The organism is Corynebacterium sp. HMSC073D01 (genome assembly GCF_001815555.1).
In the GTDB taxonomy this organism is placed as follows: Bacteria; Actinomycetota; Actinomycetes; order Mycobacteriales; family Mycobacteriaceae; genus Corynebacterium; species Corynebacterium glucuronolyticum.
This window is the reverse complement of record NZ_KV821025.1, coordinates 58,568-116,238: the sequence shown is the minus strand read 5'-3', so window position 1 is coordinate 116,238 and position 57,671 is coordinate 58,568. Positions and strand designations below refer to the sequence as shown.

The following is a 57,671-nucleotide window of genomic DNA, read 5'->3' as shown; positions in this document are numbered from 1 at the left end:
GGGTTGCGCACGGCAGGGCGATGTCGGCGGGCAGGGACCAGATCGTGCCGTCGGTGTGGAGGGTGGCACCGTCTGCTTCCTCGACATAATCGGCGACGCGGCCACGACGGACTTCCTTGACATCTTTGAGGAGTTCGAGGTCGACACCGTTCGGGCACTCGACCCAGCCGGAAGAGTCAGAGAAGCCGATGACGGTGGCACCGAGTTCCTGGGCCTTTTCGATGGCGTAGATGGCGACGTTGCCGGAGCCGGAGACGATGACCTTTGCGCCGTCGAAGGAAGCATTGTGGGCTCCCAACATCTCCTCGGTGAAGTAGACGAGACCGTAGCCGGTGGCCTCGGTGCGGACGAGGGAGCCACCCCAGGTCAGCCCCTTGCCGGTGAGCACGCCGGCCTCGTTGCGACGGGTCAGTCGCTTGTACTGGCCAAAGAGGTAGCCGATTTCACGGCCACCGACACCGATGTCACCGGCGGGCACGTCGGTGTACTCACCGATGTGGCGGAAGAGCTCCGTCATAAAGGACTGACAGAAGCGCATGACCTCGCCATCGGACTTGCCCTTGGGGTCGAAGTCGGAGCCACCCTTGCCGCCACCGATAGGCAGGCCGGTCAGCGAGTTTTTAAAGATCTGCTCGAACCCCAGGAATTTGATGATGCCGAGGTTGACAGACGGGTGAAAACGCAAACCGCCCTTGTACGGGCCAAGGGCGGAGTTGAACTGGACGCGGAAGCCACGGTTGACTTGCACCTGGCTGCGGTCATCGATCCACGGGACGCGGAACATGATCTGGCGTTCTGGCTCGACAAGCCGCTCGATGAGGGCGTTGTCGGCGTAGCTGGGGTCCTTTTCCAGCACAAACTTAAGCGACCCCAAGACTTCCTCGACTGCCTGGTGGAATTCGGTCTCACCAGGGTTGCGCTTCTTAATCTGGTCGTAGTAGTTGGCGATTTTCTCGTCGACATTACTCATGTGGGAGGCCCTTCTAGGTCGCGTGTTTTCTAAAAACGTTACAATTTTCCAACTTTTGAGTGCATATATGCAAGCTACTTTAATGTTGCATTTATCACACCTTTCGTTAGTGCAGGCGATGCACCGTATCGCCCGTTCGTAACGTTGTGCATATATTAACACCAAAAAGTACGCGCGTACTGTATTTTCGCGTCGGCTACGCTTATTTTTATGATCATCGTTTCCCCTGACCGTTTTCCCCCGTTGAGCCCCGCAGAGGCCGCCGCTGCCATCGCCCCCGTAGTCGGTGGTACAGCTTTCCCGCTTATCGACGCCTACCTGGGCACATCCTCCCACTTCGCAGGCGAACGCATCACCCTACCAACGACGACGGTAACTGGTCGACTCACCGAGGCAACATATACGTTCAACCAGGAGATCACGACCGCCTTCATCGATATGGCCGCCGCCTCCGGGAAGGTCCCCGGGTACGATCCAGCCGACGGCGACTCGTACGGCACCGGTGTTCTCATTGCCGATGCCGTCGCTCGCAGGGCGACCACCATCGTCTTATCCACGGGAGGATCGGGTGCCCACGATCTTGGCGCGGGAATCCTCACCGCGCTCGGAGCGCAGCTGCAAACTGCCACCGGCCGGCGACTGAGCCCCGGGGCTCATGCCCTCGCCGAGCTGGGAAGTATCGACCTAAACAGCCTGAATACCGGGGTACTCGGCGTGACGTGGATTGTGTATGCGCCGGAGGTATGCGGGGTGGACGAGCTGCACCAACCGAGCGTCGAGAAGCTTACTGAGCTGACAGGTGTGGAGCCCACCGCAACAAGCGGCAGCGGCGGTGGGGTTCCCCTCGCATTGCAGTACCTGGTGAGCCTCGCGGGCACAGGAAAGGTGCTCGTTTTTAATCCCCTGACGATGTCCGAGCCGTATCAGCAGCTGCGTAGCTCAGCTGCGGATGCGGAGCTGATCATCACAGCTACACCGGCTGACAAGCCGACCGCCCTCACCCGCGCTGTACGTGTGGCCAGCGGAGACACCGACGTTATCGAGCTGACGGGGGCCGGTGAACGGGAGTGGACGGCACCAGCCCTGGCAGAGTGGGTGTCTAACGCTCTGCCTGAACGATCCACGGGTAAATAGCGGGAACCTCGAAATCGAGCTCGTTTTCCAAGAGCACCCGATCCGGCGGCAGATTCACCGCCGGTGTAAGTATCCGAGACAGGCGCATCGCCAGCTGGTTGACCGAGCCCGTGAAATCCGGCGCGGAGATGACAAACCGCGTCACTCCGGGTTGGTCCTCGACCTTTTCGTCGGCCGTCTCCGACGGCCGATACGTGGCTACCAACTGGTCAACAACCTCTGCGGGAAGTTCAGGATCGGGAAGGATATTGACACTCACCCGCGTATCCGCCACGCCAGGCAGATCGCGCGCTGTGCGCAGAAACGCCGAGCGGAGTTCGCGGGTTTTCTCCGCGGGCATGTACACGTCGAAGGTGATGGTCGCCATGAACCTAACTGTAGCCAATTAGTATGGGGAGCATGTCTCCTATTCATTCGCGTCCCCATCCGATCCAAACCATGGCCGATGGCACGATAAAACAGGTCAATCCGTTCTCCGGCACCGAGGTCTGGACGGTTCCCGGCCGCGGCAACCGCCCCCTTACTACCCCCGCCACTAACCCGCTCCCGCTCGGAGCAGATGCGCACACGAACAGTTGCGCTTTCTGTTCTGGGAACCTCGATGCCACCCCACCGGAAAAATCCCGCATGGTGCGCACCGACAACGGCTGGGAGATCCTCCGCGGTCTCCAGCACAGCCAGCTGCACGATACGACCCCCGAGTTCCGCCGCGTACCCAACCTGTTCGAGATCGTCACCTATGACTACTGGGAAAAGAACTACGGGTTCACCATGGATCCCGATCTCCACGAGCGAATGGAACGCTACATGTCCGAGCCGGCCGGCAAGGAGCATGTTCTGAACATCGTCCGTACCCGCCTGAAGGCTGCGGGCCAAGATCCGAACCAGCCGGAAGAAGAGCTCGTGCGTCGCGCGCAGGGCTACTTCGGTGGTGGTCACGATGTCATCATCGCTAGGCGCCACTTCACCGACGATGCCACCCACGACAACCAGCTCGCCTCCTCTGGCACCCTGACGGAAGACGAGCACCGTGCTTTTACGCAGTTCACCATCGACGGCATCCACGACCTCTACCAGCGCAACCGCTACGCGCACTACGTGGTCGCCTTCCAGAACTGGTTGAAGCCCGCCGGCGCGTCCTTCGATCACCTCCACAAGCAACTCGTCGCCGTCGATGATCGCGGTGTGCAGGCCGACCAGGAGATCGCCACCCTGCGTTCCAATCCGAACATGTACAACGAGTGGGCAGTGGACTACGCGGGATACCGCAACCTCATCATCGCCGAAAACGATCACGCTGTATGCTTCGCTGGTTTCGGCCACCGCTACCCCACCCTCGAGATCTACTCCAAGTCTGCTTCGTGCTTTCCGTGGGAGCACACCGCCGAGGAAGTCAACGACATGAGCGACCTCATCCATGCCTGCCACGCGGCAACCGGGCCCGACGTTCCGTGCAACGAGGAGTGGTACCACCAGCCGATCGACCTCGACGTTGCCATGCCGTGGCGCGTCATGATCAAGTGGCGCGTATCCACCCTCGCCGGATTCGAGGGTGGCACGAAGATCTACATCAACACCCGCTCTCCCTGGGACGTGCGTGACCGGATGGTACCGGAGTTTTACCGCCTGCGCGACGAAGGCATCATCAACAAGAACATCCGCATCGCGATGGAGTGCGGCCTGGAACGCAACAGCCTTAAGTACAACCCCACCCTGAAATAGGAATTCATGTCACCTGCATCTATTGCTGAACTTCTCACTTCTCCCGCTGCACCCGCCTACGAGTGGTTGTGGCAGCACTACGAGTGGCTCCACCGCCACCCCGAGCTGTCGCTCGAAGAGGAGCACACAGCCGCCTACATCGCGGATGTCCTCTCGAAGTTCGACTGCGAGGTCTCCACGGGTATAGGTGGGCACGGACTCGTCGCCGTGTTCCGTAACGGAGACGGTCCGACAGCGCTCATGCGAGCCGACTTCGACGGCCTCCCCGTTCCGGAAGAGACGGGCGCACCATATGCGTCGGAGAACGAAGGGGTCATGCACGCCTGTGGGCACGATGTCCACGTCACCGCCCTCCTCGGGGCATGCAAGCTTATCGACGCTTCTCGCGAGCGCTGGTCTGGCACGTTCATCGCCCTGTTCCAGCCGGCGGAGGAAATCACCCGTGGCGCATCGATGATGATCGAGGACGGCCTGTCCTCCCACGTCCCCCGCCCGGATGTGTGCTTCGGCCAGCACATTCTTCCCGGTCCGGCGGGCACTGTGTACACAATGCCGGGGCCCGCCGCAGCCGCCTGCGACACGCTGACCATCACCATCCACGGTCGCAGCTCGCACGGCTCCATGCCTCACCTGGGTGTGGATCCGACGATCATCGCCGCGCACATCATTCTGCGACTGCAATCGATCGTCGGCCGCGAGGTGTACCCAGGAGATTTTGCGGTGATCACCGTGGGCAAGCTCCGTGCCGGCACGCGGAACAATATCGTGCCGGAGAAAGCCGAGCTTGTCCTCAACACCCGTTTCTACGACGAGGTTGTCCGCGACCGCTGCTACCGTTCCATTGAGCGCGTGGTAAAGGCCGAATGCGAAGCCTCCGCCTGCCCTGCAGAGCCGGAGATCGTATACTCCGCCCACGGCGAGCTCACCGACAACTCCCCCGAGGTGTTTAACACCATCCGCCCCGTCTTTGACGAGGCCTTCGGGGAGGATTCCGTCGATGCCACCCCATGGACCGCCTCCGACGATTTCAGCGAAATCCCCCGCCACTTCGATGCTCCGTACGTCTACTGGACGCTCGGCATGACCCCGCGGGCAGTGTGGGACGCGGACCCGGCTGCGGCTCCGAGTAACCACCAGTCCACGTTTCTGCCGGATCCAGAGCCAACGCTCACCGCTGCGTGGAAAGCTGCGGCTCTCGCACCGCTAGCGTATCTAGCGAGATAAAATATTCCCCCGCAGCGTCCGCTGTGGGGGAATTTTTCTACTTGGTGCTCGGAGTCTCGCCAAGCAGGTGAACGTGAATCATGTTCGTGTTACCGGACACTCCGGGCGGGGTACCAGCGACGACAACCATCATGTCGTCGCGCTTGTACTCTTCCATAGCCAGGAGGGCCTTGTTCACCTCACCCAGCATCTCGTCGGTGGTTTCGACCTCCGGGCAGAGGAATGTCTCGCAGCCCCAGGTGAGAGCCAGCTGGCTGCGCACCTCCGGGTGCGGGGTGAAGACCAAAAGCGGCAGGTGCGAGTGCAGGCGAGCAACGCGCTTGGCCGTATCACCAGAGGTGGTGAAGGCAACGAGGGCCTTGGCGTTGAGGCGCTCAGCGATATCGCGAGCGGAGTAGCTGATAACGCCACGCTTCGTGCGCGGGATGTGGCTGAGCGGCGGAACAACGCCGTCGAGCTCCGCGGAGCGCACGATACGCGCCATGGTCTGAACGGTCAGCTGCGGGTGAGCACCGACGGAAGTCTCGCCGGAAAGCATGACTGCATCCGCGCCGTCGAGAACGGCGTTGGCCACGTCAGAGGCCTCGGCGCGAGTCGGACGGGAGTTTTCAATCATGGAGTCGAGCATCTGCGTAGCCACGATGACGGGCTTAGCGTTCTCGCGGGCGATCTGGATGGCGCGCTTCTGGACGAGCGGCACCTCCTCCAGAGGCACCTCCACGCCGAGGTCGCCACGGGCGATCATAACGGCATCAAACGCCAGAATAATGGACTCGAGCGCATCAATGGCCTCGGGCTTTTCCAGTTTTGCGATAACCGGAACGCGGCGGCCTTCCTCATCCATGACCTTGTGGACGAGATCCACATCGGCGGGGGAACGCACGAACGACAGAGCAATGAAGTCAACACCGAGTTTCAGGGCGAAACGCAGGTCGCGAATGTCCTTCTCGCTCAGGGCAGGAACAGAAATGTTCATGCCAGGAAGGGACACACCCTTGTTGTTGGAGACGGGGCCACCTTCGACGACCTCGCACACGACATCGTTGCCCTTGACCTCCTTGCAGACGAGGGCGACTTTGCCGTCGTCGACAAGCAGACGGTCGCCGGGCTTCGCGTCCTTGGCCAGGCCCTTGTACGTGGTGGACACGCGGTCGTGCGTGCCTTGCACGTCATCGACAGTGATGGTGACGATCTCGCCATCATTCCACACCGTTGCACCGTCAATAAAGCGACCGAGACGAATCTTCGGGCCTTGGAGGTCGGCGAGGACGCCAACAGCCTTGCCCGTCTCGTCACCGGCCTCACGGGTCCAGTTGTAGTTCTTTACATGATCTTCGTAATCGCCATGGGAGAAGTTCAGCCTGGCGACGTTCATACCAGCTTCAACAAGTCCCTTGATGCCTTCCTTGGAAGCAACAGCGGGACCGAGCGTACACACGATCTTAGTTCTTCTTTGCACGCCTAAAGGGTAGGTCAAAAATGACAAAATGGCCACATGAAACCGGTCACTTTTCCACCTCTCCCACTATTCGTGCAGGTCAGACCGTAGGAAAAAAATCCACATAAACAAACATAAACGGACAAAACGACGTATTAGTTTGCTTTTAAGGGTCGCGGATCAACCTCTGCAGGTGTTTCTCTTCGCCCCTTCTTCACCACCAGGAACAACACGGCAAGCAGGAAAAATACGGTCGAAGTAATGGTGTTGATCCGCAGACCCCAGACCATCGTCGCCGCGTCATCACGCATGAGTTCCATCATGAAGCGACCCAGCATATACGACGCGACGTACAAACCAAACACACGACCACGCCCCATCTGGAACTTCTTGTCCGCCCAAATGAGAAAGACACAAACCGCCACATTCCACAGCGCCTCATACAAAAACGTCGGATGCACGACACTCATGATTTCTCCGGTCGAATGGCCGGTCACGGGGGCAAACTCCCCGGCCTCGTTAACGCGATAGTAAATCTCCAAACCCCACGGAACATCCGTCGGGCGACCATACAACTCCTGGTTGAAATAATTCCCGAAGCGACCAATCGCCTGCGCCAAGACGAGTCCCGGCGCGACAGCATCAGCCAGTGGCGCAATTGGCAGTCCTTTGCTGCGCATCATCACCCACACGGCCAGAACACCAAGGATCACGGCACCCATGATGCCCAATCCCCCCTGCCACACGTATAGGGCCTCCACCGGGTTACAGGTGGAACAGAAGTAAGAATCGTAGTCGGTGGCAACGTGGTACAAGCGCCCCCCAATAAGACCTGCCGGCACAGCGACTACGGCTGCGTCCATCACCACATCAGCATCACCACCCCGGGCAACGTAGCGCTTCGTTGACAACCACAGCGCAACAACGACACCCGTGATGATGCACAGCGCGTACGCCCTAATCGGAAGCGGGCCGATAAACCACACCCCTTGGGGTGGAGAGGGAATGGTGGCAAGGATAGTTTCGGACACGCAGGCACCTTTCACTTGTGAGATTACTACCCACAACAATGTACCCTAACGGGCCGAGGGGCACGCCGGGTGCATACCGGCTGCCACAAGCGACCGGCACAGTCTATCCGGTGTAGTCGAACGCGACAGTGCCTCACCCACAACAACGGCGTCGGCACCCGCACCCGCGTAGCGCATCAGATCCACAGGCGTGGACACCCCTGATAACGCCACTTTCACCACCGAACTGGGCAACCCGGGTGCAATAAGCGGGAAACGCCCCCGATCGATTGTCCGCGTACGCATGTCACGAGCGTCCACGCCGATGATGCGGGCGCCGGCGGTAACACCGCGGTCGGCTTCTTCCTCCGAAGCCACCTCGACGATTGCTTCCATGCCCAATGAGTGAACCCGGTCGAGCAAAGCCACGAGGCGATCCTGTTCGAGGGCAGCAACTTGGAGAGCAACGAGATCTGCACCGTAGTATCTCGCCTCGTGCACCTGGTACGGGTCGACGATGAAAGATTTACACCACACCGGTGCGGAGACGTTCTCTTTTACCGTGCGCACATCCTCGAGGCTGCCGTTAAAACGCCTTCCCTCCGTTTGGCACCCAATGATGCATGCTCCCGACTCCTCACACAAGCGAGCAAGAGCTGCAGGATCCGCTACGGGCATAACATGGTTGGTCACCGGATCCGCGCGTTTGATCTCCGCGATCACGCAACAGCCTGGTTTTTGTAGTACGGAAAGGACATCGCGGGCAGGAGGAACATTGCGCGAAAGACGCTTGATCTCTTTGAAGGGCACAACCTCTTCGCGGGCAGCCACATCAGCAATAACGCCCTCAAGGATATTGTCGAATAACGTGGCCATCATGCATCACTCCGCCCGCACGCGTAACCGCGTGTAGTGCTGCTCCTCAAAAACTGTGGCCATGCCGAGAATATTAGCCCGCTGAGGTGGTCGGCACGAAATCCACCGATATCTGTTGACTACCCCCGGTCTTCGTCTCTACCTGTTAAATCAATTCCTTCGTCCAGAGCATCCCACATGACGCGCTCCGAATCAGGCGCCGCCTCAATGTCGCTTTCCAGCTGCTGCCTCCGTGTACCCGTCGCTTCCAGCATGTCCGCTTTTTTCGTGTCCTTACCGGGACGCATCGCCAGGATGACACCCGCTGCAATCGCAGCTGCTGCTGCAACAACCGTGCATCCAGGCCCAATTGCTGATACATCGACACCTGTGATCTCCGCCCATTGGCTGATTCGCACAGGGTCCGTGGCTTTAGCAGACACGGCACCTGTGGCGAGGATATTCCACACCCGGTCGCTGTCTGCACCAGCAGTGAGAAGCATGATCGGAGAATACGCCAGCACGGCACCAGCCAGCGCCGCCAGTACCCCCGTCACGCGGCGACCAGCGGACTTGGTAACTAAGGCGACGAGGAGAAACGCGATCAGCGCAAACGAGGCGATCTGCAGCTCCGTCGCCCATGCGGCTCCGCTCAACACCTCAACGGAATCTCCGGCCTTATCGTCATTCACTGTCGCGTGCATCCACGGCAGTCGCGCAAGTAGCCAAGAGGCAAGACCGGAAAGTCCGAAGACAGCGGGGCAGACGTAACGGGTATTCATGGTCTTTTACTGTAGCGCGACAGGAAAATCGTCAAAGCACGTCCTCATACCTGTGTGACACGCGGCCCCTGTCTGCTTCACACGGAGAAGGACGGTGTCTCCGTCGCAGTCCAGCCACACACCCTCCACTTCCTGAATGTGGCCGCTGGTTTCGCCCTTCACCCAGTATTCACTCCGCGAACGCGACCAGTACGTCGCCCGGCGGGTCTCAATCGTCGCAGCAAGCGCCACATCATCCATCCACGCGAGCATGAGCACCTCACCGCTATCAGCCTGGACAACCGCAGGCACGAGACCATCCGCGTTGAACTGCACCTTCGCAGCGACCGCTTCCGGCAGAGTTCTTATTGGACGAGTGGCATAGCCTGCTCGGGTCAGCGCCCTCTTCACCGCCCCAATGGATACATCCCCGTAATGGAAAATGCTGGCAGCAAGCACCGCATCCGCACCAGTTTCCACCGCAGGCGGGAAGTGATCGGCCTTTCCCGCACCGCCGGAGGCGATAATAGGGACAGACACAGCTTCTCTGATGAGACGCAACAATTCCAGGTCAAAACCTTCTTTCGTGCCATCAGCATCCATCGAGTTGACGAGGATTTCACCTGCGCCACGTCGCTCCGCATCCCGGGCCCAGCCAATTGCATCGATTCCGGTCCCGCGGGTGCCTCCGTGGGTGGTGATCTCGAAGTTTCCTTCTCCCGTCCGACGCGCATCGAGGCTCAACACAACGCACTGCCGACCGAACCGCTCAGCCAGTTGATTGATTAACCCCGGATCAGCAACGGCAGCCGAATTGATGCTCACCTTGTCCGCCCCACATCGAAGCAATTCCGCGCAATCGTCCACGCTGCGCACACCCCCACCGACGGTGAGCGGGATGAAGACGGAGCCCGCAACTTTCCGGACAACATCGCGCATCGTCTCCCGGCCCTGCACCGTCGCAGACACGTCCAGAAAAGTCAGCTCATCCGCCCCCTCTTGGAAGTACCTGGCGGCGAGTTCAACCGGGTCGCCAGCATCACGCAGGCCCGCAAAATTAACCCCCTTCACCACACGGCCGTCTTTTACATCGAGACACGGAATAACTCTCACACCGACACTCATTGCTACCTTCCAATCCTTCGCAAAGACGCACTCAGCTGCTTCACTGTTTCTTCCACTCCCCCAATAACCCCATCCGATCCGATCGACCACGGGTTTCCTCGCAAGTCTGTCACGTACGCACCACGCGCGAGGAGGTGGCACACCCCGGCCCCGTTGTCCCACACATGCGGGCTCATGGATACCGTCGTACCCACACCCGCCGCTGCGACAAGCCCCAGATTGGCACCGACGCATCCAGAAATACGCAACCGCGGCTGCGGACGCTCAATAAGACCCGAAACGATGCGGCGCGTGTCGGCCAAAAAATCTGGCACCAAGGTCTCAACTAATTCCTCACCACCGTCGTCTGCACCCCATTTTCTCATCGGAAAGCAGCGACGTTCGCCTCGCACAGTGACTGTGAGACCCTCGCCGACAATACTGGTGATCGTCGTCTCAAACGCGGGTAAGCTGGTCACCCCAATAAGAGGCCTCTCATTGGAGATCAAAACTCCGAGTATCGCACACGAGGGATTACCACGCAGATAGTTCGACGTGCCGTCAATGGGATCCACCACCCAATAGCAAAGCCCCTCCACAGCATCGTGCAAGCGGGCAACCTCTTCCCCCCTGCTGCTCACACAACCGATGGTCTCTTCCCCCACCGCAGCGATTCCCGTCTCTTTTTCCAAGAGCGTATGCAGCCGAGATTCAATGTTCTCGTCTGTGTCCGTTACCGGCGAACCATCGCGTTTTCTGCGTGCCGTCGCCCTGCCGTAACCGTCCATAAAGTCATCCCACTGGCTGACGATGAGCTGCTCAGCCGTATCAGCAAGTCGCTGCACCTCCATAGCGGTACTTATTTCTCGAGCGCTCGCAGTGCGTCTTCAACAGTGAAGGCTCCCTCTACCAGAGCCTTTCCTACAATCACGCCATCGATCCCCTCGTCCTCATAGCGGGCAAGGCTCTCCAAATCAGCAAGCGTGGATACACCGCCGGAGGCTGTCACTGTCGCATCCGTGGCGGCAACCACCTCCCGCAGCAGTTCCACATTGGGGCCTGTCATTGCGCCATCTTTAGACACATCGGTAACCACGAAGCGCCGGCACCCCTGAGAGTCGAGCGCCTCCAGGACTTCCCACAGGTCTCCACCATCCGACACCCACCCATGAGTGGACACCCGCCACTGATCGTCGACAAGCTGGCAGGCCAAATCAACCGCAACCTGGTCACCAAACCGACGAACGAGCTCCCCCACCCACGCAGGATCAGACACCGCAGCTGTGCCGACACTCACACGCGACGCACCAGCAGCAAACGCAGCCTCAACAGCAGCGGTATCCCGCAGCCCACCGGAAAGATCCACCTTCACACCCAGACGATCGACGATATCCCGCACGGCTGCGCGATTATCCCCCTCCCCAAAAGCCGCATCCAGATCGACAACGTGGAGCCACCCCGCCCCGCTAAGAGCCTCCGCCACCTCCAGTGGCGAACCATACACCGTCTCGCTCCCGGCATTGCCCTGAAACAGACGAACAGCCTTACCACCACGAATATCAACAGCAGGAAAAAGCGTCAGCATACCAACCGATCCTACTACAGCGAATCGACCCAATTAGACAACAAACGCAACCCCGCACGACCGGACTTCTCCGGGTGAAACTGCGTCGCCCACAGGGGGCCATCCTCCACTGCGGAGATGAACCGACGGCCCGCGTGCTCCGTCCACCCAATAAGAGGTGCAGAAAACGGCGGGGTCCGATCGAAGTTGTCCTCCAACACGCCGTAGGAGTGCACAAAGTAAAACCTCTCATTGGGGGAGATACCCGCGAACATCCGCGACGACGCATCACGTTCCACCGTGTTCCACCCCATATGTGGCAGTGGCGTCACCCCCAACGACTCCACCGTGCCCGGCCACTGGACCAGACCACGCGTCGTCACGTCATTTTCCACGCCACTATCAAACATCACCTGCAACCCCAAGCAGATCCCCAACACCGAACGCCCACCGGCCAGACGCTCCTCCACCATCCGCGCCGCAGACACAGACCGCAGTCCCTCCATCGCGGACGCGAAGGCACCAACGCCGGGAATGAGCACGCCATCCGTCGACAAGCTGGGACGATCCGTCACCGAAACAGACGCACCCACCTCCTCCAAAGCGCGCGCGGCCGAAAACAAATTGCCCGCACCGTAATCAACAATCGCAACCGATGGCCGCACCATCACACACCTACTTCTTCCGACGACGAGAAAACACCGGAGCACGACCAGCCACACGCTTACCCAAACGCGCCAACTGACGCATCCGCACAGCCGTATTGTCATACTCCACAATCCGATGATTACCCATAATCGTATCCCCAATCTTCAACGAAAGTGCCACAGCGACAATCACCGCCGCCGTCGAAAATGCACCCACGTACCCAGAGGACGCGACAACAAACCCCAATAAGAGGCTCCCCAGCCCCGTGCCAGAATCAAACGACATATTCCACAACGCACTCGCCTCCGACAACTTCGAACGCGGCAACCGCGTAAACATGTCCAACATCGACTCATTCTGGATCGCGCCGTACCCCAGGCCATACACCAGCACGCAGACGAAAAGCCACGGCCAGGGCAGGGCGCCGGTGAGGGTGACGGCAAGCAAAACCACCCCAATAAGAACCAGGATCTGAGCCGGAATCATCGTCGCACCGGGGACTCCCCTCTTATCGGCGACGACGCCTGCGAAGTAGCGGGATATCATTTGGGCGAAGCCGACGGCGGCGAGAAGCGCACCCCCAATAAGAGCTCCATGGGCCGGCATCGATTCTTTCACGGCGTTGGGAAGGAAAGACGAGATTGCGCCGTAAGCAATTGCCGCAGTGCAGATGCACAGAGCTGGAACTAGCACGAGTTTCCACGTCGGTGCCAAGTATCGGCCGTCTTCAGTGAAACGGGACTTATTGCGTGGAGCAGCTTGTGGCCTCAACCGCGGAATGCGCAGGCACATGAGCGCCGACATCAAGGAAACGACTGCGGTGAAAATGTACACCGGCGTGGTTCCCACAGCCTCGGAAACGGTGAGACCTGCGGGAAGGAGGATGCACTGGGACAGTCCCACCGAGACGCCCAGAAGCGCGGTAGCCTTCCCCAAAAAGCGAACGGGAACGAGCTCGGCAATGAGAGCCGACTCCGCTACGCACAGAGCACCGAATCCGATGCCGCGGATGGCGCTGACTGTGAGCACGGGGATCGCTTTCACGCTGGCAATATGGCCAAGGGCGGGGATGCCGAGCAAAAAGGCGGCGCATACGAGGACGGGGGAATAACCGAATCGCCTTGTGAATTTTGGCGTGATCATCTGGGTACAGACGGTGAACCCCATGAATACGCCGGTTGTTGCGCCGGCGAGGGAGGCAGATCCGCCGTCGCGAAGTACGGCATAGGGCACCACGGGCAAGAGCATGGCCCACCCGCCGAAGGCGCTGGCGATGGCGATGAGGGCTGCTATGAATCCAGGCGCTTCCCAGACACTTGAAATCTCGTCCTTCTTATTGGACATGTATCACGCCTTTCTGCCTTCAGTTTCAATCCTCCACCACATTCAAGCACTCAAACCGGATAATGGCCATTTAGGGCATGCCAATAGCCCCTCCGTCCCCGGAGGGGTATGGCATGCGCTGCGATTACAGCCAGCGCCGTCCTCGCCTACGCGTGTACGGTGTTGCTCGTCTCCGCTTTCTCTTCGCTTTTCGACGCTTGTCCTCCCGCATCTTTCGATGTCTCAGGTGGATGGCCCTACCGCTGTACGCGGTGGATGGGTGCCCGTTGTAGAACCACTCCTCGCTACCAGGCGGGTTGTAGCCGGCTTCTCCTGTTATTGGGTGGCGGCCGTGCCAGCCGTTCTTGTTTCGTTCCTTATGGTCGTCGTTTTGCGCGTTGTGTGGCTTGCATAAGGGGATGATGGTGTCGGAGGTGGCCACGCCACCATCGGCAACGGCGATGGTGTGGTGGAACTGCCCGTATTGGGCGAGTTCGTGGCAGCCGGGGTGGGCGCAGAAGATTTGGTCTAGGGTGACGGCGTTGCGAAGGTGGCCGGAGGCGAAGCGCTCGTTGCGCAGTTCGTATTCGACACCGATGTGGCCGGTGGAGTCGTAGATGCAGACAAACCCGTAGGGGGCGAGGGTGTAGTCGCAAAAGTCCTTGGCATCGATGATTTGTCCGTCGGTGGTGGCGAACTTGCCGTCGCCGACGTAGGTGGAGTCATCGATGGTGAGCATGATGGCCGGGGTGAGGGACCGATTGAAGTGGTCACTGTAGTCGGGTGAGGTACCGGATAAGAGCTTGAGGAGTCCGTCGGCAAGCCGGACGGCGACCGGCTCGTTGCGGTTGAGAGAGGTGACCGCCAGCGCGCGGGCCTGAAGCTCGTTCATCTGTGCTTCCCGGAGGCGGAGGTGGGCGTGCTTCATGCCCATAACATCCGCCTCGTGGGAGATGGTCATGGTGTTGGTGACCTTGGCGGTGACGGCTTCCTTCAGCTTCTGCTTGGCGTGTGCCCTCACAGCTTCGGGTGTTTTCCCGTGGGCACTGCGGGCGAGCTCGGTCCGAAGTTCCTCGCGCAGCTCGGGGGCGGCTTTGTAGATGGCGCGGGAAATGGCGATAAGTGTATCTAGTGGGAGGCTCTCAGCCTCGGCGAGGGCATCGTCGTTGCCGGAGCCGAACCAGGAGCGGGCGGCGGTGAGCCAGGCGGAGGCGGTGCTTTCGAAAACGTGGGCAGCAGCGGAGACGAGCTCGACCGAGTTGGGGTGTCGGCGGTCGATCTCGTACACGTCGCGCAGGAGATCGAGTCCGCGCGTGAGGCGTGCGTAGTCCGTTAAAGCTGTCATGGTGCACACGGTACGTGCACACACGACCCATGGCACGGGTACGCGACGATTCTGTGGATAACTTTTCCTCGCCCGGAAAACCCCGGCCACCGTCGCATAGTTTTCGCAGGTCGTTTCGTCGAGACGGCTGTGGAAAAGTTGTTATTGGGCGGTGCTGTAGCTCATGAGGGCAAGCGCCAGCGCCCCCGCCGCCAAAATCCCCACCACGATGGTTCCCTTGAGGGAGCCGTTTTTGTACATGGACCAGGCACCGCCGACGAGGAGGCCGGCGATGAGGAACATGAGGTAGACGAACCAGTGTCCCACGGGCTACAGCGCTCCCTTGGTGGACGGCACGCCGGCTTGGCGGGGGTCCTTGGTGGCGGCGGCGCGGATGGCGCGGGCGACGGCTTTGAATTCGGCTTCGGTGATGTGGTGGGGGTCGCGGCCGTGGTGGCAGATGAGGTGGAGGTTGATGCGGGCGTGGTAGGACAGTGTTTCGAAGAAGTGCTGGTTGATGACTGTCGCGTAGTGTCCGCCGATGATGGAGGTGAGGATGTTGTCGGGTTCGCCGCGCATGACGAAGTAGGGGCGGCCGGACAGGTCGACGACGGCTTCGCAGAGCGTTTCATCCATGGGCACGGAGGCGGAGCCGAAGCGGGTTATGCCGCGTTTGTCGCCGAGTGCATCGTTGATGGCTTGGCCGAGGACGATGGCGGTGTCTTCGACGGTGTGGTGGCAGTCGATCTCGGTGTCGCCGGAGGCGTGGATGCTGACATCGATGAGCGAGTGGTTGGCGAATGCTTGGAGCATGTGATCGAAGAAGGGGACGCCAGTTTGGATGTCGCTCTTGCCGGAGCCGTCGAGGTTTATTTCGACGGCGATGGTCGTTTCCTTGGTTGCTCGTTCGACGCGGGCGATGCGGTCTTTAGCGGCGGCGTTGTCAGGCCGCTCGCGCGTGGAGAAGGACATGTCAGGCATGTGCACTTACCTTAGTGGCGACGGCGAGAAACCTCGAATTTTCCTCTGGTGTGCCGATGGTGACGCGGAGGTAGCCGTCAATGCCGTTGTCGCGGATGAGTACGCCCTCGTCGAGGAAGTCCTGCCAGGCGGCGTTCGGGTGGGAGATCATGAGGAAGTTGGCATCGGAGTCGATGACGCGGTAGCCGAGCTTTGTCAGATCGTCGGCGAGCGCATCCCGATCTTTTTTGAGCTTGTCGACGCTTGCCAGCGTTTCCTCCGCGTGCGCCAGCGCCACGCGGGCTGCCGCCTGGGTGAGGGTGGACAGGTGGTACGGCAGGCGGACGAGCATGACGGCATCGATAAACGCCGGGTGGGCGATGAAATAGCCGAGTCGCCCACCGGCGAAGTCGAAGGCTTTGCTCATAGTGCGGCTCACGACGAGCTTTCCCGGGAACTCCCCAATAAGAACCGCAGCCGACGGCGCGGTGGAGAACTCGGCGTAGGCTTCGTCGACGATGACGATTCCTGGTGCCGCCTCAACGATGGCGCGGATCGTGGCGAGCGGGGTGGAGTTGCCCGTCGGGTTGTTCGGAGTGGTGACGAAGACGATGTCCGGCTGGTGCTCTGCGATGGCCGCGAGGGCGGCATCCTCGTCGATGGCGAAAGCGTCGTCGCGCGGCACGGAGATGAACTCGGTGAACGTGCCGGCGGCGAGCAGCGGGTGCATGGAATAGCTGGGCGTAAAGCCCATCGCTGTGCGCCCCGGGCCACCGAAGGCTAAGAGGAGCTGCTGTAACACCTCGTTGGAGCCGTTGGCGGCCCATACGTTGTCGTGGGTGACGGGCACGCCGGTGTCGCGGGATGCGTAGGCCGCGAGGTCTGTACGCAGCTGAACGGCATCACGATCTGGGTAGCGGTTAAGGGTGACGGCTAGACGGGCGGCCTCCTCCCCTATCTCGCGGGCGAGGTCGTCGCTTGGTGGATAGGGGTTCTCATTGGTGTTGAGGCGGACAGGCGTGTTCAACTGCGGGGCACCGTACGGGCTTTTGCCTTTTAGGTCCTCGCGGATGGGGAGCTCAATCATTTGGTCCTCCGTGCGGTGATGGCCTCGCCGTGGGCGGGCAGGCGTTCTTCTTGGGACAGGCGGATGACATCGTCGGCGATCTCCTCGAGTGCTGCGGCGTCGTAGTCGATGATGTCGACGTGTTTGAGGAAGGTGAGCGTCGACAAGCCAGAGCTGTAGCGAGCAGACCCGGACGTGGGCAGAACGTGATTCGAGCCTGCGGCGTAGTCCCCCAGGGGAACCGGGGCGTGCGGACCGACGAAGATAGCACCGGCGTTGGTGATGCGAGCAGCAACAGCCGCCGCGTCGCGGGTGTGAACCTCGAGGTGCTCGGCGGCGTAGGCGTTGGCAACGGCGACCGACTGGTCAAGCCCGGAGGTGAGGACGATGGCGGACTGCTCGCCGGTGAGTGCCTGAGCGACCCGGTCGGCGTTGAGGGTAACGGTGTAGAGTTCGGCAACCTTTGCGTCGACGGCGCGTGCGAGCTCCGCCGAATCGGTGATGAGCACCGAGGAGGCCAGAACATCGTGTTCCGCCTGCGAAATGAGGTCGTAGGCAACGTGAGTGGGATCAGCCGTGGAATCGGCGAGGATCGCAATCTCGGTTGGGCCTGCCTCCGCATCGATGCCGACGACGGTGCGCACGAGTCGCTTGGCTGCGGTGACGAAAATGTTGCCGGGGCCGGTAATCAAATCGACGGGCTCGTAGCCCTCGTCACCATAGGCCAGCAGACCGATGGCTTGGGCGCCACCGACGGCCCACACTTCGTCCACCCCCAGGAGGGAACAGACAGCGAGCACCGTGGGGTGCGGGTAGCCCCCGTTTTCTTTCTGCGGCGGGGAGGCGACAACGAGGGAGGTCACACCGGCTGCCTGGGCGGGAACAACGTTCATGATCACCGAGGAGGGATACACGGCGTTACCGCCAGGAACATACAACCCGACGCGTGAAATGGGGATGAATTTTTGTGTCACGGTGGCACCGGGGGCAAGCGTGACCTCGACATCCGCCGGTTTCTGCGCCTCGTGGACGGCCCGCACGCGCGTAATAGCCGTGGTGAGGGCCTTCTTCAATTCGGGATCAAGTGCTGCGGCGGCCTCGTCACACACCTCTGTGGGCACGCGGAGGTGTGGCGGTCGGATGCCGTCGAATTTTTCGCTGTAGGCCAGCGCCGCGCTCGCTCCCTCTTCTTTCAGCTTCTCGACGATCGGTCGCACCGTGTCCAGCATGCTATCTACAGACTGGTGGCTACGGGGGACGATCCGCCTCAACTCTCGGTCTGAGTAGGAATGAGCGGAGATATCGATCGTGCGTAACATTGTCGATGCCGCAGCTGGGGCCGCTGTAGACGGTGTGGTGGACATGGTGACTCCTTACCGTGAGATAAAAGGGTGTAACCGCCTATTATCCTCGTTTCACCACGTCAAAACAATGTTTCTTACATGTAAGACTTTTATTCGGCGCGGGTGCTGGCCGTGTACGCACCGTACAGCCACGTTATCGCTGCAGCAAGCGGAGCCCACAGGAATGCAGCACCGACCTCGACGGCGCTGCGCACCGTCACCACCGACCCCTCCGGCCCCATCAGCCCTTCGCTATCGGTAAGCAGGTACGCAACTGAGTGCCCCGCCGCCACAACAGTCAGTGCCGCAACGAGAGCCACAACAACAGCGACAAGCTGGCCACTCACCTTCATGCTTACCCGACTCATTGTCGCGCCGATCGCCACGCCACCCAGGGTGACAATGACGAGGTAGGCAACGTAAACGGGGAAATCGTGGGCACCGTAATCCGCCGGCGGTATAAACGTCCCATCCCCGAGAGTCTCTACAGTGGCCTTTGGTGAGAAGAAACCCCACGCAGCGCCGAGGATGCCCGAAAGGACGAGGCTCACGGCGACGATGCCGGACATATCACCGACAATCCTGCGTGGGGTTAGTGCGGGGGCCATGATTGTTGCAGTCATGGCCTACAAGTTTAGCTTCTAGTTACACATCTTCCAGCGGCCGTCCTCGCGTAGGAACTTCATCGTGCCGGACTGGGTGTTACCCTGCGATGTCGTCGTCACCCATGCGGAAGCCTCGTTGCCGTTGACGGTGATGTCCTCGACGGCATCAATGGTGGAGCGGGTCTCCTGGTACTGCGGGATCTGCTCAAGCGGGATCTCCGGAACCTGAGACAGGTCAACGGCACCCTGGCCACCGGCCTGCTCAATCACTCGCTGACACGTGTTCTCAAGGAAGTTGCCCATGAAGGCGCGCAGCGTCGGTGCCCAGGTCACAGACTGGACGAGGTCCGCAATCGCCTGAGCGTCCTCCGCACTTGCAGGTTCACCCTCAACGGGGGCGAGAACCTCAGGAGCCGGAACCTGCGGCAGTGGCGCTATCTCAGGTTGAGCACCCTGCTCCTCTACGAGAGTTTCGGGAGCCTCAGATTTCGTCGTTGGAGACGGCGCAGCGGAGCTCGAAGTCTCCTCCGGCGCTGCGGTCACCTGCGTCGTGCGGGTGGACACGTTGGTCTCCGTCACCTGATCTGCAGCCTTATCCTTGTTTTCCTTGCTGCATGCAGAGGCGCTAAGAGCAACGGTGGCTGCCATTGCCAGGGCGATAAACTTCTTCGAACCTGCACTAATTTTCACGATGTTTTTCGTCTCCTTATAACTTTATGGTCGTGTCACCGTGTTTTTCCAAGATACACCGTCTTCCCCACATTCGCGCGGTTACGGCGTGCGAAAGGACGCTGCCAGTTACCCGGCATCGCCTTCAGATCCGTAAAAAACCTAGAACCAGGGCGGTAACGAACGGTTCCGCTTGATTACATACGGTCAGACGTGGTCACTTACCAGATGGCACGGTAGCAGACTTTCCAATCTTTCACTTACATTATCACCGCACTGTTTCCGCTGTTACAGATCCAATGAGCTTTTACGGGACTTCACGGATTCCCCGCAGGCAACCCTCACCCTCCCCGGCAAGCTTTACGCCACAGACATCTTTTTGCCAGCCTCTACATCCCAACCTTCTCCGTCTCGTATTCTCCCCGCCCCATTAACTGGCGAACTCGAAAAGTGCTAGATGTATTAGATGGGCGCTAGATGGGTAGGCACTACAAAGTGTAAGAAGGGTAGGCGCACGATGAGCATGGGGGTGCCACCCAGACCGCGCTGCGCGACGACCGCCTAGCCTGCCCCAGTAGAGGGAAAAGTTCACAACGAAAAATAAAGGAACGAGATCATAGCGGTGGAGGGGAGGGCGAGACAGAAAAATGGGGGAAATAGTCCGGCAAGATAGAGGAACTTTTTGCAATAAATTCTCTGGTTAAAGACATTTTGCAAACGTCTACGTGGAGGGAGTGGAAAATCTCTCCACGCCCTCATGCCCCAACACAACAGTTTCCACTACAATTGCCTAACGTGCACTTGGACAGAGATAAAATTATTGCAGCCGGGCTGGAAATTCTGGATACATACGGTCTAGCGGATATGACTATCCGAAGGATCGCAGGCAAGCTTAACTCTGCGCCGGGTTCCATTTACTGGCATGTGAAAAACAAGCAGGAGCTCATCGCCCTTATCGGACATGCAATCATCGATTACGTTGACACCGACCAAGACACCACTGCGGATATGCTCCGTGAACTTCGGCGAGCAATGCTGCAGTTCCGCGATGGCTGCGAGGTCGTCGCAGCGGCCAACAACTCAGGGCTAGTCCGGGAGGATCTCATTCGCCTCATTCGGATGCCCGACGAGTCATTGAGCGAAACCGCCGCCTCCACCCTCTTGAGCTTCACGCTTGGTCATGTCCAGTACGAGCAGTTCCAGCTTCAGCTCCTAGCCCTCGACGCAAAGGCCACTAAGGAGAGCCACGATAAGGGCGCTGCTCGCGTCGCTGCAAAGATTGCCGACCTGCAAGAAGAAGAGGAAACCGAAGCGAACCGACTGTTCGAAGAAGGGCTGGAGACAATTCTCCGCGGAATTTCGGCCTCGTAGAAAGTACTACCACCTCTCAAACTCCTCCCTCTGTGAACGGGACGGGATTTGAGACTGAGCCTCCACGGACGCTTCTGGCACCGCACTGCTCGATCGCTGAGATGGTCGTTTCCGCATCGCTAAGCTCAGCGACAATTCAGGACTCCGGGCTCTACACGCGAATTCCTGCAAGGATTGGGAAACATGCCCGCTTCCCCGTCGCACGCTGGAGCGATCCACGAAAGGTGCCGTATATAAACCACACTCGTAGTCCTTTAAGTATCCCGCCCGGTATGCGCACCACATGAGTTACGTCGCACATTAGCTTCACCCCCATCGACCACCATTCTTCCGTTCGCGCCCGATCTCACTCCAATGGGTTTCCAGCACCAGTTAGTTTCCAGCACCAGTTAGTTTCCAACGCCAGTAGGTTTCCAACGCCAGTGGGCGTTGAGCACCAGTGAGTTTTGTCTTCATTTAGACGTACACAACCGGATTATCTTGTTTACAGGATCCGCACAATCGGCGGTGTGTCCATTCACACACTTGACATGGATTACGGGATTGCCCACGCGCGTGAGTGAGGCCACCCCACGGAAGCGAAGCACTCATCACAACCAAAGGGATACCTCCATACATTGTTCAACATGGTGGACTACCTGGTACTTCATGAAGCGTCGCGAGGAAATGAGTACAGATTTCTGCTACCTGTCTCACGTCAAGCTAATCCACAGGTAGTGCACTGTTTTTTAAGGCAAACATAACTTTCTCTCGATAGTTGCTTTCTGGTCCGTGCTGTCAACTCACAGTTGCGAAAAATAGACGATAAACTGGCGCATTATGAGTGAAGCAAATCAGCCTTCTATGGAAATCTGGCCCGGCCAGTCGTACCCTCTCGGTTCGACATACGACGGCGCAGGCACCAATTTCGCACTGTTCAGCGACATTGCAGACAAAGTAGAACTGTGCTTGCTCGACAGCGAAAACAATGAGACACGGGTCGAGCTTACTGAGGTTGATGCCAACATTTGGCACGCTTACCTCCCGGGTATCCAGCCGGGACAACGCTACGGCTACCGCGTTCATGGACCCTATGATCCCGCCAACGGCCACCGCTGCGACCCAAACAAGTTGCTCGTCGACCCGTACTCCCGCGCATTCGACGGCGATTACGATGGTGACCCGTCCCTGTTCTCCTACGACATCACGAACCCCGATCGCCCGGAAGGTCGCAACACGGAAGACTCCCTCGGCCATACGATGAAGTCAGTCGTTGTTAATCCGTTTTTTGACTGGGGAGACGACAAGGCCCCGAAGATTCCGTACAACGAATCAGTCATCTACGAGGGCCACGTCAAGGGTCTCACGATGACCCACCCTGATATCCCAGAGAACATCCGCGGAACGTACGCAGGGCTAGCCCACCCAGCAATTATTGAGTACCTCCAGAATCTGGGAATCACCGCTCTCGAGCTCATGCCCATCCACCAATTTTTCCAGGACGATCGCCTCCGCGAACTGGGCTTGAGGAACTATTGGGGCTACAACACTCTCGGATTCTTCGCCCCACAGCAGGATTACTCTGCCTCTACTCGTCCCGGTGACGCGGTAAGCGAGTTCAAAGGAATGGTTCGCGCCTACCACGAGGCAGGAATCGAGATCATCCTTGACGTGGTGTATAACCACACGGCAGAGGGCAACCACATGGGTCCGACGATTGCCTTCAGAGGCATCGACAACGCCGCGTACTACCGCCTTGTCGACGGCGATCCGCAGCACTACATGGACTACACGGGCACAGGAAACTCCCTCAACGTCCGCCATCCCCATTCCCTGCAGCTCATCATGGATAGCCTCCGCTATTGGGTAACGGAAATGCACGTCGACGGCTTCCGCTTCGACCTCGCGTCCACTCTCGCACGTGAGCTCCACGACGTTGACCGGCTATCCAGCTTCTTCGACCTCGTCCAGCAGGACCCCGTCGTCTCGCGAGTGAAGCTCATCGCCGAACCCTGGGACGTCGGCGAAGGCGGCTACCAGGTAGGAAATTTCCCGCCCCTGTGGACGGAATGGAACGGCAAGTACCGCGATACTGTCCGCGACTTTTGGCGCGGGGAGCCTGCGACTCTCGGCGAGTTTGCATCTCGCCTGACGGGATCATCGGATCTGTACTCGAACAACAACCGTCGCCCTACGGCCTCTATCAACTTTGTTACTGCGCACGATGGCTTCACATTGAACGACCTCGTCTCCTATAACGAGAAACACAATGAAGCCAATGGCGAAGGTGGTCGCGACGGTGAGAGCCACAACCGGAGCTGGAACTGCGGTGTCGAAGGACCAACAGACGATCCAGAGATCAACGCCCTCCGGGCACAACAGCGCCGCAACTTCCTCACCACGCTCCTGGTAAGCCAAGGCACGCCGATGATCAGCCACGGCGACGAGCTAGGTCGCACGCAGTTTGGCAACAATAACGTTTACTGCCAGGACAACGAGATCTCCTGGCTGGACTGGTCCAAGCACGAGGAAAACCAGGATCTGTTCCAGTTCACGAAGCGTCTCATCCAACTGCGCAAGGACCACCCGGTGTTCCGGCGTCGCCAGTTCTTCGCGGGTGGCCCCCTTGGTGATGAGTCCGCACACCGCGATATCGCATGGCTCGCCACAGACGGCAAACTCATGGACCAAGCGGACTGGGACTTCTATTTCGGTAAAGCCCTCATGGTATTCCTCAATGGCCAGGAGATCGCCGAACCTGATGCCCGCGGCAACAAGGTGGAGGATGACTCCTTCCTCTTGTGCTTCAACGCGGCACATACCGACGTAGAATTCACGATTCCGGTCGCCACCTACGGTGCCTCCTGGAAGGTTCTCATCGATACGACTGAGCCCCGTGGCGATGTAGAAAGTGGTGTTATCCTGACCGCTGGTGAGAAGGTCATGATTCCTGCCCGCTCCACCATCGTCGCCGTGCAGAACGATCCTCCGGTGTCCGGTGCCCCGAAGGGTGGCGGATCCGTGAAGGGCTACGAAGGCTAAGTGGGAGCAAAAAGAGCATTCACCACCGCCATGAACGGTTAGTCCGCCAATGACCGTAGGGCCTACAATGACCTCGACTGTTAGTGAAATGCAGTTATTTCGTTAACCGTCGGGGTCATTGCTGTACACGATGCTTGTTCGAAGCGAGAAAAACGCATGTTCCTCTGGGCGGTAAAATAGGGGAATAAATCAGCGCGCGAGACGCGCACACAACGGCAACAGAAGGGGCAAAGGACAGTGCTCACTGCACATGGAGCTACGGTGGCGATAGCGGATGGAACCATTAACATCTACTACTCTCCCCTCCTCACGAGCCTAAATGCTGGGGAAACCACCCTCCCCGCCGCAGATATTACTGACGTGGCAACCATTGAGCCGACCCCGTATTCGCTCGGCTCGGTGACACTCACCCGCACGAGCGGTGCTTCCGTCACCCTCCGTTTCCAGCGGTCACAAACCGCAGCCCTGCAGCAATTCGTCGCGGACGTGGCGCGCGTTCGTGTCGGCGATGATCCGGTTGGCGAGTCCACCCCAATCCCCGGATTGGATTTTGTCGCTATCGATGTGGAGACAGCCAACGATGACTGGGGGTCGATTATCGAAATCGGTGTCACCAAGGTTCTCAATGGCCTGGTAGAAGAGCAAGCAACCTGGCGCTGCACACCACCACCGGGAATGGAGGATTTCCTCGACGAGAACATTGCGATTCACGGCATCCGGCCGGAGGACATCGAAGGGGAGCCGAGTTTTGCCCAGCGGTACGAACTGGTGAAGGAGTTCACGGGAGAGCTCCCCATGGTATCCCACAATGCGCAATTTGATTTCACAGCCCTCGCACGCGCCTGCCACGCATCGCACTGTGCTGCGGCACCGAACGAGTTCGGCTGCAGCCTGGCGCTTTCCCGGTCCCGCGATCTCGGCTTTGCCACGAATCGCCTGCCCGATGTGTGCCGAGGTCTGGGCATCGCCCTCGAACACCACCACTGCGCTGCAGATGACGCTGAAGCTTGTGCTCGGATCATCACCTCACTGGCAAGCATTGACGGGTTCACTGGCTCATTCCCCGAATTCATCGCGTCAACGGGGTTCACGATGGGAAAGATAAGAAACGAAGGTCGTATTCGCTCCGTGCAGAAGATTCGCCACGACAGGTCATCTTCCCCGGATCGTGCCAGAGAGGCGGCAGGAAACGGCAGATACAAACGCACATCCTCTCGGCGCAGCGGGGGCGTACCGTGGTCGGCGGTATCTACTCCGGAGAAGATCCCGGAGCCGAATACAGAAGCTAACCCCGACGGCTTGTTGTACGGGCAAAACGTTACGCTCACGGGAGACTTTGAGCCCCTGGATAAGGGGACGTTGTGGTCCAAAATTGCCGATCAAGGCGCTACCATCGGCAAGAACGTAACGAAGAAAACCACCATCTGCGCTGTCGGCGCGTGGACGAAGAAAACATCGAAGCAGAAAAGGGCCGAGGAGCTGAAGGAACAAGGCCAAGATATCGCTATCTGGTCTAAAGAAAAGTTGTTCATAGTACTCGGCATCGATGCCGATGCTATCGCGCAGGAGAACGAACCGCCATTTTAGGGGAACCATTGCCGTGCGTCACCACGTCTAAGTAAGAGGAGTACGTGATGCACTTTAGGCCCCGACACATCACTGCTCTGTCGGCCTGCACCTACTTTCACTTTTCGTGTACGTAGGTGCAGGCCCCGAAAACTGCCGTCGCGCGGGGCGGAAACGAGCCTTGTCACAGTGAATGCACTCCTCACCTCACCGTCTGAATCACCCACTCCTACGGTCTTCTCCCCCACATCCGTACGCAGGATGCTTCCCATGCTGCGAACCTCGGACTGGGCGCGGACTCCTATCCACGAAGGTGACGCTACGTCGATTCCGGCTACGTTGACTCTCACCAATGAGTTCCACGTTGGTTTTTGCACCGACCCAATTGTCACCGCCGCTAACCATCAGGGCCCCCAACCGGCCCACGCAGGGATTGAGTTGCCACGAACGCTATGTGAAGGCGACGAGCACGCTCTACTTACTCCGCTCACAGTAGTGTGGCAGTACGCAACAGGGCGTCTCTTGCACCGTTCACGCGCAGATGAGCGCTCACCTTTTCGTTCGATCCCACTCCCTCACGCGCCTTTGGGTACAGATGCGGTTCTGCTCAGCACATTCGAGACACACGCAACAAGCTGGCTAACTCACCCGGAAACAGCGCACCACCTTGCTTCCTACTGCGAAAGGGAACTTGGCGGGCGTTTTTTCATCTATTTCGCTCCTGCAGAAGGCTCCCTTATTGTCACAACCGCATCTTCCGCGCCGTCTCTGGGCCCCGTTGTTTCAGCCATCTTCCGGGCCTCGTCCTCCCAGATATCCGAGAAGTCGTTTACCATCCGAGACGGGTGGATGAAGGAGATCAGTGTGCAAAAGCCCCGCAAACGTTCGCGCCGAGCACTGTCCACGCGCGCGACAACCGAGGCGAGAGCGCGAATTAGCAGTCTCTCACCTCAAACGATAGAGAATATCTTTTAATATCAAGAGCTTTCACTAACCCGGTGTGATGTGTGGGCCACTAGAATAGTGACCTATACATGTGAGAAAGGGTGACGCAATTCCATGGTTTCCACACCAATCACAGCTACATACCGACTACAGTTACGCGGCCCCAAGGCAGATCCGCACGGGCGCTCGTTTGACTTCTACAATGCCATCGAGATCCTCGATTACCTGAAAGACCTCGGTGTCAGCCACCTCTTCCTGTCCCCGATCCTTACTGCCGTGCCAGAATCCAATCACGGATACGATGTCATCGATCCCACCGAGATAAACCCCGAGCTCGGCGGAAAGGAAGGGTTTGTCGCGCTCTCCCGGGCTGCCCGAGAAAAAGGGCTGGGCTTGATTATCGATGTCGTTCCCAACCACGTCGGTGTTGCACATGCGGAGCAGAACCCGTGGTGGTGGGACGTGCTCAAGAAAGGCAAGGACTCGCACTTCGAGGGGTACTTCGATATCGACTGGCACGAAGATAACGGTGCCGGTGGCAAGCTCGGGCTCCCTATTCTCGGCCGCCCTGGCGATGAAGACAAGCTGACGATCACCGAGTATGAGGGCGAACCGGTTCTCAACTATTACGATCAGTTGTTCCCCATTGCCGAGGGAACCTATGATCCAGATTCTGCGGACACACCGGAGCAGGTCCACGACAGACAGGCATACAAACTCATGTACTGGCGAGACGGGGTGATCAGCTACAGACGCTTCTTCTCGGTTAACTCGCTTGCAGGGTTGAAGCAGGAAGATCCTCTCGTTTTCGAGCACTCCCACCGCGTCATCCGCGAACTCGTCGCAGAGGATCTTATCGACGGCCTCCGGGTTGATCATCCAGATGGTCTCACGGATCCCTTTGGCTACCTCTCTCGGCTCCGCGAGGTTGTCGGACCTGACCGCTGGTTAGTGATTGAGAAGATCCTCGCTGTCGATGAGGCTCTCGACCCCCGCCTGAAGGTAGACGGAACCACTGGCTACGACGCGTTGCGCGAGCTCGATGGGGTTTTCGTGGCTCGAAGTTCCGAAAACACACTGTCTATGTTGGCTCTCAAACACACGGGATCCACGTGGGATGAGCAGGCAATCAGTTCGACCGAGTACGTGCTAAAGAAGGATGTTGCCCATTCGGAGCTCGCCGCTGAAGTGCGTCGCTTGGCGCGCGCTATCCGGCGCGATAACTTCTCCACCGCAGGATCCGCAGTCACGGAGACGCAGCTTATCTCCACGATTGAACAGCTGGTTGCCTCCATGCCTGTCTACCGCGCAGACTATGTATCGCTGACTCGCGTCACTGCTACCGTGGCAGCAGATCTTTCTCGCCGCTTCCCATCCCGGCGCGCCACGCTTGATCTCATCGTCGCCGCGCTGATCTCCGGTGGTGAGGCATTTACCCGTTTCGCGCAGGTGTGTGGTGCTGTCATGGCGAAGGGCGTAGAAGATACGACCTTCTACCGCTCCTCACGGCTTGTTGCACTCAACGAAGTCGGTGGTGCGCCTGGACGCTTCGGAGTATCCGCGGCGGAGTTTCACCTCCTCCAGCAGGAGCGCGCACGTCTGTGGCCGAAGACCATGACCACGTTATCCACGCACGATACGAAGCGCGGCGAGGATGTGCGAGCCCGTATCATTGAGCTCGCCGATTGCCCTGGTGACTTCTCGGAGGTTGTCGACGAGATCACCTCCATCACTCCCCCACCGGACGGTGCAACGGGGCATTTCCTGCTGCAAAATCTCCTGGGGACGTGGCCCGTGGACGGAGTCATTACGGACGACTATGAGAAGCGCATGCTGGCGTACACGACAAAGGCCATCCGAGAGGCTGGTTTATACACGACGTGGACAGAGCAAGATGCAGAGTTTGAAGAGCGCACCCTGCACTGGGTGAAGGCTCTCTTGCACGGGCCGGTTTCCGAGCGCATCACGCAGTTCGTTGGACCGCTCGCCCACGCTGCCACTCTCATCGGCTTGGGACGCAAGCTCCTGCAGCTCATCGCTCCGGGAATTCCCGATATTTACCAGGGTGAGGAATATTTCGTTGATTCTCTCGTGGACCCCGACAACCGTCGCTTCGTTGATTACGAGGCCCGTCGTGCCTCGCTGGAGAAAACTTTGCGGGTTTTGCGCGGTGAGGAGGAAAGTTCCTTTACCGTCGGTGACGTAGTTGCTAACGAGTCGGCACACCGGGACGACGATGTTCCCTACGCACATCTCCTCGATCGCTACAACGAGGCAAAGCAGGTAGTGGTGGCAGCGGCGCTCCACGTCCGCTCCCACTACGCCAACGACTTCGTGGGAAGCGACTACCAGGCTGTTTTTGCGGAAGGCGAGGCAGAGGATAATCTCATTGGACTGGGTCGAGGCCCCCGCCCCGACCGCGTGGATGTGATTGCCGTCGCTACACGCACACCGTTCCGGCTCATGGCACGCGGTGGTTGGGGCGATACCACTCTGACTGTCCCCGAGGGCACGTGGACGGAGGTGTTGACCGGCCGTACGGTGTCTGGAACCGTCGCCGTCGACGGCCTGTTAAATTATTTCCCCACCGCCCTTCTGATTAGAAACACCGCCGATGAATAAGCCTGACCTCAACCGACTGGAAAATGAGTACGATTCGTTTGTCGCCAGTCATCCCACGTTGGAGAGCGATATTCGGTTCGCGCTGGAAGATAGCGTCTCCGACGCGGGTATTGCCTACGACCGTGTAGACACACGAATCAAGTCGTGGCGGTCCTTTGCTGCCAAAGCGACGAAGTACGACAGTGATGGGAACCTGCTGTACCTCAAGCCGTGGGAGCAGATCAGCGATGTCGTGGGCGCACGCATCATCACCTACCATTCCACAGAAATCCCTCGCGTGATCGAGACCCTCGAGCGGATGTTCACTGTCCTGCGTAGTGTGGACAAAGCCGCCGAGACGCGCATTTCTGGCGGCTTCGGGTATGGCTCCCACCACCTCATCGTCAAAGTCACCCCGCAGACGGAGGATCTGGAAGCCTATTCGGGTCTTGTCTTCGAAGTCCAGCTCCGTACCATCCTGCAGCACGCTTGGGCGGAGTTCGAACACGATATCCGCTACAAGGGTGCAGGCACAGGTGCAGACCCCGCAATTGATCGCTCGTTTACCCTCGCCGCCGGCCTCATTGAGCTCGCGGATCAGCAATTTGACCAGATCGCGCATATTCGCGCTGATTCGCATCCGGTAGCCGGTAACGTTCCGCTCACGGATGGGAACCTGCCACACGTGCTCACTCTCCTCCTCGGTGACAAGTTCCCCCGCTCGAAGTCAGAGGTTTACCCCTGGTTGGAGGAAATTCTGACAGCTAATGGTATTCGCACTGTCGCTGATGTAGAGGCCATCGCCGGCCCCGAGGACGTTTCTCAGGTTCTGGATGCGCTTCAGTACCAGTATGTTCCAAGCCAGGTTCGGCTTGTCGACGATCTTCTTCTCGCCCGCTTCGGTGCCTCCCACATCGCCCGCACGGGCAATACCGGCTACCGCGCAGAGAGACGCCCCTCTCGTCTACAACGCAGGCTACGCAAGCTGGAGGCACATCGTCGCAAGCATGAGGCCGAATGATGCTTCGTCAGACGGCACCCGCACGCCACCGTTGAGATGCGAGCGCGCAAAGGTTAAGCTATAACGCATTACCGGTTAAAACCCAATGAAAGGAACGTTTTCTTGTCTTCTCTTTCGAACTTCCCTGAGCTGCTCGATTTCCTCCACGTCTGGGCTCTCGCCATCGCGGACTTCTTCCGCCCGCTGGGTATCGATTTTCCGCCGGCAGAGTGGGGCACAGCCGGCTCCAGTAAGTAAAAACCGTCGTTTTAGTCGTCGAAAAGCAAAAACAGGATCGACGAGCTACACCGGCATCGTATTACAAGCCGTAGTAAACATGCCACAGGTATTCACCTGTGGCATGTTTTTGATTAAAACGCGTGCAGGGAAATTAGCGGGCCGAACGGCCACGAAGCTTATCCAACGCACGCCGATCCTTCTTTGTCGGGCGGCCAGCTCCCCGATCCCGGCGTGGCATTGAAGCAAGGATTTCCTTGGGTGGCGGGGGCGGTGTGTGGTCGCGGTAGGCTGCACGAGCCACCTGTGCGCCCACGCGCTTCTTAATCGGCTGTACAACCTCGATGATATGTTCCCGGTGCGCCACCCACGCGCGGATCCGATCACCTGCCACAACTTTTTCGGAGGGCTTCACCGCCTCCCCGTTGAGTTTGACGTGCCCAGCCTTACAGGCATCAGATGCTGCAGACCGGGTCTTGTATAGCCGTACCGCCCACACATACTGATCAATGCGCACAGAGTCACTGGGGTTCCCCAGCGCGATGTCACTCATAGATGTCCTAGTAGTTGTCCTTGTGATTGACGATGGACCGCACCTTGGTCCAGCTGTACACACCAATCACAACGGCAACGACCAAACCGATCACCATCAGGGAGAATTCCTCCGTCAGTGCCCACAGCGCAAGCCCGCCGATCACACCTCCGGATACACCGAGTACTCCGTTCTTGGAGTAACGGCGAACGGCCTGCTTACGGCGCTCAATAGGGTTCTGAGGATAACGTTGCATGCTCATAGTGCCTTATTGTAAACGTGCTTACGCTGGCAGTTCCACCCACATGGTAGCGCCAAAATCTGGCTCGCAGTCCCCTTTAGTTAAGGACTGTATAAAGGCGTGCAGGTCATCCTGCTCACTCGGCTTAATAGCCAGTGTCATCAGTACGTCGGAGCCGTAGCGAACATCGGAAATGTGATAACCCCGCGCGCGCAGATCGGCCTCGTAGCGGCCGGCATCAGCATGAGAAAATCTGACCGTCGCCAGCTGCCGAAGGGAGCGTTTCACGGGGCGCACCAGTTTCAGCGCTGCCGTTGTGGCATCGGAATAGGCGCGAACGAGACCGCCCGTGCCGAGCTTGATTCCACCGAAATAGCGAACTACGACACAGGCGATATCCTGCAGGCCGGATCCGGTAAGGACATCGAGAATCGGCTTGCCGGCTGTGCCCGACGGTTCGCCGTCATCCGATGAACGCTCCACGGGGTTTGACCCGTCGACGTGGTAATAATAAGCGCTACAGTGGTGCCGCGCATCGGGGTACTGCGTCCTGATGTTGCCAATGAACTGGCGCGCTTCCTCTTCTGATTGAACGCGCCCGACGTGCGAAATAAAACGGGACCGTTTAATCTCCAGCTCGGCTACGACGGAGGCGGTGGCATCCGGTAGGAGGTATTCGGCATCGGCATGCATGGTTTATCACTTTACACAGGTCTTTGACACGTACGGAACGCTTTCATACCCTTGAGGTATGACGAATTTCAGTGTTTGGGCACCGAACGCCTCCGACGTCCACCTTCACCTTGATGGTGAGGACATTCCTATGCACCCACGTCCGTGTGACCACGCCGCAGCTGCAGACGGTTGGTGGTGCTCAGACGCTGAAATGGCGCCCGGGAGCCGCTACGGCTTCCGGCTTCAGCTCGGTGACACGTGGACCGATCCCCTCCCCGACCCACGCACGCGCAGGCAACCGGACGGTGTTACTGGCTTGTCCCAGGTGTACGCCGATGACTTTGAGTGGGGTGATGACCACTGGACGGGGCGGATCCTCCCGGGGCAGTCAATTTACGAACTGCACGTCGGTACGTTTACTCCGTCTGGGACCTTCGCGGGTGTCGAGGAAAAGCTTGACTACCTCATTGAGCTCGGTGTCACCACGATCGAGCTGATGCCTGTACAGCCCTTCGGAGGGGAACGCAACTGGGGCTACGACGGTGTGGATTGGCACTGTGTGCAAGAAAGTTACGGTGGCCCAGATGGGCTCAAACACCTTGTCAACGCCGCGCATAACAAGAACATTGCTGTGATCCTGGACGTGGTGTACAACCACTTCGGCCCTGTGGGCAACTACACGGGGATGTTTGGCCCGTACATGTCGACTGCAGCCACCGACTGGGGCGATGTGGTCAACTACTGTGACTCTGGATCTGACGAAGTCCGCGCATACGTTCTCGAAGCAGCTCGCCAGTGGTTAACGGAGTTCCATATCGATGGCCTGCGCCTGGATGCCGTCCAGACGATGGTGGATACGGGGGCGATCCACTTGTTAGAGGAGCTGTCTATCCTCGCCACAGAAATTGAAGCGACAACGGGAATTCAAAAGACCCTCATTGCCGAGTCAGACCAAAACGATCCTCGCCTCGTTGCGCCGCGTGGTGCCTCCGGGCTCGGCGGGTTTGGACTGGACGCGCAGTGGGAGGATGATCTCCACCACGCGCTCCACGTGCTAACAAGCGGGGAAGAGCACACCTACTACCGGGACTTCGCGAGCATGGATGCCCTTGCGCAGACGATTGCACACGTGTTCTATCACCACGGAAATTACTCCTCATTCCGGGGACGCAAGCACGGTCGTACCCTGGACGTAGATGCGGTGCCCGCTTTCCGGTTCTTGGCATACACCACAACCCATGACCAAACCGGCAATCGCCCGGCCGGCGACCGTCCATCGCAATACCTCAGCGCCGAGAAACTGGTGCTCAAGGCCGCGATCGTACTGTGCACGCCCTACACTCCGATGCTGTTCATGGGAGAGGAATTCGGTGCCCAGACACCGTTCCCGTTCTTCTGCTCGCACTGCGATGACGCGCTGGACCGCCTAACCCGCGAGGGACGTCAGCGCCAGTTCCGCTACCAGGGAATGAACGAGGAAACCGTGGCGGCGATGCCCGATCCCGCAGATCCAGAAACGTTCCAATCGGCCAAGCTCGACTGGGACTTCACCGAGGAAAACGCACGCGTTCTCGAAGCCTATAAGACCCTCTTCCGCTTGCGCTCCTCGCTTCGCTTCACCCGTCCGTGGTTGTCTGAGCTCACTGTGGAACACACGGACTCGTGGATCGGCTTCGGCTATGCGGATGCGTTCATCGTGGCAAACCTTTCCGATTCCGAGGTGACAGCCCCGTACACGGGCACCTTGGTGTATTCTTTCACCGACCCAACCATTGGCGAGGAAGGAACGCTTCTTCCCCCCTGGAGCTTCGCCATTCTTACAGATGTGCACCACACCTCATAAGCAGGCAGAGGCGCAGTCCCGGTCGGCACAGACGCCGACCCTGCTGCCTCCCCTCGCCGAGGCCATTGTCACGACTGTTCAGCACATCCCTCGCGGCTTCGTCGCATCGTACTCCACTATCGGAGCAGTCGCAGGCTGTGGCTCCCGGTACGTCGGCAGGGTCATGGCCGACTATGGGGAACTGGCACCATGGTAGCGCGTTGTTCGCGCCGACCGGACGAGCCACGTGTGGAAGGCAGCGCTCCCGTTGTGGGATGAAGAGGGCATTGCACATACTCCCCCACCACCACAGACGGACAGGCGGGCCGGGTACTCCTGTGCCCGCGGACCACGAGTTGACATGCGTACCCACGCCTGGTGCCCACCCGAATCTCCCTTGAAAGACGGGTGACCCCTCCGGCTGGCAGCCCGACGCGCCGGGTGGCCGGAGGAACAGCAACAGAGGCAAACGCGGGCTACCAACGACTAGCCGGGAAAGTGGCTAGAAAAGGAAGTCGTATTCCGGTGTGCCGGGGCGCAGATGCTGGATGTGAAGGGACGATTCCCGCATGCGTGAGAGGAGGGGCTCGAGATTGGCACTATCGGCAAGCTCGATACCGACCAGTGCGGTTCCCACGTCACGGTTGTTTTTCTTCAGGTACTCGAAGCGAGCAATGTCGTCATCCTCACCAAGCACGTCGGTGAGGAAGCCCCGAAGCTGGCCGGGTTCCTGCGGGAAATTGACCAGGAAGTAGTGTTTCAAACCACGATGAACAAGGTCACGTTCCACAATCTCTGAATAGCGGAGAACATCATTGTTACCTCCGGAGATGATGCACACGTTGACGCTTCCCGGTGCAATCTCACCGAACTCGACGAGACCAGTGACGGACAGGGCACCCGCTGTTTCTGCGATGATGCCCTCGTTTTGGTAGAGCTCGAGCAACTCCGTGCACACGGCTCCCTCATTTGCCGAACGCATGACCAACCGATCCCAGTTTTCCTTAGCGATGGCGTAGTTCACCTCGCCTACGCGAGCGACAGCGGCACCGTCGATGAACGGATCAACCCCGTGAACCGTCACGGGGCCACCGTTGGCAAGTGCGGCCTGCATCGAGGCTGCCGTCTGCGGCTCGATACCAACGATGGTGGTCTCCGGGGACATACTCGCGAAGTAGCTCAGCGTGCCTCCGAGCAGACCGCCACCGCCGACGGGGACGAAGACATTATCCGCAGTCTTGCCCTTGGAAGACAGCTGGCTGATGATTTCCGCCGCAACGGTGCCCTGGCCGATGACCGTGTTGCGGGCGTTGAACGGTTCGATCATGGTGGCGCCGTTTTCTTCTACGTAGGCGTGCGCAGCGGCGGCGGCCTCGTCGAAGTTCTTTCCCGTTAACACGACTTCCACCCATTCCCCGCCGTGAACCTTGATGCGGTTGAGCTTCTGCTTGGGTGTGGGCGCGGGAACGAAGATCCGGCCGTGAATCTTCAGACTGCGGCATGCATAGGCCACGCCCTGTGCATGGTTACCTGCGGAAGCTGCAACGATTCCGGCGGCACGCTCCTCGTCACTGAGTTGGACAATAGAGTTGTAGGCACCGCGGATCTTGTAACTGCGAACGTCCTGCAAATCCTCTCTTTTGAGGTAAACCTCCGCTCCAATCTGCTCGGACAGACGTGGGCAGTACTGCAACGAGGTGGGCGCAATAACGGCAGAAATTCGGGACTGAGCGTGCTGAATCTCTGCTGCGGTGACGGAATGCCAATCTGAAAGTTCTTTGTCCATGCGCCAATTGTAGTGTGTGCGCGGGGTAATCTCTGATTTTTGCACTGAGTATCGTGAAACTTCCGTTGAGGAACAGGCACCCCCGCCCGCAGGCACCCCCGGCCCGGCGAGATTCACTTTCCGTTCATGCCACGTCTGCCTTGCCGTTACTCAGCGTTGCGACAATGACCAGGAAAGACGCAGGCACGTACAGGCACAGAAGTGTCCACGAAGGGATCGAAAGATACGCAATGAAGACGAAGAAGTTTGTCGCAGGACTAGTGAGCGCCTCCATTGTGATGGTAACGGTGACGGGGGCACAAGCGGGGGCGGTGATCGTCGACAAGCCAGTAACCGCTGGGACAGGCGAGCTGACCGTGGAAGCCATCGGAACCCACGAAACGGGTGAGTTTGAAAAATCCGCAGCCGAGATCGTGGCGTACGACCGAGGGTCCAACCGACTGCTCATCGTCAACGCGCTGAGTGGCGCCGTCACCATTGTGGACATTTCCGATCCGACCTCCCCCAAGGAAGTAGGAGCCGTCCACGCGGGCGCGGACACGACCGTCAACTCAGTCTCCGTGCGCGCCGACGGCCTGGCTATCGCCACAGTCGAACCGGCGACGAAGACGGATCCCGGCGAGGTCATCCTCTTCGATGCGGCGGGTGACGGCACGATCCTGCAGCGCCTGCCCGTCGGTGCGCTGCCGGACATGGTGACCTTTGATGAGACCGGCGCATACGCCGCTGTGGCAAACGAGGGGGAACCTGCGGAGGATTACTCCGTCGACCCTGAGGGTTCCGTCAGCGTCATCTCCATCCCAGGTTCGCTTGTCGACGGCGCGCTCAGCGCCCCCGCCACCGTCTCCACGGCGACGTTCGGTGAGACTGTCCCAGAAGGTGTCCGCATCTTTGGACCGGAGTCTAACGGGACGACACCGTCAGTGGCTGCCAACCTGGAGCCCGAGTACATTGCGGTAAAGGACGCGAAGGCCTACGTGACGTTGCAAGAGAACAACGCCATTGCCACCGTCGATATCGCCACAGCTACTGTGGAAAACATCATGCCGCTCGGTACCGTTGACCTGAGAAACGTCGGCATGGATGTCTCGGACAAGGATGACAAGATCAACATCGCACACTGGCCGGTAAAGTCCTTCCTCCTCCCCGATTCCATTGGTGTCTACACTGTCGGCGGCTCCACCTACCTGGTTACGGCAAACGAGGGCGACGGTCGTGACTGGGACGGCTACTCGGAGGAAGCACGGGTGAAAGACCTCGGGAAGGATGGTCTCCCGCCACTGGCAGACGATTTTGAATTCGGCGGAGCTGTCGATTCCAAGACTGGAGAGTCCATCACTACAGCTAAGCAGCTGCAGGAAAAGCACAACCTGGGCAGGCTGAAGATCACCACCTCTGCTGGCCTCAACGAGGATGGAACTGCCTTCTCTGAGCTGTACACCTTCGGCGGGCGCGGGTTCAGTATCTTCGATACTGCGGGCAACCGGGTGTTCAATTCCGATTCCGAGTTTGAGGAAATTCTCGCGCGCACCGTTCCCGAGTATTTCAACTCTGACCATGTGGAAAACGAGTTCGATAGCCGTTCTGATGCGAAGGGTCCGGAGGCAGAGGGCCTCGTCCTCGGCATGATCGGCGACAAGACATACGCCTTCATCGGGCTGGAGCGCATCGGCGGAATCATGGTGTATGACATCACGACTCCCGCCGCCGCCCACTTCGTGTCCTATATCAACAACCGGGACTTCTCCGTTGACCCCGAGGAGGGCGAGAACCCTGCATGGCAGGATGCCGGCGACCTCGGTCCGGAGGGCCTGACGTTCATTCCTGCGAAGGATTCCCCCAATGGCGAGAACCTGCTTGTGGTGGGCAACGAGGTTTCGGGCACCACGACGATCTTCACGGTGAAGGCCAAGGAAGAAGCCCCCGACAACACCCACAACAACGGAAACACCACGACCGGAGCTGACTCGACTGAAAACGGGGGCCTGTCCACCCTCGGTACGATCGCTGTCAGCCTCATCACGAGCTTCGTTGCTGTCCTCACTGCGGCTATCGCTGCCGTACCCCAGCTGCAGTCAGTCCGCGACCGCATCGCCTCGCTGTTCCGTTAATCTCGCTGGCATCCCAGGAGATGCCACGGCGCGCACAGCGTAGCTACCACGCTGCGCCCAACGCAGCCACTGCGGTGTCCCACCCGCAGCCGTGTCCCACCCGCAGCCGTGTTCCACCCGCAGCCGTGTTCCACCCGCAGCGGTGTTCCACCTAACAGCTGTGTTCCCTCTGCCGTCTAGGAGAGATCCAATCTCCTAGGTGGCCTTTTCCCGCCGAAGCGTAGCTTACCCCCACGATTCACAGCATGCTTCTATTTTTTGCTTTCCATTTAATCCCTAAAGCTGCGACCTGACCACTTAGCAACTGCGAAGTTTACGCATGCTCCCAGACTTTTCAGAGATTCAGCCATCTCACTGCCGATCGTTTGCCCTCCATCTTGTTTCAGAGGATACAGATGATACGTTTATATATGTGTCTACCAGCGAAGACGAAACGTTTTCGAATCGGCCGGCATGTATTTCCTAACCACATATCAACCCTATGGAGACGAGGTTTTAGGTACGTCCCACGAGGACTGTGACTGCAAGGCTCGGCAACGCCCTGCCAGGTTCGGCCAGGTCGGGAGCAGGTTCGGCTAGGTCCGGAGCAGAGGCCACCAGCAACGTACCCGCCAACCCCTATAGCTCGGTTTGGGCCACGTCGCCGTCACCTGATGCAGCGTGTTCGGATCACATAGGCACAACCCGTCCTCTAAAGGAGAGCCATGAATAAGCCAACTTTTACAACAACCATCGCATCTCCCACTGACGTCAAACTTCCAATGTGGGCCTATGCAATCATGATCGGCGCAAGCATCACTGCAGGCTCATCGGTCGCTATGACCAGGCTGGGGATCCCCCTGTGGGGATGGGCCCTGGAATTTGTCATTATGACTCTGGTGGCATACTTCCTCGTTAGAAACAATGCCGTAGAAAAGAGCGACGGCGAAAAGGGAAATCCCACCTGCGTCGTCGCAAACCGCAGAAATCTCATCATTTTCGCCAGCGTCATGGCGATCCTCATCATCGCGGCAGTAGCCTTTGCTTTCTTCTAACTGCACCAAGTTAGCCGGTAGAGTGGGGAAAATCTCCAGCCCACGCTGGGTGTGGGTTTGTATGAGAACTCGGTGGCGAGAATTCGACGATGTGTCATCGGCAGATGACAAAGCCCGGGTACAGGTCATGGTGACCTGCACCCGGGCTTTTCTTGGTAGTTAAACCAACACGGATTTAGCCGAAGAGCTCCTTGCTGGCGATCTCTGCACCCTCAACGAGGGACTCGAGCTTGGCCCAAGCAATCTTGGAATTGATGCGACCACCGAGACCACAATCGGAGGAGGCGATAACCTTCTCCGGGCCTACGAACTCCGCGAAACGGATGATGCGGTCAGCCACGAGGCGTGGGTGCTCAATGGCATTGACGCAGTGAGAAATCACGCCCGGGTAAATGACCGTGTTTTCGGGCAGGGTGTGATCCTGCCATACACGCCACTCGTGGGCGTGACGCGGGGATGCGCCCTCGAAGGAGTAGCCACCGGCGTTAACCTCAAGAATCTGATCGATGATGTCAGCGAACGGGATATCCGTCGAGTGCGGCCCGTGCCAGGAACCCCAGCAGATGTGCAGGCGGGTGAGCTCCCGCGGAAGATCCTTAATGGCGTGGTTGAGTGCATCAATGCGGATTTGCAGCCACTTCTTGTAATCATCCAAAGAGGGCTCAGGGTTGATCTGATCCCATGATTCAGCAAGATCCGGAGCATCGAACTGCACGGTGAAGCCCGCATCGGTGATGACCTTGTATTCCTGCGCAAGCGCATCAGCACAGGCGTATACGACCTCTTCATCGGAGGAGTAAAACTCGTTCTTCAGGCGAGCAGCGGATCCCGGGGAAAGGGCGGCCACGAAGCCTTTATCGCCACCGGCAGCCTCGATGGCATCCTTGAGGAGCTTGACATCGGTTTCCACCTGCTCCTTGCCGATGTAAGTGATGGGACCCGTGAACTTGGGGTTACCCACCGCTGCGCGGCCAACGAGCACGCCAGCATCGGGGTCTTCGTATGCCTCACGGAAGCGCTCACGGTCACGACGATCCTGGAAACTGGTCAGCTGAATGTTACCGGGAGTCGAGCGGATCTTGTCCTCGTTTGCCCACCGATCCTCGTCAGTGATGGTGAGGCCACCCAGGCGAGTGAAGGAGTAGTTCCACCAGGCACCGTAGTCGACGGCACCGGAGGTCACGTGGCCATACTCCCCCTCGTTGACGATGTCGATACCGAGGTCTACCTGGCGCTTAACTACCTCGTTAACGGAATTGGTGAGGATCTCCTTGAATGCGTCCTCGCCGATCTCGTCGCGCTTGAGGTTTGCCTCCAGAAGCTCCGGCGTGCGGGGCAGAGAGCCGACGTGCGTGGTCAAAATTTTGTTCGCCATAACTTTTCCTTCAATCCTTTTAGAAACTACCTGCCGTGCTAGACAGCATGGTCTATATTAGCGCGAAGGTGAGAAAATGCCAGCTCCCTAGCGTGAATTTTGCAAACAAACCGCTCTGTCTAGTATTTATACCTTTTGAAGGGGGTAACCTACGGGGGGAAAAAGCGCCCCGGCAGCAGATCCTCCCCCACCACATGGTGTCTGTACCCGCACACACTCTCGCCTCCTCGCCTGGAGATCTCCCCACGAAAAAAGCTAACGACAAAGACGTCGGAGTTCGGCGAAGAGTACTACTACCGGCCGAAGCCTAGCTACCGGCAAAAACGCAGGTTGAAAAGTAGAAGGTCGATGACACGCCACGGTGCTGGGCGCAGCTCAGACCGTGTCGGACGGAGCCCAGCTTGTACGTATCTGAGCACACAACGCGCCACAACAGAAAGCCCAGGAACAGTGGAGCACTCCGGAGGAAAGCTGCGCACGAAGCATGCTGGAGGGCATTCCTCATGAGTGGTCTTCACGCTCACCTTCCTGCTCAGCCGTCAGCCGTCGTCGCTAGCTGACGGTCTCGGGTGGTGACTGCGTCGCTACCCGAGGATTCCCGCACCCATGGTGGCCTTGAGGTCGCCCATGAGGTTCGCAGAACGGTCGACGCGAAGGTTCTCGCCCAACACCATGAGGGTGGACTCGTTACCATCAACGAGGTTCAGGTAGACATCGGTTTGACCGGCGTTGCTGACCAACACATTCTTCAGACGGTGAATGTTTTCCAGAGTGCATTGTTCCGTAGTCATAGTTAGACGGAGTGGCACACCTGTGCCGGAGCCTGGGCCAAGATCAGCAGCGCGAAGGTCATCGCAGAACACGCTCATCCGATCATCGCGGATCGAGATATGAGCCTTAGCCAGGATGATGTTGTCTTCCACTACCTGCGGAGCAACGATCGAGTACACCTTGTTAAACACGAGGAGCTCCACGGATGCGCCGTTGTGATCCTCAATGGTTACGATCGCCCACGGAGAGCCGTCTCGCTTGGACACGCGCCTGTCAACACTCGAGATGATGCCGCCGATCTTTACCTCTCGCCCGTGCTTGAGTTCGCCGCCGAGAATCGTGGTCAGTTCGGTGTCCGTCTGTGCAGCTAACGCAGCCTCATAGCCATCCAGCGGGTGACCAGAGACGTATAGTCCAAGCATCTCCCGCTCGAGGGCAAGCTTGTGTTTCCTGTCCCATTCCTCATCGGGAACCTGAACATCGAAGACACTTGGCTCAACACCACCGGCGCTGTCACCCCCGCCGAGACCGGCGAAGAGGTCAAACTGCCCCTTATCCGCCGCCTTCTTTGTGGAGATGACGGAATCTACCGCATCCTCATGGATAAGCGCTAAGCCCTTGCGTGGGTGCCCAAGCGAGTCGAAAGCACCTGCCTTGATGAGGGACTCAGTCACGCGCTTGTTACACGGCAGCGTTTCGATCTTGTCCAGGTAGTCGGAGAAACTCGTGAAATCGCCCTTCTCCTTGCGGGTCTTGACGATGGAGTCCACCACGTCGGCACCAACGTTGCGGACGGCACCGAGACCAAAGCGGACATCATCGCCAACAGCCTGAAAGTTCTGGAGGCTGGCATTAACATCCGGTGGCAGAACCTTGATCCCCAAGTGACGACAGTCCGCCAGATAGATGGCTGACTTGTCCTTGTTGTCACCCACCGAGGTCAACAGGGCCGCCATATACTCCTGCGTGTAGAAGGTCTTCATGTACGCCGTCCAGTAGCTCACGACGGAGTAACCAGCAGCGTGGGACTTGTTAAACGCGTAGGAAGCGAACGGCTCGATCGTGCCCCACAGCGCATCAATGGCATCCTGCGAGTAGCCGTTGTCTTTCATGCCACCGGAGAACTTCGCGTACTGCTTCTTCAGCACCTCGGGCTTCTTTTTACCCATCGCCTTACGGAATGTGTCTGCCTCGCCGGCCGAGTAGTTCGCCACCTTCTGCGAGATCTTCATGATCTGCTCCTGGTAGACGATGAGGCCGTACGTGTCGTGCAGAATCTCCTCGAGAGGCTCGGCAAGCTCCGGGTGAATCGGCTCGATGGGTTTCTTGCCGTTTTTGCGGTCAGCGTAATCCATGTGCGCGTTCATGCCCATCGGACCCGGGCGGTAAAGCGCCAAAGCGGCCACGATGTCGTCAAAGCCCGTTGGCTTCATGCGCCGCAGAAGCTCACGCATGCCACCACCATCGAGCTGGAACACGCCCAGCGTATCGCCACGGCCCAAGAGGTCATACACCTCCGGAGCATCGTAAGTGAGATCCTCAAGCACAACCGTTTCGCCACGGTTTTCCTTGATGTTTTCCAGGGCGTCGTTGAGCACCGTGAGGTTACGAAGCCCCAGGAAGTCCATCTTCAACAGGCCAATAGCCTCGCAGGCCGGGTAGGGCCAGCCGGTAATAATGGCACCGTCCTGTGCACGTTTCCACATGGGAATGTGCTCCATGAGGGGTACGCACGCCATAATCACAGCACATGCGTGCACGCCGGCCTGACGGACAACACCTTCCAATCCACGGGCCGTCTCGAAGATTTTCCGCACATCGGGGTCGGTCTCAATGAGTTGGCGCACCTCGCCGGCCTCGTTGTAGCGCTTGTCGTTCGGGTCGACAATGCCTTTCAGAGTAATGTCCTTGCCCATGATCGCCGGAGGCAAGAGCTTGGTCACGCGGTCTGCGATCTGATAGCCAGGCTGGCCAAACTGCACGCGGGCAGAGTCCTTCAACGCCTGCTTCGTCTTCACCGTACCGAACGTGATCACCTGCGCGATCTTGTCGGCACCCCAGCGCTCAGCGGCGTAGGTAATCATTTCGGAGCGGCGACGATCGTCGAAGTCGATATCGATATCAGGCGCGGAGGGGCGCTCTGGGTTCAGGAACCTCTCAAAGAGGAGTCCGTGCTCCATCGGGTCGATGTTCGTAATCGTCATGGCGTAGGCCACGAGAGAACCCGCGGCGGAGCCACGGCCGGGACCGACGCGGATACCGACGGAGCGGGCGTGCTTGATGAGTTCAGCCACGATGAGGAAGTACGACGGGTAGCCCTTGAAATCGATAACCTCAATCTCGTATTTTGCCCGGTCAATGTACTCCTGCGGCACCTCGGAATCCGGGAACCGTCTCTTCAGCCCCTCCATCACCTCGTGTGTCAGCCACGAGGTCGGTGTCTCCCCCTCGGGCACATCGGCGATCGGCATACGGTCGTGCGTGTGCGGCTCCCAGATCTCTGAATAGTCTCCCACGCGCTCGGCGATCCACAAGGTGTTATCGCACGCACCGGGGACCATGTTGTCCCATGTATCGCGCATCTGCGCCGCCGTCTTGATGTAGTAACCGTCGCCACCGAACTTGAAGCGATCCGGGTCTTGCAGGGTCTTACCGGTTTGGACACACAGCATGGCCTCGTGGTCGTGGGACTGCGATTGGAGAACGTAATGGCAGTCATTTGTAACCAGGGGTGGGAGATTCAGACGCTTGCCAATCTCCAGCAGCTGATCTCGTACCCGCCGCTCAATGTCGAGTCCGTGATCCATGAGTTCAAGGAAGAAGTTGTCCTTGCCGTAGATGTCCTGCCACCTCGCGGCAGCGGCGAGGGCTTCATCAAACTGTCCGAGGCGCAAGCGTGTTTGCACATCGCCGGAGGGACATCCCGTGGTGGCGATAATTCCCTCCGCGTGCTCGGAGATGAGCTCAGCATCCATGCGTGGCCATTTACCCAGCTGCCCCTCGTAGGAGGCCATGGAGGATAGGTGGAACAGATTCTTAAGTCCCGTGACGTTTTCGGCGATCATGGTCTGGTGCAGGTAGGCACCAGACGCGGACACGTCGTCCCTCTTCTGGTGTGGCTCACCCCACAGGACGCGCTTCTTGTTGAAGCGACTATCTGGTGCCATGTACGTCTCGATACCGATGATCGGCTTGATTCCCTCTGCGGTCATCTTTCGGTAGAAAGCATCGGAGCCGAACATGTTGCCGTGGTCGGTCATCCCTACTGCGGGCATCCCCTGGCGTTTAACCTCTTCGGCCAGGAGATCCACCTTCGCCATGCCGTCCAGCATCGAGTATTCGGTGTGGTTATGCAGATGCACGAAGGAGGAATTGCTCATGGTGCCACATTCTAGCCAGACCGACCCCGCGGGTACAGTCCCCAGCACAGCAATACTTAGCCGGCACGTACGCACCGCGTCTCGTCGCACGGTGCGCCCTCCACCGTAGCTTCCTCCCACGGTGCGCCCCACCGCCCCGCCTCGCTGGGCACGCCCTCCACCGCCCTTGTCTCGCTGGGTGGCTCCCCGCCCCGCCCTATCCCGGTCTGATCGGCTACTCACCGACTATGGATTAGGCGACATTGTGAAACGAAAACACTACCATGTACTCCCATGCTTCTCGGTGCGCTCTGCTATTTCCTCTGGGGGCTTTTCCCCGCCTACTTCCCACTCTTGGAGCCGGCTGGCGCGGTGGAAATCATCGCCCACCGGATCACCTGGACGGCTGTACTCATGGGTATCGTTTGCGTTGCCACGGGGGCCCATCGGGAATTGCGCGCCCTACGTGCCTCCCAGTGGGGAGTGCTCGCTGTCGCGGGGATCCTTGTCGCCTCGAACTGGCTCATCTACGTTTTCGCGGTCAACAGCGGGCACGTTGCTGAGGCGGCTCTCGGCTACTTCATCAACCCGCTGGTAAACGTCGCCTTCGGAATGGCGATATTCGGGGAACGGTTGCAGCCCTTGAAGAAGGTGGCCGTGGGTATTGCCACCGTCGCCGTCGTCTTCATCACCGTCGCAGAGGGGTCGTTTCCATTCCTCGGTGTCGGTGTCGCCGTCACGTTTGCCCTTTATGGGGCAGTAAAGAAGAAGGTGACAATCTCCTCTGTCGCCTCGGTCACTGCGGAGACAGCCGTCCTTGCGCCGTTCGCCATCGCTTTCCTCGTTTACATGGAGGCCACCGGTTCCGGCACGTTTACGGGCAATGGCCCCGGTCACGCGGCTCTCCTGTCCACCACCGGCATCGTCACGGGCGTACCGCTTTTACTCTTCGGCACGGCGGTGCAGCGGGTCAGCCTCTCCACAATGGGGATGTTGCAGTTCATCTCCCCCACGATGCAGTTCTTTTGGGCGCTGCTTGTCACCCACGAGGAGTTCAGTACCACCCGCTGGGTGGGGTTCTTCATCATCTGGGTGGCAATCGGAATGTACCTTGTCAGTGACGCACGCACGGCACGTACCCGCCGTTCACGGCTTGTCGACGATCAGGTGAACCCAACCTAGCTGATCGCTAACTAGGCGCACATAACTAGGCGCGCAGTGGTGTCTACAGGGATGGCCCATACGGGGATGGCTATACCGGAAAGGCCCACGCTGGAAGGGTTTGTACTGCATTATTCGCCGACGCGCACCGGGCGTACACCGACAAAGCCCCACGTGGCATCCGACGGAAGAACCTCCACATGGAGGACGGTCGGGTCCTCGTGCATGGCGACGAGTGTGTCTGGATCGGTAAAAACAACGAGTCCCGCAGCAACGTCGGCACCCGCGATTTTTCCGTACGTGTGGAAAAGCTCCTCGCGGGTCGCATAGGGCCCTGGTTCCGGCACCGTCACGGGGGCACGATCAGAAGAAACAACCTGGCTCACGCGCTGGCTGGGGTAACGATCGGCAAAGGCCGCGGCGTCGGCAAGCGGAAGCGGTGTGACGAAGGTGACCATGGCCCAGGAGGTGACGCCGGGGCGAGCAAACGGCGTGCGCGCCATGTATTCGGCAACAGTTTCACCGGACTCCGGGCCAAGCTGGTCTTCATATATCGGGGCCTTGTCCGGTGCCGAGCAGCCAGACAGCGTGCACACGAGCCCCACGGCCGTAGCCACCGCGAGCAACCGTCTAGTTCTCACGGAGAATCTCCAGCGCATGCGACAAATCCTCCGGGTAATCCGACTCGATAACAAGATGTTTGCCGTTCGGGTGGTCGAATCCCAGGGACACGGCGTGCAACCACTGCCGGTTGAGTCCCAACCTCTTGGCGAGTTTCGGATCGCACCCGTACATGGGATCGCCCACGCACGGATGGTGAAGCGAGGAGAAGTGTACGCGAATCTGGTGTGTGCGCCCCGTTTCCAGGTGCACCTTGAGCAGGGAAGCCTCGCGGAAGGCCTCCAACGTCTCGTAGTGGGTGACGGCCATCTTGCCACCCTCGACGACGGCGAACTTGTAGCTCTTCTTCGGGTGGCGCCCAATCGGTGCCTCGATTGTCCCCTCCAGCGGATCCGGATGCCCCTGCACCACAGCGTGGTAGGTCTTGTCCACGGTGCGCTCCCGAAACGCCCGCTTAAGAAGCGTATATGCGCGCTCAGAACGAGCGATGACCATGACACCGCTCGTACCCACATCCAACCGGTGCACAATGCCTTTGCGCTCCGGCGGGCCTGAGGTGGTGACGTCGATGCCCGCGGCGGCCAGACCACCGAGGACGGTCTTTCCTTCCCACCCCACAGTCGGGTGCGCGGCGACACCGACGGGCTTATCCACCACGACGACATCGGAGTCCACGTGGAGAATCTTCATCCCCACTACCTCCTCTGCCTGCGGCAGAAGGGGCTTTTTTGGCCCGGGTAGGCGCACATCAACCCACGTTCCTGGGGTGAGCCGCGTGGATTTACTGATGATCATGTCATCCTGGCGCACTCCCTCGTCAGCGATGATCTCGGCGACGGCGGACCGGGACAATCCCAGAAGCTTAGAGAGCCCTTGATCAGCGCGCAGGCCACCGAGTCCTTCCGGAATGGGAAGCCTCCGCACCGTCATTGTCCCAGCTCCTCTGCGGCTTCCTCCACTTTCTCACCGGTGGCATCAGCGGTTGTTTCTGTACCTGCTTTTCCGGTCGACTTCTTATTTGATTTCCCGCTTTTTTCTTCCTCAGCTCCTTGCTCTTCAAGGAGCACACCGATGATGAATATGACGACACCGACGGTGATCGCGGAATCAGCAATGTTAAAAATGGCGAAGCTGCCCACGGAAATGAAGTCGACGACATGGCCGATGAAGAAACCCGGCGCGCGGAACAGTCGGTCGATGACGTTACCCAATGCTCCGCCAGCGATGAGCGCGACTCCGATTGCCGTCCAGTTGCTTGTGAGCCGGGGCAGGAAATAGGTGAATACGGCCACAATGAATACAAGCTGGATGGTGGTGAACACCCACGTGGCGTTCTCTCCCATGGAGAATGCCGCCCCGGAATTGAAGGTAAGGAGGAACCGGAACCAATCGCCGACGATGGGGACCTTCTCCCCCGGGCTCATATTGGCAAGAACCAGTGTTTTTACTACCTGGTCGATGACGGCAACGATGAGCGTTACTGCTAGAACTAACCTTCCATATCTTCTCGTGAGTGTAGCCACCTCAATATTGTTACCTATGACAGCGGGTAATTGCCAATGGCACGCTCCCACCCCGTCGCACGCTGTCACGAACCATACCTATTCCCCTCACTTTTTCCTCCCCCGTCCCGCGACGGTGCGCGGGCACCGTCGCACCAGTTCCCCTGGACACCATCGGACTTGTTTTTTTCATCAACCTCGCACTGCGATCTGCGCGGTACGAGGCCGACGCGGACAATGCCCAAGCTGGCGCTCGTATATCCCGGGCAACGCCCAAGCGTGCACTCCTACATCCCGGGCAAAGCCCAAGCGTGCACTCCTATACCTCTAGCTGAGAAAGGCCGAGCCTTGATTGTCTGCCACGACTCCGCCTCCATTATCGTGAGAGGAGTGAAGAATACTGTTATCCGCGCTGTCTTGTCTGTCAGTATCATTGCCACGCTCACTCTGACGGGGTGTGCCTCAGATGACTCCGCCTCCAGCTCATCCCCCACCACCACGAGTGTGAAGGCGGCTATCTCCGCGCCACGGGTGACAGTGCTCACTCCTGGCGAGGGCAACCGCGTCCCCGTCGCCTACCAAGATATGGATGCCACGCAGCAGGCACCGTTTAACGTCAGTCTCGGCTTTTCTCAAGACGCCGTCCCCTCAGCACAGGTTGCGTCCCAGCCACCGTCCGAGGTCTCCGGGGCACCACTCACCGCATCCGCCAGCCTATCCACTACGCAGTTAACCGACGATGAAGCGGGTGCCTCCCGCAGCGTCAGCATGACGCTCACCGAGCTGACACGCAAGGATCCCTCGGCAGCAAGCGTTGCCGATACTGTAGATGTCAGCGTCGCCAACGGGATCACAGTGCTCTGGGATGCCACCGGCACAGGTCGCGTCACGGCCATTAGCTACGATCTTCCTGAAGGAAGCAACGACCAGGTCAACGCGCTCCTAGAAGGGTACGTGTCCGCTCTCCTCGGGCAGCTCGTTATCTTCCCCGACGAGCCGCTGGCGCCCGGTGCGCGCTGGACTGTGGAGATGCCCGTCATTGGCGAATCTAACACCTCACAGGAAACCACCTACACACTCATCAGCCACGAGGGCACGACAGTTGTCGTCGATGCCACTATCTCCCAGCGTCCGACGGTTGGTTCCCTCACCCTGGACAGCGGAGAGAAGGTAGATATCCAATCCGCAGAAACGTCCAGCAATGCCCGGGTGACCATCGATTTGACCAAGCCCTTCCCCGTGGCAGGCAGGTCCTCTTTCACCACCCGCACGGTTTACGGAAACGCCACAAGCCAGTACGCCGTTGTCCAGGACGCTCACCAATCCACCGTATTTGACTAGCACGTTTGGGCCTCGGACCTTTAATTCGCACCGCTTTGCTTGGGACCGTGTGGCTGCGACCGCGTAGTTAAGATGTCTCCTTCTCGTTGGCCATTGCTTCACCAGCCATCTGAGCCCTTCCCGCTGCACCTGCACACCGTGTTTAACGCGTGAGCGTTGGCATCGAAAAGCTAAAAACAGTTACGAAGTAGTGCGGTGAAGGAAAGGGAACAGAGGTGGGGAAAAATAGAGCGCAGCGAGCCTGTGCGGGAGACCCGCGGCAATTCCAGCGGGAAACCAGTAAGAATTCCGTCGGGAAACCAGTGGGAAGTCCGGCCGGTAACCGGTGGGAATTCCGGCGGGAATGGTAAGGAGCATCCTCCGCGCAGAGCCCGCACACAATCCGCACCGCCATATTTAGGTTTTAGGTGGTGAGCGAAATAAAATAGAAAGGGTTAAAGTTATCTGGGCTTTCTACCTGGGATACCGGCACGCCCCTGTGCCCGCGCAATGAGCCCACTTACGTTGTGAGGAAGACATGAAAAAGTACGTTAAAGCCGACGGCGTGAGCTTTTCTTACCCCGGCGGCACACGGATCCTCACCGACATCACATTCACCGTAGGGGCAGGCCAAGTCGCCGGATTAATCGGGGAAAACGGTTCCGGTAAATCCACCACCCTGTCCCTCCTCGCGGGCCTCCACCAGCCAGATGCAGGAACTCTCCATCTCCCCGAGCACACGCGTTTCCTGCCACAGGAAGTCAGCCTCCGGCCCGACAACACCGTGCAGGACCTCATCGACCACGCGGTTGGGGAAGTCCAGGACATCGAAAAAGACATCGTCGAGCTTTCCGCACGCCTCGCCGAAGCACCCAACCTTGTCAGCCTGTCCACCGCCTACGACGATGCCCTCGCACGCGCTGACGCATTCCAACTGTGGACCCTTGATTCACGCATTGAGCAGGTACTTACCGGCCTCGGGGTGGAAAACCTCGACCGGCGCGCCACGATCGCGGAGATCTCCGGTGGCCAGCGCCGCCGTCTCGCCCTCGCTATGCTGCTGGTCTCCCCCGCTGACTGCTTACTTATCGACGAGCCGACGAACCACCTCGACGACGATGCTACCGACTTCATCATCGACGAGCTGAAAAACTACCGCGGTCCGGTCATCACCGCCAGCCACAACCGCTACTACCTGGACAACGCCGCCAACTGCATTATCGACCTCGACCCGGGGCTTGCCCCGGAGGGCGGGCGCGGCGAAGCAACTCGCCAAGCCACGTTTTTCACCGGCACCTTCTCCGATTACCTCGAGGAACGTGACAAGACACGCGAACGCTGGCGCTCCCTGTACAACGCTCAAGAAAACGAACGGGCAATGCTGGAGAACAAGCTGTATAAGCGGGAAGAAGATATCTTCCACTCCACGGAGAACAAGACAGAGGTGCGCAAGTCTGCCAAGTTCTTCGCCGATCGCGCGGCGAAGACAGCCGGAACCCGCATCCGGCAAGCGAAAAACCGCCTGGAGGAACTCCAGCGCAACGCGCTCCCCGAGCCACCACACCCGCTCACCTTTGCCACCGGCAACACCGATCAGGTGACGGTGACGCGGTCCCCGGAGCCGTCGATAAGCCTCTTCGACATCGCCGTAGAAGACCGTATGCCGAACGTCGACCTGGATATCTACGACCGCGAGCACGTCCTTATTGAGGGAGTCAACGGCGCCGGAAAGTCGACGCTTCTCGGCGTCATTGCGGGGACCGTGCCCTTCAGCGAAGGCTTTATGACCATCGCCGAGGAACTCACCGTGGGATACCTCGCGCAGGATTCCCGATGGGATGACATGGGAAAGAGCGCCGCAGACACCTTCGCCGCAGCGGTTCCTGCAGGTTCACCGTCCTTGGAGGAAATGGGTCTGCTCACCGCAGACAAGGCACGGCTGCCCATGCGCTCCCTCAGCTTGGGGCAACGGCGTCGCGTCGCCATCGGGATTACACTCGCCTCCCCGCCGGACATTCTGCTTCTCGACGAGCCGACCAACCACATCTCCCTTACCCTCGCTGAGGATCTGGAACGGGCGATCGCGGCCTTCCCCGGCATCGTCATCGTCGCAAGCCACGACCGCTGGCTCCGCGACCGCTGGCAAGGCCGACGTTTCGCTATGAGCCATGAGGAGGGGCTGACGGAGCTCGCAGGTAGCTCCCGCTAAGAAAACGGTCGCGCCGCCTTTCCACTGTTCCTCATAACCGGCTCGTCAGAGCCGGCTCGTCAGAGCCGGCTCTCACAGCGAAGACGCAAACCGGAACCAAAATGAAAAAGCGCGCATGCCGTGTGGAATGCGCGCTTAAGCGTTGTTGAAACTGGCTGCTCCAGCCGGTGCCGTGGGACTCTACGTTACTGAACCGGAGCCTCAGCGGGAGCCGATGCCTCGGCAGGTGCCGGTGCCGGGTCTACACCCTCGGCGGGAGCTGCGGGGGCTGCAGGATCAACGGGGGCAGGTGCAGCGTTGCCACCGAGGCACATCGGGGGAACCTGCTCAGGCTGTACGGTGTTCTGGATGAGGGTACATGCCCACTGCTGAGAGAGCTTCCAGTGGCCGTCCTCGAAAACGAACTCAACGTTCTCGGCGGTCTGGGGAGCCATATCCGGCAGCGTGAAGTTCACGGTAGCCAGGACGGAATCCGGGGTGTAACCGGGGAGCACCGGCTCAACGACGGTGAAGTTCGCGCCAGACTCGGCCTTGGACTGGGTCATGGTCTCGAAGAGCTCAGGAGCGGTCTCGCCACCTTGGACGGTGAGGATCTTCTGCTCAACCGTGGCAGCCGGATCAGTTGCGGTTGCGATGACCGCATTAAGGTCCGCTACCGTCGGCAATGCGGCGGCGCTGGGGGCAGCCTCAGAGGTGGTGGACTCAACAGCCGCAGAAGTCGTCGCAGACGTCGTCGTATCGTCAGATCCGCCGCCACATGCGCTCACGAACACGGACAGGCCCATCGCCATGGCAGCTAGTGCAATCTTCGAGGTTTTCACGATTCTCCTTTTCCGGTGGCTCCCGCCACCGTTAGTCGGCTGTTACTTCGGCCACTTCTTATCCACTGGCCACAATCGTCTACATCGTACACGCGTAGACACCGTTACCAAAAAGTAATAAACGGTTCCGGCTGACTCACGTTACGTAACCCACCCTCTGACACAATCAGACTGTCATTATTCATAACGGCCACCACATAGTCAAAGTCCCCGTCTGACCAATGTTTCTTCTCTTTTCGGGTTTCTCACTGCCCACTGTTGCTGCCTCCCGCGAACCAGCTCATCTATGCCCACACCTACTCGCGTGCCCTATCCCACACTGACTGCAGAAAACAGACCACACGTCGCTTTCCCCGGTGCTCCTCGGCTACTCCCTCACACCCTCGCTTTGCCCGCAGAGGTTTCCTTGCTCACCTCACGGAGTTATCCTCGCTCACCCCGCGAAGGTTTCCTCGCTAAACCCACGGAGTTATCAGATGTCCGGTGTTAAGGTTACGTATATGACTAATGCCGTTCCTTCACGTCACATCGTCGTCGTCACAACCGGTGGCACAATCGCTTGCACCACCGACGAACAGGGAGCCCTCGTCCCCACCAAAACTGGAGACGATCTGATTGAAGCAATCACCCCGCAACTGGAGGGATCCGGAATCTCCCTGTCCTGGCATCCACTTACCCAGCTCGACTCCTCCTCCCTCACGATGAAGGATCTCGATCTGATCGTCGGCTGCATCCGGGAGGTTTTCGAGGACGAATCTGTCGAGGGCATTGTGGTCACCCACGGCACCGACTCGATGGAGGAGTCCGCGCTCGCCGTCGATACGCTTATCGACGACCCCCGGCCGGTCATTTTCACCGGCGCTCAGCACCCGTTCGACGACCCGGACACAGACGGCCCCCAAAATCTCTTCGAGGCTGTCATGACGGCAGGCGAACCGTCCGCCCGCGGGATCGGCACCCTCATTGTCTTCGGCCACGCTGTGATCCCCGCCCGTGGCGCCCTCAAATTTCACACGTCAGACGAACTCGCGTTCGGTACGAACGCCCCCGAGGAGCCTGAGCGCGCAGACCCCGTCCCGCCTGTGACTCTCGCCGACACCCGCGTCGACGTGCTTTATGCCTACCCCGGCGCGCCACGGGACCTCATCGATAACGCCCTCGCCAGCGGTTCCCAGGGCATTGTCGTGGAGGCAATGGGCAACGGCAACGTGGGCACTGAGTTTGCCGAGGGCCTGGGCGATGTACTGGAAAAGGGCATCCCCGTTGTCATCTCCACCCGTGTGCCCCGCGGTGATGTGTCCGGCACCTACGGCGGTGTCGGCGGCGGAAAGACACTCCTGGACAAGGGTGCGCTGGGATCAAAGTACTTCCGCGCTGGTCAGTCCCGCATCCTCCTGGCCATCGCCATTGCATCCGGTAGACACCCGGCAACGTTGTTTTAGACTCCGCGTGGACGTTGAGGTTAACACCGCCACGTAGGAAGAGGGAGGCGACACAAAAAGTGTCGCCTCCCTTGTCGCATTACGTAGTGGGCCATCCCCTTCCTCCATCTGCGCCTCGGAGATCACCTCCCGAGGCTGCGCAGGATCGTCGCACTGGCGCTCCTCCATCACGTACTTCTCAGCCTGTGCATCCTGATCAATCGATCTCCGGATGAGAGTATTCTCCCGACCACTTCACCCCGGACTCTTCTCCTCCAGGTGGCAGGCCCTTTTTGTGCGAGCTCGCCGATATAACCTGCACCGCGCTTCACCCCGCTCCTAGAGTAGTCATCGGTGCCTTGGCACGTGAACCGCGCTACTCGTGCAGATCGTCAGATTGCTCCTGGGACTGGGGCAGATCGACGGTAGCCTCATCACCTTCGGTATCTTCCCAATCGAGGCTCCCTAACGGGTCTGCCGGCTGCAGCTCCTCATCATCGACGTCGAACGTGTGGATTCGTCCTGGGCCGGTCGTGCGTGTCTCAAACCGCACGGTGACAATTCCTCCACCCGTCCCCTGCACCCAGCCGTGCCCGAATTCCGGGTGCCAGACATCCTGCGTCGCACGCCAACGTGACACGACGGCCTCGCCCTCCGCGTTGACGGTAACCTCCGGAAAATCGACGCCTGCGTCGTACTCGGTAACGACTTCTTCCCGCACGATGTCTTGGTCAAGCTCCGGGAAAAGGACATCTTGCAGGGCTTCCTCCAGCCCTGAAAAACTCACGCCGACAAGACGGATCGCCCCCACCTCCGAGGGGTACCGAGTAATCCGCATCGCAGCTGCAAAAAGGGTATCGAACTCATCAGTCGCGTATGGCAACGTATAACTGCGCGATTCGATGTGAAAGTCAGCCATCTTCAGCTTCACAGTTACCGTCCGAGCGCCTCGCCCGTCTTTCAGAAGTCGCACATGGGCATCGTGGGCCGCCCGGCGAACTGCCTTATCCACCTCGTCCACAGTGGTGAGATCGCGCGCGTATGTCTGCTCGGCAGACACCTGTTTTGCCACCGCGCGGGGTGCGACCACGCGATCGTCATGTCCCCGCGCTAACTCCCACAGCGTGGCACCGACGGCTTTGCCAAGGGTAACCTCGACTTCCTTCTTGCTCATGGCGGCGAACTCAGCAATCGTCGTGATCCCCAGTCCACGAAGCTTCGCCTCTGCCACGGGCCCCACACCCCATAGTGAGCGGACTGGAAGGGGCCCGAGGATCTCTTCCTGCTTGTCTTTCGAAATGACGAAAGTGCCGTCTGGTTTTGCCAATCCGGACCCGATTTTGGCGTACTGTTTGCCCGTTCCAGCGCCGACAGATGACGGTATACCGATTGTCGTTCGGATCTTTTCACGAAGCTCGTTTGACCACGCAACTACCTCGTCGACACTGGCACCAACAAGGCTCGCCGGTTCCATGAAGGCCTCATCTACACTGAGTTGTTCGATGACTCCCGCTTCGTGCTCGATTAAGCGCATCACCCTGCGACTGACGGCAGAATAGACCGCCTTGCGAGGAGAAACGGAAACCGCAGTGTAGCCAACGAGCGCTCGGGCCTGATGCATAGGCATCGCCGAGTGCGCACCGAATGCCCTGGCTTCATACGAGGCTCCGGCCACGACACCACGACCGTTCACTCCCCCTACAAGAACCGGTTTACCGCGCAGCGTCGGTCGGGTTAATTGTTCACAGGATGCAAAGAAAGCATCCATATCGATGTGAAGAACCCAACGCTGCATACCCACATCTTAACCAGCAGTGGTCGACACCTTGCTCTCCACGGATTCGCTGGCGGAACCCTGTGTATGCCCTGCTGCAGCACCATGATGTGCAACGGCTCGCTTCCGCACGAAAAACCAGCCAATTCCGAATGCCGGGATGAGACCGAAAATCGTCACGGCTACCGTAGCGCTGCCCACTGGCTTATCAAAGGCCATCAGGACAAACACGCCGAGAAGAAACAAGAGAACGATCACATCGGAGACGGCGGACGACCGGTAATGAGGGCGTTCCTGACCGGAGCGAACAAAACCGATGTGAGCGAGGCAAATCATAGCCCACATCCCCAGGATTCCAATAGCTCCGAGGTTGAGGAACACTTCGAATGCCTTCTCCGGCACAAAGTAATTGGCGATAATACCGACCACCATAAGCGTGGCCGTGGTGATAATTCCGTTCTTCGGCACCCCATGCTCGGACAGCGTGCCAAGGTAACCGGGGGCAGACCCTGTCAAGGCGAGAGGTCGCAAAATCCGGGCAGTCGCGTACAAGCCCGCGTTGACACTCGATAGTGCAGCAGTAAGCACCACGAGGTTCATTATGTCCCCTGCGTAGGGCACACCGATGGAATTCATGAATGTAACAAAGGGGGACTCGCCTGCGCTGTAGGCCGTGTATGGAAGCAGGAAGCCAAGGAGCAGAATGGAGCCAACGTAGAAGAAGATAATCCGAAACACCGTCGTGTTAATCGCCTTGGGAATCTGGTGCTCAGGATCTGCTGTCTCTCCAGCAGTCACGCCGATCATATCGATGCCGGCGTAAGCAAACACCACGCCCTGGGTGAGAATCACCAGTGGCATGACTCCGTGAGGGAACCAATCACCAAGAGCTGTAGCGCTGATGGTTCCACCCGGCGCATGGCCAGTAACAAGGAGCGCAACGCCGACAATGAGGAAGATAACAAGCGCTCCAACTTTCACAGCTGCAAACCAGTACTCTGCTTCTCCGAATACCTTCACCCCCAGGAGGTTGACAGAGAGGACGACCGCAAGGGCGACTGCGACCAGCACCCACTGTGGCACGTCCTGGAAAATGGGCCAGAATTTCAGGTAAATCGCGACCGCCGTCAGATCCGTTGTGCCTACTGTGACCCATGCGAGAAAGTAGATCCATCCAGCAACGAAGGCGGCGGGCTCGCCGAGGAATTCGCGAGCGTAGGAAGCAAAGGACCCCGATGTTGGGCGGTGGACCACCATCTCCCCCAGACTGCGAAGCATGAGATAGCCGATGAGGCCACACACCGCATACACAAGTGCAAGACCTGGACCTCCGACGGCCAATCGCCCACCGGCGCCCAGGAACAACCCCGTTCCCAAGGCACCACCCAGTGCAATCATCTGGATATGGCGTGGCTTTAGATCTTTCTTATACCCTTGTGTCTCTTCTGCTCTGATTTTGTCCACGAATCCACTATATACCGCTCAGTCTATAAAGTGAACTAAGCGGTCTGTTTTCGGAGCGCAACCGCCACAACAATCAAGAGGATTCCGAAAACCTCCACGGCGGTAAGAAGCTGCCCAAGGACGATCATCCCGATTACCGCCGCTGTAACAGGTAGGAGCGACAAGAGAACGGCGTAATAGTCCGGTGATGCCATTTTCAGCATGACGAGGTCGAGCCCGTATGGAATTACCGCACTAAGGAGCCCCAATCCAAAGGCCATCGCAATGAGGAGGGATAGCTCCCCCACGCCGGAATAGGTACCCGTATTCCACCCTCCAGCCACAAAAGGACTCATCGCAGCGGATGCATAAATGAGGCCTACTCCCATTGACTGAAACGTCGACTCCCCATGTGCCAAGGTGTCGGATGCCAGAATATACAGCCCCCACAGAACTCCGGAAACGATGATCCAGATGATACCCACGGTGTTCGTCCCCCACTGTGTGCCGCTCAAGACCACCACACCGACAGCTGCCGCGATGAGCGCCAACCAGTCGCGTACTGTCCTGCTTCCCCACGCAGCTACGGCTATCGGCCCGATGAATTCGATGGCCACGGCCATTCCCAAGGGAATGCGGTCAATTGCCTCGTAAAAGGCAGTGTTCATCCCGAGAGTGACCAAACCATAAGCGAGAGCAGACCAGCTCAGCCAATGCTTCTTTTTCGGGCGAAAAATCGCAACCAAGATGATACCGGCAGCACCGACGCGCAGCCATGCAACGATCCACGGCGATTGCACATCGAAAAGATAAACCGCTAGCGCCGCACCAAGATAGTTGGAAGCGCCGGCGAGAGTCATCAGAAGGGGAACATACAGCTTGGTCACAAAGGGACATTGTAAAAGCCTGTTGTTTGTGGCACGAAAATGTGCGCTTGCACGAGCATGCCCCATTGCCCCTCGCCGCGGAGGCCTTCCCCCATAAGCAAACGGAGCCACAGATGGGTTAATGACGATGCGAAGGGGCGAGAGGCTGAGGGGGCTAACAGAAATGCTTGAGTCCAATCCACGCGGTTGTCTCCGGTCACAGTATGTGCACAGGCTCCACACCCTGCACACTCGTGGTGAGGGTATGGAGCCTTCGGCGGTGCCAACAACGGCCAACACACCTAGCCCTCATAGCTTACGTGCCGCGGCTGCGCTCGCCGCTATGGCTGCACTCGCTGCCGTGGC

At 59.0% G+C, this 57,671-nt stretch carries 48 protein-coding genes (1 of these 48 cut by a window edge); 17 read left to right on the top strand and 31 right to left on the bottom strand.

Annotated features, from left to right (window positions below; genetic code table 11):
* On the bottom strand, window positions 1-970 hold the 5' portion of the coding sequence (gdhA, locus tag HMPREF3044_RS02605) for an NADP-specific glutamate dehydrogenase (protein WP_005389567.1). The gene continues 377 nt to the left of window position 1, outside the view; the window shows 970 of its 1,347 coding nt (coding positions 1-970); it begins with the start codon at window positions 968-970; its stop codon lies off the left edge, out of view.
* Between the two features lie 210 nt (window positions 971-1,180).
* Here gdhA and HMPREF3044_RS02600 point away from each other — a divergent pair, with 210 nt between their 5' ends.
* Window positions 1,181-2,104 carry a glycerate kinase gene (locus HMPREF3044_RS02600; RefSeq protein ID WP_005389566.1) on the top strand — a complete coding sequence of 308 codons (924 nt, stop codon included), beginning with the start codon at window positions 1,181-1,183 and terminating at the stop codon, window positions 2,102-2,104.
* On the opposite strand, the gene HMPREF3044_RS02595 is transcribed toward HMPREF3044_RS02600, so the two are convergent.
* Window positions 2,070-2,471 (bottom strand): hypothetical protein, encoded by a 402-nt coding sequence (locus HMPREF3044_RS02595; RefSeq protein WP_005389565.1) that lies wholly within the window; start codon window positions 2,469-2,471, stop codon window positions 2,070-2,072. The genes HMPREF3044_RS02600 and HMPREF3044_RS02595 overlap by 35 nt on opposite strands.
* Window positions 2,472-2,503: 32 nt before the next feature.
* Here HMPREF3044_RS02595 and HMPREF3044_RS02590 point away from each other — a divergent pair, with 32 nt between their 5' ends.
* On the top strand, window positions 2,504-3,826 hold the full coding sequence (locus HMPREF3044_RS02590) for a DUF4921 family protein (protein ID WP_196793921.1): 1,323 nt from the start codon (window positions 2,504-2,506) through the stop codon (window positions 3,824-3,826).
* Window positions 3,827-3,832: 6 nt separating this feature from the next.
* On the top strand, window positions 3,833-5,050 hold the full coding sequence (locus tag HMPREF3044_RS02585; RefSeq protein WP_070739147.1) for an amidohydrolase: 1,218 nt from the start codon (window positions 3,833-3,835) through the stop codon (window positions 5,048-5,050).
* Window positions 5,051-5,087: 37 nt separating this feature from the next.
* On the opposite strand, the gene pyk is transcribed toward HMPREF3044_RS02585, so the two are convergent.
* The 16 genes from pyk to HMPREF3044_RS02510 all read right to left on the bottom strand — a co-directional run bounded on the left by pyk (window position 5,088) and on the right by HMPREF3044_RS02510 (window position 19,741).
* Window positions 5,088-6,509, bottom strand: a complete 1,422-nt coding sequence (gene pyk, locus HMPREF3044_RS02580) for a pyruvate kinase (RefSeq protein ID WP_141759626.1) — start codon at window positions 6,507-6,509, stop codon at window positions 5,088-5,090.
* A gap of 134 nt (window positions 6,510-6,643) precedes the next feature.
* Window positions 6,644-7,519 (bottom strand): prolipoprotein diacylglyceryl transferase, encoded by an 876-nt coding sequence (gene lgt / locus HMPREF3044_RS02575; protein WP_210400513.1) that lies wholly within the window; start codon window positions 7,517-7,519, stop codon window positions 6,644-6,646.
* Window positions 7,520-7,564: 45 nt separating this feature from the next.
* Window positions 7,565-8,374 (bottom strand): indole-3-glycerol phosphate synthase TrpC, encoded by an 810-nt coding sequence (locus HMPREF3044_RS02570; protein ID WP_201841797.1) that lies wholly within the window; start codon window positions 8,372-8,374, stop codon window positions 7,565-7,567.
* Between the two features lie 119 nt (window positions 8,375-8,493).
* Window positions 8,494-9,135: a TIGR02234 family membrane protein gene (locus HMPREF3044_RS02565; RefSeq protein WP_081446507.1), complete on the bottom strand. Its 642-nt coding sequence runs from the start codon at window positions 9,133-9,135 to the stop codon at window positions 8,494-8,496.
* A gap of 6 nt (window positions 9,136-9,141) precedes the next feature.
* On the bottom strand, window positions 9,142-10,239 hold the full coding sequence (gene hisF, locus HMPREF3044_RS02560) for an imidazole glycerol phosphate synthase subunit HisF (RefSeq protein WP_005389557.1): 1,098 nt from the start codon (window positions 10,237-10,239) through the stop codon (window positions 9,142-9,144).
* Between the two features lie 2 nt (window positions 10,240-10,241).
* Complete coding sequence (locus tag HMPREF3044_RS02555; protein ID WP_070739143.1) at window positions 10,242-11,069, bottom strand: inositol monophosphatase family protein; 828 nt, start codon at window positions 11,067-11,069, stop codon at window positions 10,242-10,244.
* A gap of 8 nt (window positions 11,070-11,077) precedes the next feature.
* Window positions 11,078-11,803: a bifunctional 1-(5-phosphoribosyl)-5-((5-phosphoribosylamino)methylideneamino)imidazole-4-carboxamide isomerase/phosphoribosylanthranilate isomerase PriA gene (priA, locus tag HMPREF3044_RS02550; protein ID WP_005389555.1), complete on the bottom strand. Its 726-nt coding sequence runs from the start codon at window positions 11,801-11,803 to the stop codon at window positions 11,078-11,080.
* 14 nt (window positions 11,804-11,817) lie between these two features.
* Window positions 11,818-12,450, bottom strand: a complete 633-nt coding sequence (gene hisH / locus HMPREF3044_RS02545; protein WP_005389554.1) for an imidazole glycerol phosphate synthase subunit HisH — start codon at window positions 12,448-12,450, stop codon at window positions 11,818-11,820.
* A gap of 7 nt (window positions 12,451-12,457) precedes the next feature.
* On the bottom strand, window positions 12,458-13,774 hold the full coding sequence (locus tag HMPREF3044_RS02540; RefSeq protein ID WP_070739141.1) for an MFS transporter: 1,317 nt from the start codon (window positions 13,772-13,774) through the stop codon (window positions 12,458-12,460).
* A gap of 124 nt (window positions 13,775-13,898) precedes the next feature.
* Window positions 13,899-15,098 (bottom strand): HNH endonuclease signature motif containing protein, encoded by a 1,200-nt coding sequence (locus HMPREF3044_RS02535; RefSeq protein ID WP_070739221.1) that lies wholly within the window; start codon window positions 15,096-15,098, stop codon window positions 13,899-13,901.
* A 141-nt stretch (window positions 15,099-15,239) separates the two neighbouring features.
* Window positions 15,240-15,404, bottom strand: a complete 165-nt coding sequence (locus tag HMPREF3044_RS13040) for a hypothetical protein (protein WP_155806360.1) — start codon at window positions 15,402-15,404, stop codon at window positions 15,240-15,242.
* 3 nt (window positions 15,405-15,407) lie between these two features.
* Complete coding sequence (gene hisB / locus HMPREF3044_RS02530) at window positions 15,408-16,058, bottom strand: imidazoleglycerol-phosphate dehydratase HisB (protein WP_005389547.1); 651 nt, start codon at window positions 16,056-16,058, stop codon at window positions 15,408-15,410.
* Window positions 16,051-17,124, bottom strand: coding sequence for a histidinol-phosphate transaminase (locus tag HMPREF3044_RS02525; RefSeq protein ID WP_070739139.1), 1,074 nt, complete (start codon window positions 17,122-17,124; stop codon window positions 16,051-16,053). Before HMPREF3044_RS02525 ends, hisB begins: the two co-directional genes overlap by 8 nt.
* Complete coding sequence (gene hisD / locus HMPREF3044_RS02520) at window positions 17,121-18,422, bottom strand: histidinol dehydrogenase (protein ID WP_070739218.1); 1,302 nt, start codon at window positions 18,420-18,422, stop codon at window positions 17,121-17,123. Before hisD ends, HMPREF3044_RS02525 begins: the two co-directional genes overlap by 4 nt.
* A 134-nt stretch (window positions 18,423-18,556) precedes the next feature.
* Complete coding sequence (locus HMPREF3044_RS02515) at window positions 18,557-19,069, bottom strand: hypothetical protein (protein WP_070739137.1); 513 nt, start codon at window positions 19,067-19,069, stop codon at window positions 18,557-18,559.
* Between the two features lie 18 nt (window positions 19,070-19,087).
* A complete protein-coding gene (locus tag HMPREF3044_RS02510; protein ID WP_005395570.1) occupies window positions 19,088-19,741 on the bottom strand; it encodes an RAD23 family protein in 654 nt (217 codons plus the stop codon).
* Window positions 19,742-20,515: 774 nt separating this feature from the next.
* Here HMPREF3044_RS02510 and HMPREF3044_RS02505 point away from each other — a divergent pair.
* The 6 genes from HMPREF3044_RS02505 (at window position 20,516) to HMPREF3044_RS13530 (ending at window position 30,482) form a co-directional block, all read left to right on the top strand.
* Entirely contained in the window at window positions 20,516-21,091 is a 576-nt protein-coding gene (locus tag HMPREF3044_RS02505) for a TetR family transcriptional regulator (protein ID WP_005389538.1), read from the top strand.
* Window positions 21,092-21,910: 819 nt separating this feature from the next.
* Window positions 21,911-24,112 (top strand): glycogen debranching protein GlgX, encoded by a 2,202-nt coding sequence (gene glgX, locus HMPREF3044_RS02500; protein WP_040428810.1) that lies wholly within the window; start codon window positions 21,911-21,913, stop codon window positions 24,110-24,112.
* 237 nt (window positions 24,113-24,349) lie between these two features.
* A complete protein-coding gene (locus tag HMPREF3044_RS02495; protein WP_005395568.1) occupies window positions 24,350-25,699 on the top strand; it encodes an exonuclease domain-containing protein in 1,350 nt (449 codons plus the stop codon).
* 1,038 nt (window positions 25,700-26,737) lie between these two features.
* Complete coding sequence (gene treY, locus HMPREF3044_RS02490) at window positions 26,738-29,245, top strand: malto-oligosyltrehalose synthase (RefSeq protein WP_005395566.1); 2,508 nt, start codon at window positions 26,738-26,740, stop codon at window positions 29,243-29,245.
* Window positions 29,238-30,245: a GTP pyrophosphokinase gene (locus tag HMPREF3044_RS02485; RefSeq protein ID WP_005389530.1), complete on the top strand. Its 1,008-nt coding sequence runs from the start codon at window positions 29,238-29,240 to the stop codon at window positions 30,243-30,245. The genes treY and HMPREF3044_RS02485 overlap by 8 nt, the downstream gene beginning before the upstream one ends.
* Before the next feature lie 102 nt (window positions 30,246-30,347).
* On the top strand, window positions 30,348-30,482 hold the full coding sequence (locus HMPREF3044_RS13530; RefSeq protein WP_005389528.1) for a hypothetical protein: 135 nt from the start codon (window positions 30,348-30,350) through the stop codon (window positions 30,480-30,482).
* Between the two features lie 133 nt (window positions 30,483-30,615).
* On the opposite strand, the gene HMPREF3044_RS02480 is transcribed toward HMPREF3044_RS13530, so the two are convergent.
* Genes HMPREF3044_RS02480 through HMPREF3044_RS02470 form a run of 3 tightly spaced genes read right to left on the bottom strand, consistent with a single transcriptional unit; the run spans window position 30,616 to window position 31,927 of the window.
* Window positions 30,616-31,014 (bottom strand): RNA-binding S4 domain-containing protein, encoded by a 399-nt coding sequence (locus HMPREF3044_RS02480; protein WP_005389526.1) that lies wholly within the window; start codon window positions 31,012-31,014, stop codon window positions 30,616-30,618.
* 7 nt (window positions 31,015-31,021) lie between these two features.
* Window positions 31,022-31,255 carry a hypothetical protein gene (locus tag HMPREF3044_RS02475; protein ID WP_005389523.1) on the bottom strand — a complete coding sequence of 78 codons (234 nt, stop codon included), beginning with the start codon at window positions 31,253-31,255 and terminating at the stop codon, window positions 31,022-31,024.
* Window positions 31,256-31,276: 21 nt separating this feature from the next.
* On the bottom strand, window positions 31,277-31,927 hold the full coding sequence (locus HMPREF3044_RS02470) for an IMPACT family protein (protein WP_005395565.1): 651 nt from the start codon (window positions 31,925-31,927) through the stop codon (window positions 31,277-31,279).
* 58 nt (window positions 31,928-31,985) lie between these two features.
* On the opposite strand from HMPREF3044_RS02470, the gene treZ reads away from it, so the two are divergent.
* Both treZ and HMPREF3044_RS12845 read left to right on the top strand, forming a co-directional pair.
* Complete coding sequence (gene treZ / locus HMPREF3044_RS02465) at window positions 31,986-33,752, top strand: malto-oligosyltrehalose trehalohydrolase (protein ID WP_005395560.1); 1,767 nt, start codon at window positions 31,986-31,988, stop codon at window positions 33,750-33,752.
* Entirely contained in the window at window positions 33,733-33,948 is a 216-nt protein-coding gene (locus HMPREF3044_RS12845) for an MGMT family protein (RefSeq protein ID WP_141759625.1), read from the top strand. Before treZ ends, HMPREF3044_RS12845 begins: the two co-directional genes overlap by 20 nt.
* A 285-nt stretch (window positions 33,949-34,233) precedes the next feature.
* Here the strand turns inward: HMPREF3044_RS12845 and ilvA are convergent, their stop codons facing one another.
* Window positions 34,234-35,517, bottom strand: coding sequence for a threonine ammonia-lyase IlvA (gene ilvA / locus HMPREF3044_RS02460; RefSeq protein WP_005395556.1), 1,284 nt, complete (start codon window positions 35,515-35,517; stop codon window positions 34,234-34,236).
* Between the two features lie 230 nt (window positions 35,518-35,747).
* On the opposite strand from ilvA, the gene HMPREF3044_RS02455 reads away from it, so the two are divergent.
* A complete protein-coding gene (locus HMPREF3044_RS02455) occupies window positions 35,748-37,628 on the top strand; it encodes a choice-of-anchor I family protein (RefSeq protein WP_246820850.1) in 1,881 nt (626 codons plus the stop codon).
* 704 nt (window positions 37,629-38,332) lie between these two features.
* Window positions 38,333-38,662, top strand: coding sequence for a hypothetical protein (locus tag HMPREF3044_RS02450; protein WP_213084999.1), 330 nt, complete (start codon window positions 38,333-38,335; stop codon window positions 38,660-38,662).
* 175 nt (window positions 38,663-38,837) lie between these two features.
* Here the strand turns inward: HMPREF3044_RS02450 and HMPREF3044_RS02445 are convergent, their stop codons facing one another.
* Together HMPREF3044_RS02445 and dnaE are read right to left on the bottom strand one after the other, a co-directional pair.
* Window positions 38,838-40,037, bottom strand: coding sequence for a cobalamin-independent methionine synthase II family protein (locus tag HMPREF3044_RS02445; RefSeq protein ID WP_070739135.1), 1,200 nt, complete (start codon window positions 40,035-40,037; stop codon window positions 38,838-38,840).
* Window positions 40,038-40,621: 584 nt separating this feature from the next.
* A complete protein-coding gene (gene dnaE / locus HMPREF3044_RS02440) occupies window positions 40,622-44,188 on the bottom strand; it encodes a DNA polymerase III subunit alpha (protein ID WP_005389502.1) in 3,567 nt (1,188 codons plus the stop codon).
* 273 nt (window positions 44,189-44,461) lie between these two features.
* Between dnaE and rarD the strand changes: the two genes are divergently transcribed.
* Window positions 44,462-45,349 carry an EamA family transporter RarD gene (gene rarD / locus HMPREF3044_RS02435; RefSeq protein WP_005395550.1) on the top strand — a complete coding sequence of 296 codons (888 nt, stop codon included), beginning with the start codon at window positions 44,462-44,464 and terminating at the stop codon, window positions 45,347-45,349.
* Between the two features lie 110 nt (window positions 45,350-45,459).
* On the opposite strand, the gene HMPREF3044_RS02430 is transcribed toward rarD, so the two are convergent.
* From HMPREF3044_RS02430 to lspA, 3 genes are read right to left on the bottom strand one after another with little or no spacing between them, the layout of a single operon-like run.
* The gene (locus tag HMPREF3044_RS02430; protein ID WP_239170946.1) at window positions 45,460-45,969 is read right to left on the bottom strand and encodes a hypothetical protein; all 510 of its coding nucleotides are present in this window, start codon (window positions 45,967-45,969) and stop codon (window positions 45,460-45,462) included.
* Window positions 45,959-46,879: an RluA family pseudouridine synthase gene (locus HMPREF3044_RS02425; RefSeq protein WP_005389499.1), complete on the bottom strand. Its 921-nt coding sequence runs from the start codon at window positions 46,877-46,879 to the stop codon at window positions 45,959-45,961. The genes HMPREF3044_RS02430 and HMPREF3044_RS02425 overlap by 11 nt, the downstream gene beginning before the upstream one ends.
* A complete protein-coding gene (lspA, locus tag HMPREF3044_RS02420; RefSeq protein ID WP_005395548.1) occupies window positions 46,876-47,472 on the bottom strand; it encodes a signal peptidase II in 597 nt (198 codons plus the stop codon). The genes HMPREF3044_RS02425 and lspA overlap by 4 nt, the downstream gene beginning before the upstream one ends.
* Before the next feature lie 369 nt (window positions 47,473-47,841).
* On the opposite strand from lspA, the gene HMPREF3044_RS02415 reads away from it, so the two are divergent.
* Together HMPREF3044_RS02415 and HMPREF3044_RS02410 are read left to right on the top strand one after the other, a co-directional pair.
* Complete coding sequence (locus tag HMPREF3044_RS02415; RefSeq protein WP_231286037.1) at window positions 47,842-48,792, top strand: hypothetical protein; 951 nt, start codon at window positions 47,842-47,844, stop codon at window positions 48,790-48,792.
* 517 nt (window positions 48,793-49,309) lie between these two features.
* Entirely contained in the window at window positions 49,310-50,980 is a 1,671-nt protein-coding gene (locus tag HMPREF3044_RS02410; protein WP_070739133.1) for an ABC-F family ATP-binding cassette domain-containing protein, read from the top strand.
* Between the two features lie 185 nt (window positions 50,981-51,165).
* Here the strand turns inward: HMPREF3044_RS02410 and HMPREF3044_RS02405 are convergent, their stop codons facing one another.
* A complete protein-coding gene (locus tag HMPREF3044_RS02405) occupies window positions 51,166-51,801 on the bottom strand; it encodes a WKL family lipoprotein (RefSeq protein WP_371326109.1) in 636 nt (211 codons plus the stop codon).
* A 476-nt stretch (window positions 51,802-52,277) separates the two neighbouring features.
* On the opposite strand from HMPREF3044_RS02405, the gene HMPREF3044_RS02400 reads away from it, so the two are divergent.
* On the top strand, window positions 52,278-53,243 hold the full coding sequence (locus HMPREF3044_RS02400; RefSeq protein ID WP_070739131.1) for an asparaginase: 966 nt from the start codon (window positions 52,278-52,280) through the stop codon (window positions 53,241-53,243).
* 355 nt (window positions 53,244-53,598) lie between these two features.
* Here HMPREF3044_RS02400 and HMPREF3044_RS02395 read toward each other — a convergent pair whose 3' ends face one another.
* Genes HMPREF3044_RS02395 through HMPREF3044_RS02385 form a run of 3 tightly spaced genes read right to left on the bottom strand, consistent with a single transcriptional unit; the run spans window position 53,599 to window position 57,299 of the window.
* A complete protein-coding gene (locus HMPREF3044_RS02395; protein WP_005395539.1) occupies window positions 53,599-55,017 on the bottom strand; it encodes a DNA polymerase IV in 1,419 nt (472 codons plus the stop codon).
* A 9-nt stretch (window positions 55,018-55,026) separates the two neighbouring features.
* Window positions 55,027-56,460 carry an amino acid permease gene (locus HMPREF3044_RS02390; protein WP_070739129.1) on the bottom strand — a complete coding sequence of 478 codons (1,434 nt, stop codon included), beginning with the start codon at window positions 56,458-56,460 and terminating at the stop codon, window positions 55,027-55,029.
* 35 nt (window positions 56,461-56,495) lie between these two features.
* Entirely contained in the window at window positions 56,496-57,299 is an 804-nt protein-coding gene (locus tag HMPREF3044_RS02385) for an EamA family transporter (RefSeq protein ID WP_070739212.1), read from the bottom strand.
* Window positions 57,300-57,671: the final 372 nt, after the last annotated feature.

Coding starts and splice junctions, on each gene's coding strand:
- HMPREF3044_RS02585 (WP_070739147.1), top strand. CDS start 3,833: ATGTCACCTGCATCTATTGCTGAACTTCTCACTTCTCCCGCTGCACCC.
- HMPREF3044_RS02565 (WP_081446507.1), bottom strand. CDS start 9,135: ATGAATACCCGTTACGTCTGCCCCGCTGTCTTCGGACTTTCCGGTCTT.
- treY (WP_005395566.1), top strand. CDS start 26,738: ATGGTTTCCACACCAATCACAGCTACATACCGACTACAGTTACGCGGC.
- hisF (WP_005389557.1), bottom strand. CDS start 10,239: ATGAGTGTCGGTGTGAGAGTTATTCCGTGTCTCGATGTAAAAGACGGC.
- HMPREF3044_RS02385 (WP_070739212.1), bottom strand. CDS start 57,299: ATGACTCTCGCCGGCGCTTCCAACTATCTTGGTGCGGCGCTAGCGGTT.
- HMPREF3044_RS02470 (WP_005395565.1), bottom strand. CDS start 31,927: ATGCATGCCGATGCCGAATACCTCCTACCGGATGCCACCGCCTCCGTC.
- HMPREF3044_RS02570 (WP_201841797.1), bottom strand. CDS start 8,374: ATGGCCACGTTATTCGACAATATCCTTGAGGGCGTTATTGCTGATGTG.
- hisB (WP_005389547.1), bottom strand. CDS start 16,058: ATGCCTGACATGTCCTTCTCCACGCGCGAGCGGCCTGACAACGCCGCC.
- HMPREF3044_RS02540 (WP_070739141.1), bottom strand. CDS start 13,774: ATGTCCAATAAGAAGGACGAGATTTCAAGTGTCTGGGAAGCGCCTGGA.
- dnaE (WP_005389502.1), bottom strand. CDS start 44,188: ATGAGCAATTCCTCCTTCGTGCATCTGCATAACCACACCGAATACTCG.
- HMPREF3044_RS02475 (WP_005389523.1), bottom strand. CDS start 31,255: ATGAGCATGCAACGTTATCCTCAGAACCCTATTGAGCGCCGTAAGCAG.
- HMPREF3044_RS02445 (WP_070739135.1), bottom strand. CDS start 40,037: ATGGCGAACAAAATTTTGACCACGCACGTCGGCTCTCTGCCCCGCACG.
- HMPREF3044_RS02455 (WP_246820850.1), top strand. CDS start 35,748: ATGAAGACGAAGAAGTTTGTCGCAGGACTAGTGAGCGCCTCCATTGTG.
- HMPREF3044_RS02410 (WP_070739133.1), top strand. CDS start 49,310: ATGAAAAAGTACGTTAAAGCCGACGGCGTGAGCTTTTCTTACCCCGGC.
- ilvA (WP_005395556.1), bottom strand. CDS start 35,517: ATGGACAAAGAACTTTCAGATTGGCATTCCGTCACCGCAGCAGAGATT.
- hisH (WP_005389554.1), bottom strand. CDS start 12,450: ATGGTGCGGCCATCGGTTGCGATTGTTGATTACGGTGCGGGCAATTTG.
- HMPREF3044_RS02600 (WP_005389566.1), top strand. CDS start 1,181: ATGATCATCGTTTCCCCTGACCGTTTTCCCCCGTTGAGCCCCGCAGAG.
- glgX (WP_040428810.1), top strand. CDS start 21,911: ATGAGTGAAGCAAATCAGCCTTCTATGGAAATCTGGCCCGGCCAGTCG.
- rarD (WP_005395550.1), top strand. CDS start 44,462: ATGCTTCTCGGTGCGCTCTGCTATTTCCTCTGGGGGCTTTTCCCCGCC.
- HMPREF3044_RS02535 (WP_070739221.1), bottom strand. CDS start 15,098: ATGACAGCTTTAACGGACTACGCACGCCTCACGCGCGGACTCGATCTC.
- HMPREF3044_RS02555 (WP_070739143.1), bottom strand. CDS start 11,069: ATGGAGGTGCAGCGACTTGCTGATACGGCTGAGCAGCTCATCGTCAGC.
- HMPREF3044_RS02515 (WP_070739137.1), bottom strand. CDS start 19,069: ATGACTGCAACAATCATGGCCCCCGCACTAACCCCACGCAGGATTGTC.
- HMPREF3044_RS02525 (WP_070739139.1), bottom strand. CDS start 17,124: ATGATTGAGCTCCCCATCCGCGAGGACCTAAAAGGCAAAAGCCCGTAC.
- HMPREF3044_RS02400 (WP_070739131.1), top strand. CDS start 52,278: ATGTCCGGTGTTAAGGTTACGTATATGACTAATGCCGTTCCTTCACGT.
- HMPREF3044_RS02450 (WP_213084999.1), top strand. CDS start 38,333: ATGAATAAGCCAACTTTTACAACAACCATCGCATCTCCCACTGACGTC.
- hisD (WP_070739218.1), bottom strand. CDS start 18,422: ATGTTACGCACGATCGATATCTCCGCTCATTCCTACTCAGACCGAGAG.
- HMPREF3044_RS02590 (WP_196793921.1), top strand. CDS start 2,504: ATGTCTCCTATTCATTCGCGTCCCCATCCGATCCAAACCATGGCCGAT.
- HMPREF3044_RS02485 (WP_005389530.1), top strand. CDS start 29,238: ATGAATAAGCCTGACCTCAACCGACTGGAAAATGAGTACGATTCGTTT.
- HMPREF3044_RS02425 (WP_005389499.1), bottom strand. CDS start 46,879: ATGACGGTGCGGAGGCTTCCCATTCCGGAAGGACTCGGTGGCCTGCGC.
- HMPREF3044_RS12845 (WP_141759625.1), top strand. CDS start 33,733: ATGTGCACCACACCTCATAAGCAGGCAGAGGCGCAGTCCCGGTCGGCA.
- treZ (WP_005395560.1), top strand. CDS start 31,986: ATGACGAATTTCAGTGTTTGGGCACCGAACGCCTCCGACGTCCACCTT.
- HMPREF3044_RS02595 (WP_005389565.1), bottom strand. CDS start 2,471: ATGGCGACCATCACCTTCGACGTGTACATGCCCGCGGAGAAAACCCGC.
- HMPREF3044_RS02480 (WP_005389526.1), bottom strand. CDS start 31,014: ATGAGTGACATCGCGCTGGGGAACCCCAGTGACTCTGTGCGCATTGAT.
- HMPREF3044_RS02395 (WP_005395539.1), bottom strand. CDS start 55,017: ATGCAGCGTTGGGTTCTTCACATCGATATGGATGCTTTCTTTGCATCC.
- priA (WP_005389555.1), bottom strand. CDS start 11,803: ATGCTGACGCTTTTTCCTGCTGTTGATATTCGTGGTGGTAAGGCTGTT.